Source organism: Pseudomonas sp. S37, assembly GCF_016658545.1.
GTDB lineage: Bacteria > Pseudomonadota > Gammaproteobacteria > Pseudomonadales > Pseudomonadaceae > Aquipseudomonas.
Window position 1 is genome coordinate 173,015 of sequence record NZ_JACVZC010000001.1, and the last position, 43,314, is coordinate 216,328.

Consider the following 43,314-nt stretch of genomic DNA (forward strand, 5'->3'; position numbering starts at 1 on the left):
CTGATACTGTTTACGGAGTTCCGAAGCTTTTGGATATCTTCCTCGGTGATCGGATTTCGGCTATGTTTGCGTCGGCCAGTAACCGGCAGCGAATGATGGTGGAGGTAGATGTTCTTGACTGCCTGACCGTTTCTGCCCGTAGTTATCTGCTGTTTTTCTTCCACCCGAATTGTCCCGCCCGGCGCAACAAACTGGGGGTCACCATGTAGGCGTCCTACAAACTGTAGAAAATCAATGCACACGCGCCCTATTTCCAGAAGGGTTGCTTCAGAGCGGGCGCGAACATTAGGATTCTCAGATGATCTCTCTGCGCGCATTTCACGAATAAACTCTGAGAAATGACCATCATTGAAGTCAATGAAGTCAGTATTTGTCTTATGCGCGTAGCGTATCAAAGGGCTGATCTTTGAAGCATATTCGCCAATTGTGCCACCGCCCTCGCCTCGCCTAGAAAGACCTTGAGTACCATTTCTACCTGGTCGATCGCGTAATGCCAGCATGTACAGGTTAGCGATACAGCAGGCTCTGCCATCTGGCCAGTTGATGAATGGAAGGCCAGAGCCGTCTTTAGTGACCAGCTTGTCAATGGCAAAATGCCCGTAAAGAACCAAGGAATCCAGTGACTTGTACAGCTTTCGCTTTTGAAGTTCTCTCATTTGCGATAGTCATCCAACTCTGCCACATTGCCCTTGATATCGTCCTGAACGTCATTGACTTGTGCTCGAGTATCAAAAGAAGGGGCATTGAACGGCGGCGGGTTGATTGTCAGCAAAGCTAAAAGCGCATCAACCTGATCCTTGGCTCTCTTTTCAAGTAGGAGCGGCTTCACATCGTGTCGTATCGTACGCAAGGTGCCAATTGCGTGGGATATACCTTGCAAAAGAACCATATTGATTCGCTGCTGGTACTGGAGTTGCTCTTCCAATTCCAAGGTTCGCTGTGATAGACCCACCTTGGTTCTCTTGTTTGAGGCGTTCAACCTCTCATTGAACTCTTCAATTTTGTCAAGCGCAGCGATTCGTAACGCGTCTAGCCCCTCAAATCCCTGCTCGAATACATTCGCACTATGAGACTTTAATGTGTTTACGCTCAAGCGCTCCTTTTGCTTGACCTGTCCGTCATCCTCGAAGCTGATTTCAAGTGCAGCTATCCCGGCTTGGCTTTTCAGTGCCTTTTTAAGCATGTCATTTTCAGCGAACGGAGCTGGCTGCCTTATGATCAACAGCAGCAGGTCGCGTAGCGCTAGTAATGAATTAGCGTTCCTGGTGAATGATGCGTTGGGTTTACTCATTATCATCACCTATAACTTTGACAATCACGCGCATTTGCTCGCCATTCTCGTCGTTGAAAAAAACTGGTTCAATAGTAACACTACCGTCCTTCAAAAGCTCGGTGATCTCGTCTTCCAGTTCGTCCGCGTCAACAAGTGCGAAATCTGCGGTGCCGTAACGATCTTGAAGTAATTTCTCAAGGTTCTGATAGCTCTTGTTGTCGCCGTGTTGAATCTGCTCCGCGACAAACTGGGCTTTTGCGCCCATCAATGCCACTCCATCCAAGCTTTCGGTAATGTAGTGCCAGACATGACTCTTGTCTGTGTGAGCCAGCATCCACTGTAAAGTTTCCAAGCCGCCGAAACTGTTAGTATGGAAAAATAGCATAGCAAAAAATCTTCTTAGCTGGTGTTGTCGGATATAGTATCGCTGACCTTGAGCATTCAAGGGCATTTCAAAGAAATCACAAAAAATGTCAAGATTCTTTGTGAAGATCTCTTTTGTGGAGTTGGAAAAGTTCTTAGATCCTCTGCTGCACGGGGTTGCGAAAAGTGTGTGTATAGAGTCAATGTAACCAATGCGTTTCAAGATTTTTTGCATGCGAATCAAATTTTTAATCATTTGCGCCGCAAGCGGGTCAATAGGGCGTGCCTTAAGCTGTCGAAGTCCACGCAGCCCTTTTGTACTTTTTCTATTGAGAAACATCAACCAGAGCTCGGACGAATCAAGGCACCCTAAAGTCTTCAGGTCTTTAAGCTCGCCTACCCGGCGAGCCATCAGTGCTCCAACAACGATCTGGACGGATCCGATATACACCCTAAGAAGTTCGATGAGGCTGGGGTGCTCTCGAAATCTAGAGTGGTACTCTTCCAGGCTCGGTCTTGTGGTTGGGATCTGCGCGGCGGCGCGGTCAACGCCTAGCTGAGTCGTTTCCTTTCGGATGATTTTTGCAAGCGCGTCGTTCTTGAAATGGGCAGGCGGTTTCCCTGTGCGTACGCTGTGTAGCGCCAGTAAACAAAAGCTATCAACCAGGTGCTTGCCATGCTGCAAGTGAAACTCGATGCTCTTCCTCATAGCGCCTAGGGCTACAGCGCTTGGGAGTGAGCGATGCCTACCTCCTTTAGCCAGCTTGTGCTCATAAAGCAATGTCTCTCTCAAACCGAGGATCGGGGGGGCTGGAAGGGCTGCCTCATGCAGAACGCCGAGCTTATAAATCGTGCGTTGATAACTCGCTAGCCTTTCGTAAGCGGGGAGCTCATCGTCGCGGGTCGACCAAGCCACTGCAGGGTATTCACGCATTACCTTTGAAGGCTTACCTCCGAAGCACAAGGCATCGATAGGCCCTCGGTGTCGAGTCTTAAGCACTAATGTGTTCTTATAGAGTTTCCCAGAAAGTAAAAGATGATTTGGCTTCCAGACCGTTCCTACCTTGTGCATATAGCCGTGAACGAACAAGGCAGCGCGTGCGCGCGGGAGGTCTCTCGGCGCGATGCCTAAAAGGTTCTCATCTTCTTGCTCAAAGGTGACATCCTCAATGCCGGGTGTGTCCCTCAACACTTGATCAATAGACTCCGGCGGCGTAACGCTCATCAGCTCCTGAGCAAGCTTTCCCACTGATGGTTGCCATTCGAAAAAGCCTTCCGGATCTCCGAAGTCGCACGTTCGTTTGAGGATGGAAATAAGATGGTCTTTGTTTAGTGCCTCCAGTCCATATTTCCCGAGCTCGTAGTAATGGCTATTGAGCAGCAAGTGATCGATAATGTGACATGCTCTGTCAAATTCGACGCGCTGGAACTTGTTCGAATTTGTTTCGATCGACATGTCAGTTGAGTTTCTAGTGACGGCCACCAAATAAGTCCGGAGGCCTGCAATAAGGCCTGCGTTCTTTGGGGTCAGCAGGGTAGAACCATCCTCAAGCATGACATCCCAATCAATAAATTGATTGGCTTTTGTGTCAATGTTGATTTCCCAGATAGGGGAGTTAAAATCCGATAGCAGCCATCGCGCATGTCGGAACATTGCCGCTGGATCTGCGAGGTATTCAGAAAGGCGTTCAAGCTGCGTGTTAGCGTTAGGCGGCATCATAAATCAGTGCCTCCATACGAGCGGGGTCGACATTTTTCATGGCGGTGTCCAGGTAGCTTTGCAGCAGGCCATCGTTATCGCGAACGATTTCTGCGCACACCAGTTTAGAAAACTCTGCCCAGTAACGAGCTTTTCCGGAAACCCTGGAAGGCTCCATGGCGCTGTTTACAGCTTCTTCGAGTGATAGCAGGGTAGTCAGCATGCCTGGCTCAACTTGAATGTAAATCTGTTGCACATTAATGATCGAGCTTGCTTTATCTTTGGGCGAGCGGCGACTGGTCACATCGTTGATGTGCTCAGGATCCTCAATGTGTGTGGGGATCTCTTTGATGGCATGGTTTTCGAGGAACGAGTGGAGTTCGTCCATCGTCGCGAAACCCATTGCCTCAATGAAGAATGGACTGTCTTTCATCGCCAAGCAAATCATGCCGCGCTGGAAGATACGCACCCACCGTGACTCAAAAAATGCAAGGATTGATTCTGGCAAGTAATGTGAAAGCAAACCTGCGGAGTGTTTAGCGTGGCCGAGCGCTTCTGACATCTTTTTAACATCGCGCGTTTCAAGATATACCGCTACGCCGCAGGACGCCCTTACCCTGGAAGGGCAAACGCGCGAAACGAATCTCATCAAATCTTCGCCTCGTAATTCTACGAATGGCTCAAATTGCTTCATCATGCGTGCGGCGAGTTTTGGATGAGACTTCATACCTGCCATATGGTTTCTATTTGCATCCGGCGATGGATTTCTAAATGCAGCGCCGGTTGTTAAAAACAGCATTCGCCACCTATCATCATTGCGTGAGCGCAGTAATGTGCGCAATGGTGTAGTAATTTCAATGATTTCCTGCACCCATTTGGCACTTTTTTCTGTCAGGTCAACTTTGATCTCGCTAAGTTCGGGGCCTCGGCGATCCTTGAAACCAATAAGCTGGTGTCCTTGATCGGTGGGCAAGAAGCCGCTCAATACGCCCCGTTTATTATACAATTCAAGGCCGTAGAGGTAGAACGGCGTGATTTTCGGGTGTTCTGAGACAAGCAAGCACTGATAGGGCAGCAGAGTTGATTTAGTTGGAATGCCTAGGTCGTACGCGAGCTTCTCTTTCAGTGCGTGGTAGCCGAAAATCTCTCGAATACGATCTGTGTTGTCACTCATTCCGCAGTGTTCAAAGGTTGCGCACTTGTCTTCAAGAGATTCTGGAAATACTCCATCTTTTTTGCCATGGAGCAAAATTTTGCCTTTTTTTGCTAAGTAAACGCGTCGCTGCGCTCGATTGTACAAATCTTCCGTTTGAGCTAGTGCCCAAGATTTTACAGCTTGGATGTCGCCTTTAAGCTTTTTAAAGATGATCTCAATGGCCTGGTTGTCGGTTACTTGCAGCGGCACTTCTGTCAACAGTTGGTCTTGGACAAATTCATTGTCCTTGTTCTTTCTGATCTTAGTTCCGAAGTTTTCAACGGCGCTCCCGGTTTGGCGTGGTAGAACAGTGAACGGAGTTGCCCAAATGCCAGGTTTGATGAATGCACTTTCAATTTTATTGATGAACATATTCCAAATTTCTTGTAGCATTTTCCTGCCTTGCTCTAATCCGATGCGCATGTACTCTTGCTTCCATTCCATAAACATGAATTTTAGTTTTACAGGGTCTTGGAATGCGTCTTCTGTCCATTTATCTTTGTTGCGCGCAATAAATTCTACAAAACGATTGAGTTCGGTTGACGGGGTGATTGAATAATTCGCTGTCATATTTTTCCAGCCCTCGTATACGCTCTGCGTAAACGACGGGCCATGAGAGAACCATAGTGGCTGTAGAATTAGCGAGTTCTCTGTGCCGTTACCATAAGTGACCGTCCAGCCTTGCCAATAACGCAAGGCCATTTGATCCAGGTAATGGAAGTTGTTACGGGATTGCTCATGCCACACCTTCTTGCAGTCTTTGTAAACTGAAGATGCTTCGATAGGGTCTGGCATGCTGGGGATGTTCTTTTTTAGAAAATATAGCGTATTAGTGAAGGTTTTAACCCAGCGATCTCTTGTTGGGAAAGTGCCGCTCACAAAATTATCTGAAAGTAATGCGCCGACGAATCCTTGAATGATCCCTCTAAATTTTTCATGTGAAAGCGTCGTGAAGTTAAATGGGGTTTGCGTGAGATCGCAATAGCACTCAAAGAGTTTTAGCGCCGTCGGGCAATTAGGTTGCTTGTGCGCAAGCGCCTGCTCCTTCATCAAGTTCACAAAAGCCTCGGGCAGGATGCGGTGCTGGTAGCCCCTCAAGCGGTCGTGTGTGTCAATAATCAATTTTGTCTTCCTCAATATAAATAGCGCGCGCGGGAGGCCGTGCGAGGCAGGCGCTGTCCCCGTGCAGATAACGGCTAGAGGTGCCAAGCCGATTGCAGAATTTGTCGGGTGCGGTCAGTGGGAGGGGCGTATGGAGCGGCAGGGTGCTATGGCGAGAGAGGAGGTTGGTGGGTGGAGCTGCAAGGAGGGCGTGATGGCCATCTGATTCGGGCGCGAAGCTTGATTGGTCGCTAGGCCTCGGAATACGTGGGCTTGAGGGTTATTGTTGATGGTCGTCAACATGGTTTTTCCTTGCTGTGATTGCTTCTATGTCAGGTACAATAGGGCATTCAGGCGTAGTTGACAAGATCATGCATTCCACAAAAGCCCCAAAATAGTCGTAGTCGATGGGGGCGGGCAGGCCGGGCAGCAGCTCGAAACCCAGGGTGCCGGGAACGCAGTGGCTTACCCAGGTCAGGTCGGCATTGGCCAGTTGCAAGGGCTGCAGCATGTTCGCAGGGTCTGCGACCACCCAGGCGGCGTTGGCCGGGTGGGCGTCCTTGCTGCCCAGGCGCAGGTCGGCACGCTTCGCCATGGTATTGAGATCAAACGCGATTTCGTCGCCTTCAGGCACGGGCAGCTCTTGCGGCGCGTTGCGGGTGAAGCCGTTCTGGGCGTCGACATCGAAACTGGCGATCTTCATGGCGGTTCTCCTTGCTGGAATGCTTATATAATTCACCTGGTGCATTATGTGTGTCAAGCGACTTTGCTTTCGCGTTTTTCTGGTTGCCTTACTTAGATGCTCTGGTGGAATATTGCGGCACTGAACAAGGAGTTGCCCGGTGAGTACAGTTGAAGTTCTGGCCAGTGTCGATATCGTCGCCCTGCGCCTGGCGCCTGGTGCGCAGCATCTGCAAGTGTTGTTGCACCGCCGTGAGCGCGAGCCGCATGCCAGCCAGTGGGCCTTGCCCGGCGTAATCGTCAATGGCCGCACCGCTGATACCAGCCTGGAAGCTGCCGCCGAACGTGCGCTACGTGAGAAAACCCGGGTTGTGCCCCGTTACATGGAGCAGGTGGGCACCGAGGGCAATGCGTTCCGTGATCCACGGGGCTGGTCGCTCAGCACCTATTACCTGGCCTTGCTTGACCCGGGGCAGGCGGTTGAAGGTGGGCAATTGGCGTTTTTCGACCTGGAAGGCGTGTTGGCGCGCAAGGTGCTGTTGCCGTTCGATCACAACCTGCTGGTGGAGCGCGCCCGCGAGCGGCTGGCGGCGAAGACCGTGTACAGCAGCTTGCCGCTGTACCTGCTGGCGGAGAAATTCACCGTGCTCGATGCGTTGGGGGCGGTGCAGGCGTGCCTGGGGCAGGCAGTGAACGGCACCTCGCTGCGCAAACGCCTGGAGCGCTTGCGCGAGCAGGGCTGGGTGAGGGACACCGGGGAAAAGAACCAGCCAAAGCTGGGGCGGCCGCAGCAGTTGTATCAGTACACGCCGCAGGGCGAGCGGGCATTCATGTTTGACCGCAGCCTGCTGCCTGAAGGCGCTTAGCGAACATTTCTTGCGCTTGCTCCTGCTTCGGCTTTTGCTTCTAAGCGCGCGTACTCCCGGGAGCATGCCCGTAGCGAGGGGACCCCGGAGCGCAGCGTAGGGGCCGGATGATGGGAGCGGGCGCCTTTGGTTACTTTGGGCAAGACCAAAGTAACCCGCCGGAAGGGCGGAAAGGTGACTTGGCGCCACCTGCGCTAAAGAATGCCTGCTCGATGTAAATGCCCACATCCCACAAAATCAGAAGCTAAGTGTTGCAGGGCATTCGACCGGCCGGCCTTCATCTCCCGAGTATCAGAATGGTATCGAAAACGCAGCGCTCGCCATCAATTGCTCACCATCAGCTCCGGCCCCAGGTAACCGTTGATCTGCTCGATATCATCATCCCCCAGGCTGCCGACCGAAGACGCCAGGCGCAGCCGGGCCATCAGGTAGTTCAGCTTGGCCTCGAACAAGTCATGGCGGGCGTCATACAGCAGTTCTTCGGCATTGAGCACGTCCGAGTTGGTACTGGTACCGCCTTCCTTGAAGCCCTTGCGGGTCGAGGTCAGCGAGCGTTCGTTGGAGGCCACGGCCTTTTCCAGCGCATGCACGCGCAGGGCGCCGCTCTGCACCCCGCGGTACTCGCGGGTGGTGTCGGAAATTACCTCCTGGCGCGTGGCATCCAGTTCGTCCAGGGCCTTGGAGCTGTTGGCACTGGCCTGGCGGGTCAGGGCGCTGGTGCTACCGCCGCTGTACAGCGGAATGTTCAGCTCCAGGCCGATCGAACTGTAGTGGTTGCGCTGGTTCAGTTCCGAAATCGACTGGCTGCTGCCGGCGGTATAGCCCGCCACAAAATCCAGGGTCGGGTAGTGCCCGGCACGGGCGCGCTTGACCTCTTCCTCGGCCAGCTCGTAGTTGTGCCGGCGCGCATGAATCAGCGGGCTGTCGGCCTGGGCCTTGACCAGCCAGTCCTGCAGGTTGCCCGGCATCAGCGGCGGCGTGGCGAAGCCCGGCTGCAAGGTGGTCAGCGCCTGCGGGGTTTCGCCAATGTATTCCTCCAGCTTGCGTCGGGCGTTGACCAGGTTGTCCTGGGCGTCGATCAGGTCGGCTTCGGCCAGGTCGCGGCGGGCCACGGATTCGTCGACGTCGGTGATGGTGCCAGCGCCCAGCTCCTTGCGCCGCTTTGCCGAAGCCAGCTGTTCTTCGAAGGCCGTCAGCTTGGCCTTGGCCAAAGTGATGGTTTCGCTGGCCAGCAGCACGTCGAAATAGGCGTCGGCCAGGCGCACCGCGGCATCCTGGCTCTTGGCGTCGAACACCGCCACGCTGTAGTCGGCACGTTGCTGGCCCTGGCGGTACTCGGCCATTTTCTGCTTGTTGAACAACGGTTGGCGCAGGCGCACGTTGGCACCCTTGGAGTCATAGTCCAGGTCATTGTCCTGGCCATTCTGGCGCTGGCTGCCATTGACCCGGTTGAAGTAGGACGCCGCGTTGATCTGCGGCAGCAGGCCGGCCTCGCCGATGGCGCGGTTTTCGCCGCCGGCCTGTTTTTCGTGTACCGCGGCGCGGTAGATCGGGCCTTGGTACTGCAACAGGTCCCAGGCTTCTTTCAGGTCCATGGCACTGGCCGGCACGGCCACGCCTGTCAGGCACGGCAGCAGGAACAACAGCAGGCACGGGCATTTCATGTCATTGCTCCTTGAACGCGGCGTCGACGCGTTCGAGCATCGGTTTGAGCAGGTAGCTGAGCAGGTTGCGCTCGCCGGTCTTGATGGTGACGGTGGCAGGCATGCCGGGGCGAATGTGGTTGCTGCCCAGCAGGCCCATGCCGGCTGCAGTCACTTCCACCTGGGCCAGGTAGAACGGCTGCTTGCTTTCTTCGTCGAGCAGGCGGTCGGCGGATATGGTTTTTACCCGCCCCGGTATGTTCGGCGTCTGCGCGTGGTTGAAGGCCGGGAAGGCGATGTCCACGGCCAGGCCCGGGACCATCTTGTCGATGGCTTGCACCGGGATCATCGCGTCGACCTGCAGCGGCTGATCGAGCGGCACCACTTCCATGATCTTTGCGCCCGGCTGGATGATGCCGCCGACCGTGGCAATGCTCAGGGCCTGCACCATGCCGTCGATCGGCGAGCGGATCACCGTATGCGTTACCTCGTAATCCAGTGCGCGCAGGCGGTCGGCCAGGGTGGTGTTTTCCTTGGCGGTGTCGGTCAGCTGCGATTCCACTTCCTTCAGGTAATCGTGCTGGCGCTGCAGGATGCGCAGCTTGATCTCGGTGGCCTGGCTGCGTGCGCGGGCAATGTTGTTGAGGTTCTCGGCCTGGCCGGCCGACAGGTCGGCATTGCTGCGCTCCAGTTCCAGCAGGCGGTTGCGTGGTACGTAGCCTTCGGCGGCCAGCACCCGGGTGCCTTGCAGTTCCTGGTTGAGAAAGCCGATTTGCGAGGCGCGGGCACCGTACACCTGCTGCAGGCCCTTGAGCTGCACGGCCGAGGCGGTGAGGTTTTCTTCAAGAATGCTCAGCTCGCCGGCCAGGCCTGCACGGCGGGTGTCGAGCAAGCGCTGTTGCAGGTCCATGGCCGCCAGCAGGCGCGGGTCGCTGCCGTAGTGCTTGAGCAGGGCCGGGTCGAAGGTAACGGTGTCGCGGCCGTCGCGCTCGGCTTCCAGGCGGTTTTCCACGGTTTTGCTGACGATGAACTGCGCGCTTAGCGCGCCTTGTTCGGCCACGGCGCGTAGCGAGTCGAGGCGTACCAATTCCTGGCCTTTGTTCACCACATCGCCTTCGCGCACCAGGATCGCCTCGACCGTGCCACCGGTCAGGTGCTGCACCGCCTTGCGGTTGCTGGTGATTTTCACCGTGCCGGTGGCGACCACGCCAGCATCCAGCGGCGCCAGGCACGCCCACAGCAGGAAACCGCCAAAGCCGGCGATGACCAGCCATACGCCCCAGCGTGCCGGGCGGCCTGCATCCAGGTCGATCAGCTCCCTGGCTTCGGCGGGGATCAATTCGGAAGGTTGAGCCATGTGCATGATCGGTTACTCTCGGGCTTTTACCGAAGCCAGCGGCGCCGCAGCGGCCGCCGGAATCACTGCGGCCTTGCGCAGCGCGTTGAACACTTCGTCGCGGCTGCCAAGCATGTGTACGCCACCGTCGCGCAGCATCAGGATCTGGTCGACCGCGCACAGCACATTGGGCCGGTGCGAAATCAGGATCACCGTGGCCCCGCGTGCCTTCAGTTCGGCCAGGGCATCGACCAGGGCCTTTTCGCCAACGTCATCGAGGTTGGCGTTGGGTTCGTCCAGCACCACCAGGTTGGGCTCGCCATACAGCGCGCGCGCCAGGGCGATGCGTTGCTTCTGGCCACCGGACAGCGGGCTGCCGTCGGCCGCCAGGCGGGTGTCGTAGCCCTGCGGGAAGCGCAGGATCATCTCGTGCACGCCGCTGCTGCGGGCCGCGCGGATCACCGCGTCACTGTCCACCTCGGCAAAGCGTGCGATGTTTTCGGCGATGCTGCCTTCGAACAGTTCCACGTCCTGCGGCAGGTAGCCGAGCCATGGGCCCAGCTCGGCCTTGTTCCAGGTGAAGATATCGGCGCCATCCAGGCGCACCTTGCCGGCCTGGGCCGGCCACACCCCCACCAGCAGGCGGGCGAGGGTCGACTTGCCCGAGGCAGACGGGCCGATGATGCCCAGGCTGTCGCCGGCAGCCAGGCTGAAACTCACCCCGCGTACGATGCTGGTGTTGCTACCGGGGGCGCCGGCGATCACGTTCTCCACCGCCAGCATGCCCATCGGCCGCTGCAGCGACATGCTCGGTGGCCGCTGTGGGTAGTCCTGCAGCAGGTCGTTGAGCCGGCCCCAGGCCAGGCGGCAGCCTAGCAGCTGCTTCCACGAGGCAATCACCTGTTCCACCGGGCCCAGTGCGCGGCCGGTGAGGATCGAGCAGGCGATCATCATGCCGGGGGTGATCTTGCCCTCGATCGCCAGCAATGCACCGGTGCCGAGGATCAGCGATTGCAAGGTGATGCGCACAAAGCGCCCGGTGCTGCTGATCAGCGCCGCGCGGTCGGAGGCCAGGGTCTGCATCTGCAGGATGCGCAGGTGGCCCTGATACCAGCGTTTGCCAATGGCCGGCAGCATGCCCATGGCTTCGATCACTTCGGCATTGCGCAGGTTGTTGTTGGCGTAGCTGGCTGACGACAGCGCTGCCTGGTTGGCTTCGGCCAGTGGCTTTTGCGTGGCCCTTTCGGTGAGGTAGGCGAGGAACACCAGGGTCAGCGAGCCGATCATCGTCACCAGCCCGAGCCAAGGGTGGATCAGGTAGCACACCAGCAGGTAGATCGGCGTCCAGGGTGCATCGAAGAAGGCGAACAAACCGTTGCCGGTCAGAAACTGCCGCACTTGCGCCAGGTCCTGCAGGGCCTGCGCCGGGTTGCCGCCAGCGCGGCTGAGGTTGCGCTCGAACGCGGCGCTGAATATGCGCCGGTTAAGGTCCATGTCCAGGCAATTGCCAACCCGGACCAACACGCGGGTGCGGATCATCTCCAAGGCAGACATCAACAGGAACAACCCCACCACCAGCACGGTAAGCATGGCCAGGGTGGTGACATTGCGGCTGACCAGGGCGCGGTCGTACACCTGCAGCATGTACACCGCTGGCGTCAACATCATGACGTTTATTACGCCGCTGAAGGCGGCCAGGGCGTAGAAACTGCGGCGCAGGCGAAAGAGTGTGTCAGCGAGTTCAGAGCGGGTCCGCGGCGGCTTGTGCATCGAAGGCCTCCCTTTTTCACAAAACGGGAAGCCCTTGCGGCGCCCCGTACAGCGGTAGTCGTGGCTTCTGAGCGGGCTCGCAGGCGGGTAAGCCGCTGCGGCCTTGTTATAAGCAGCAGCGTAGGTTGCAGCGAAACATTCTGTAATATCTTTTTGCTCTATAAATTCTTTGAACTTTTCATAAGTCCACTGAAAACAGCCAGTTGCATCGCATTATCATCGCAGGACGATTTTTTTGACGGGATATTGACAAGCTTTTCGCCTACGACTTTAGTCTGATGTATTCGGCCCCGGTGTGAGCTGGGAGCGATGCACGTGCGTTACACCGCTGTATCGCACTGTTTACACGGTTCCCTCTGCTTTGACGGGAACCGGCTTGCCGGCGATGAGGCCAGCGGCGTCAGTACGGCGCCGTCCAGCAGCCCCAGAACCCATGACCAGAAACTGCGCACGTCAAACCTGACTGGGCGCGGGAAGGACCCTGTTGCCCTGTGATTTCTCCCGACATCGAGGGCAATTGAAATGGCCAATTTCAGCAAGTCGGACCTGGAATTCATCCTCAAGCAAATCTTCATCGCCGAAGCCCATGCCGCAGGCACCAGCCTGATCGACCTGCTGCCCAACAGCCAGGTACCGTTTGGCCTGCGCACCGTGGATGGCAGCTACAACAACCTGGTCGCGGGGCAAAGCGGGTTCGGCGCCGCCGACAATTCGTTCCTGCGCCTGCTCGATGCCTCGTACCGCGCCAACTACGCCGGCACCGGCACGGTCACCGATTCGCAACCGCGTACCATCAGCAACCTGATCGTTGACCAGACGGCGAACAACCCGGCCGCAGTCGAGGCCAATGGCGGCGCGGCCCCGGTGATGAGCCCGGGCATCGACGGGGTGTTCGGTACCGCCGACGACAAGCCGGTGTTCTTCATCCCCAACGTTTCGCCGGACGTCGGCCTGACTGCCGGCTTCAACGCCTGGATGACCTTCTTCGGCCAGTTCTTCGACCATGGCCTGGACCTGGTCAGCAAAAGCAACAGCGACATCGTGTTCATCCCGCTGCTGCCGGACGACCCGCTGTACAAGGCCAATAGCCCGACCAACTTCATGGTGCTGCCGCGCGCCGTGCGTACGGCCGGTGCCGATGGCGTGGTAGGCACCGCCGATGATGGCCAGCCCAACACCACCTCGCCGTTTGTCGACCAGAGCCAGACCTACAGCTCGCACCCGTCGCACCAGGTGTTCCTGCGCGAGTACACGCTCAATGCCGCAGGCGACCCGGTCGCGACCGGGCGGCTGATCACCAACCGCGACCTGGGTGCCGATGGCAAGTTCGGCACGGGCGACGATGGCAACAGCGAAAACGGCGGCATGGCCACCTGGGCGGTGGTCAAGGCCCAGGCCCGTGACCTGCTGGGTATCAACCTGACCGACGCCGACGTGCACAGCGTGCCGCTGCTGGCCACCGACCCCTATGGCAACTTCCTGCGCGGGCCTAACGGCATGCCGCAGGTGGTCATGCGCGTGAACAATGGCGCCGATGGCATCGCTGGCACCGCCGACGACGTCACCACACTGGTCGAAGGCAACCGCGCCGCGCCCATCAGCCTGGCCAATGCCGTGAGCACCGGGCATGGTTTTCTCGATGACATTGCCCACAATGCCGCGCCAGTGGTGGTCGGCGGCGTGCTGCAGGCTGACGCCGATAGCGCCACCGGCAACGCACAGCCTGTGGGGCAGGGCGGCAACAACCTGACCTACGACAACGAACTGCTGGACGCCCACTACATCGCTGGCGATGGCCGGGTGAACGAAAACATCGGCCTGACTGCCGTGCACCATGTGTTCCACTCCGAGCACAACCGCCTGGTGCAGCAAACCAAGGACACCCTGCTGGCTGCCGGTGACCTGGCGTTCCTCAACGAATGGCTGGTCGATGACGTCAGCGCCATCCCCACCACGCCCGCCGGCATCGCCGCGCTGGTGTGGGACGGCGAGCGGCTGTTCCAGGCCGCCAAGTTCGGCACCGAAATGCAGTACCAGCACCTGGTGTTCGAAGAGTTCGCCCGCACCATCCAGCCGCAGATCGACGAGTTCCTCGCGCCCAACGGCTACGACACCTCGATCAACCCGGCCATCCTCGCCGAGTTCGCCCATGTGGTGTACCGCTTTGGCCACTCGATGCTGACCGAAACCGTCGACCGCTTCGACGCTGACTTCGACACGGTCAACGGCGACCCGCAACTGGGCCTGATCGCCGCCTTCCTCAACCCGCTGGCGTTTGCTGAAAGTGGCGCCACTGCCGACGAAGCGGCCGGCGCGATCATTCGCGGTGTCACCCGCCAACTGGGCAACGAAATCGACGAATTCGTTACCGAAGCCCTGCGCAACAACCTGCTCGGCCTGCCGCTTGACCTGCCGGCGTTGAACATCGCCCGTGGCCGTGACACCGGCATCCCCAGCCTGAACGAGGCGCGTCGCGAGTTCTACGCCGCCACCGGTGACAGCCAGCTCAAGCCCTACATCAGCTGGGTCGACTTTGCCGACCACCTCAAGCACCCGGCATCGCTGATCAACTTCATCGCCGCCTACGGCAGCCACGGCAGCATCACCGGGGCCACCACCGAAGCGGCCAAGCGCGCGGCCGCAGTGGCGCTGGTGCTGGGCGGCGACGGCGCACCGGCTGACCGTCTGGACTTCCTCAACGGCACCGGCGCCTGGGCCAACCATGCCGGGGTGACCATTACCGGCGTCGATGCCATCGACTTCTGGGTCGGCGGCCTGGCCGAGAAGAAAATGCCCTTTGGCGGCATGCTCGGTTCAAGTTTCAACTTCGTCTTCGAAACCCAGCTGGAAGCACTGCAGAACGGTGACCGGTTCTACTACCTGTCGCGCACGGCGGGCATGAACTTCGGCACCGAGCTTGAGAACAATTCGTTCGCCAAGCTGATCATGCTCAACTCCGACGTCACCCACCTGTCCAACACCGTGTTCCTCACGCCCACCTTCACCCTCGAAGTGAACCAGGCCAACCAGTTCACCGGCCTGGGCGCCGACGGCCGCGCCGACCCGACGGGCGGCATCATGATCAACGGCGTCGAGCTGGTGCCGCTGGTAATCCGCGACAACCCCGACACGGTGGGGCCAGATAGTAACTACCTGCACTACACCGGCGAAGACCACGTGGTGCTGGGCGGCACCTCCGGCAACGACATCATCATCTCCGGTGACGGCGACGACACCGTCTACGGCGATGCCGGCGACGATGTGCTGGAAGGCGGCGCGGGCAATGACGCGGTGCTCGGCGGCGCAGGCGACGACATCATCACCGATTCGTTCGGTGACAACCGCCTGGAAGGCAACGCCGGCAACGACGTGATCGTTGCCGGCAGCATGCTGGCGGCCGGCAACCTGATCCTCGGTGGCGATGGCCAGGACTTCATCATCACCACCGAAGACATCAGCACCACCTTCGGCGGCCAGGGCGATGACTTCATCCTTGGTGCCAAGACCAACCTGCCACCCACCGGCAACGAGGGCGACGACTGGATCGAGAAGGGCACCCAGGACGGTGCACCCGGCGACAACTTTGCGCCGCTGCTGGGTGACGAAGTGGTCGGCAATGACATCTTCGTCGGTGGCGGCGGCTTTGACGAAATGATCGGCGAGGGCGGCGACGACATCTTCGTCGGCAGTGACGCCCAGGACAAGATGGATGGCATGTCCGGCTTCGACTGGGTGACCTACAAGAATGACCAGGTGGGCGTTACCGTCGACCTGAGCCTGGCCGCCCTGGCCCAGCCCCATGGCAATGCGCCGAACCAGAACGCCGGGGTATTCAACCCGGTCGGTGCATCGCCGGCCAGCATCCTCGACCGCTTTGCCGAGGTGGAAGGGGTGTCTGGTTCAAAATTCGCCGACGTGCTCAAAGGCGATGACGTCGACGCCGTGACCATCCTCAACCATGGCGGCGCCACGGGCAGCGCCCTGACCAACGTCGACCTGATCCACGGCTTGCGGCAGTTCCTGACCGATGCCGGCCTGCCAACCAGCGGCTTTGCCACCGGCAACATCATGCTGGGCGGCAACGGCAGCGACCTGATCGAAGGCCGTGGTGGTGATGACCTGATTGACGGCGACAAGTGGCTGAACGTGCGCATCGCGGTGTACGCCCCGGGCGACGTCAACCACACCGGCCCGGAAATCGCCAGCTTCAACAGCATGGTCGACATGATCCCGTTCATGCTCGACCGTACCTACAACCCCGGCCAGCTCAAGGCCGTGCGGGAAATCCTGCCCGGCACCTCGACGGGCGGCGCGGCCTTCGACACCGCGGTATTCACGGGGGTGCAGAGCGAATACGTGGTCACCCAGAACACCAAGGGTACCGCCGACACGGCCGATGACGTTTGGACCGTGACCGACACCGTGGCCGGCCGCGACGGGGTCGATACCCTGCTGCACATCGAGCGCCTGCAGTTCGCCGACAGCCAGCGCGTGCTGGTGCAAGGGGTGAACGCACAGCCCACCGGCAACCCCACGGTAACCGGTGGCAACGCGGGTACCATCACCGTGGGCGACATGCTTACGGTCAGCGTGGCCGGCGTGCGCGATGCCGACAACATTGGCACAGGCAACCCGCTGGGTACGCTGGCCAACAGTTCTGTGTCCTATTACTGGCAGTTCGAGGCCGACCCAGGCAGCGGTGTGTTCCAGGACATCATCCTGCTGCCCGCCGGCGACCTGGCGTTCCAGAGTGCCGACGGCACCTCGTTCAAGGTCTCGCCAGACCTGGCCGGCCTGAACTTGCGGGTCAAGGCCATTTACCAGGATGCCCACGGCACCACCGAAGTGCTGTTCTCGCAGCCTACCGGCGCCGTGCTGCCGGGCGCGCCGGTGGTGCCGACACCGGCCGTGCCGGTGGTGGATGCCAGCGACGGGGGCGCAGGCCTGCACATGGTCCGTTCGGACCTCAACTTCATCCTCGCGCAGATCAAGATTGCCGAGGCCGATGCCCATGGCCAGGACATCCTCTCGCTGATCCCCAACATCCGCGCGCCGCTGGGCCTGCGCGCGGTGGATGGTTCGAACAACAACCTGATGAACCTCAACGGCAACAACCACACCCAGTACGGTGCTGCCGACAACGTGTTCCCGCGCCTCGCCGACCCGGTCTTCAACCCGGCAGAAGGCGCGCCGGCCGGCTTCTTCGGCCCTGGCTCGCCGGCCATTCCGGGGTCTTCGTACCAGCAGACCAACGGCGCGGTGTTCGATTCGCAGCCGCGTACCATCAGCAACCTGATCGTCGACCAGACCTCGAACAACCCGGCGGCCTATGCCACCGCCTATGACCCTGGCCTGAACGGCAAGCTCGACTTCGGTGCGCAGGGCAATGACGACGTGCTCAAGGACGGCGTACGCGTTGTCGCCAGCCCGGGCATGGACGGCCAGTTCGGTACCGCTGACGACCACGACGTGTACCTGTTCGAGAACACCGCCGCCGATGCCGGGCTGTCCGCGCCGTTCAACGCCTGGATGACCTTCTTCGGGCAGTTCTTCGACCATGGCCTGGACCTGGTCACCAAGGGCGGTTCGGGCACCATCTACATCCCGCTCAAGCCTGACGACCCGCTGTATGTGCAGAACGGCTTCACCAACTTCATGGTGGTGACCCGTGCCACCAACCTGCCCGGCGCCGATGGTGTACTCGGCACGGCCGACGACATTCACGAGCACACCAACACCACCACGCCGTTCGTGGACCAGAACCAGACCTACAGCTCGCACCCCTCGCACCAGGTGTTCCTGCGCGCGTACATGATGACGGCCAATGGCCCGGTTGCAACCGGCCAGCTGATCACCAACCGCGACCTGGGCGCCGATGGCAAGTTCGGCACTGCCGACGACCACGAAATCGGCGGCATGGCCACCTGGAAGGTGGTCAAGGCCCAGGCCCGCGACCTGCTCGGCATCAACCTGACTGACGCCGATGTCGACAACGTGCCGCTGCTGGCCACTGACGCCTACGGCAACTTTATCAAGGGGCCGCATGGCTACCCGATGGTAGTGATGAAGGGGGCCGACGGCATCGCCGGCACTGCCGATGACCAACAGGTAGAAGGCAACCCGCTGGCGCCGATCAGCCTGGTCAATGCCGTGCGCACCGGCCACCAGTTCCTGGCCGACATCGCCCACAATGCCGTGCCGGTGTTCAACGCTGGGGTACTGGCGCCGGATGCCGACAATGTTGCCGGCAACGCGGTAGCCGTCAACCCGAACACCGGGGCCAACCTGGCCTACGACAACGAGCTGCTGGACGCGCACTACATCGCCGGTGACGGCCGGGTCAACGAGAACATCGGCCTGACTGCCGTGCATGCGATCTTCCATGCCGAGCACAACCGGCTGGTGGCACAGACCAAGGACACCGTGCTTGACTCGAAGGACCTGGCCTTCCTCAACGAGTGGCTACTCAACCCGGTAACGGCATTGCCAACCACCCCGGCCGAGGTCAACGCCCTGGTGTGGAACGGCGAGCGGCTGTTCCAGGCGGCCAAGTTCGGCACCGAAATGCAGTACCAGCACCTGGTGTTCGAGGAGTTCGCCCGTACCGTGCAACCACGGGTCGACCTGTTCTTCGCCCCGACCCAGGTGTACGACGTCGACCTCGACGCCTCGATCGTGGCCGAGTTCGCCCACACCGTGTACCGCTTCGGCCATTCGATGCTGACCGAGACCGTCGACCGTTTCGACATCGACTTCAACGTGATCAAGGACCCGGCCAGCGCCAACCCCGACCAGCAACTGGGGCTGATCGCGGCGTTCCTCAACCCGCTGGCCTATGCCGCCAGCGGCGTTACCCCCGAGGACGCCACCAGTGCCATCGTGCGCGGGGTCACCCGCCAGGCCGGTAACGAAATCGACGAGTTCGTCACCGAGGCGCTGCGCAATAACCTGCTTGGCCTGCCGCTGGACCTGCCGGCCATCAACATCGCCCGTGGCCGCGACGTTGGCATCCCCTCGCTGAACGCCTTGCGCCGCGATATCTACGGGCAAACCGGCGATACCCAGCTCAAGCCCTACACCAGCTGGGTCGACCTGGTGCAGCACCTGAAGCATCCGGAGTCGCTGATCAACTTCATCGCCGCCTACGGCACCCACAGCAGCATCACCGGGGCCACCACGCTGCTGGAAAAACGCGCTGCGGCCATGGCCCTGGTGTTCGGTGGCGATGGTGCGCCGGCCGACCGCCTGGACTTCCTCAACAGCAGCGGCGCCTGGGCCAACAAGACCCTGGCCGGCAAGGATGGCGTACTGGGCACCGTCGATGACCTGAAAGGGGTGACCATCACCGGTGTCGATGCCATCGACCTGTGGATCGGTGGCCTGGCCGAAGAGAAAACCCCGTTCGGCGGCATGCTCGGCACCACCTTCAACTTCGTGTTCGAGAACCAGATGGAGAAACTGCAGGACGGCGACCGCTTCTATTACCTGGAACGCACCGCCGGCCTGTCGATGAACGCCGAGCTGGAAAGCAACTCGTTCGCCAAGCTGATCATGGCCAACACCTCGGCCACGCACCTGCCGGGCCTGGTGTTCTCCGACCCTGGCTTCTACCTGGAGCTGGACCAGAGCAAGCAGTACAACGACGGCCTGGGCAATGCCGACCCGCTGGGCGAAAACGGCCAGCAGGTGGTGTTCCGCGACAGCCCGCTGACGGCTGGCCCGGACAGCAACTACATCCGCTATGCCGGTACCGAGCACATTGTGCTGGGCGGTACCAACGGTGACGACATCCTGGTCGCCAGCGAGGGTGACGACACGGTGTGGGGCGATGCCGGCAACGACCGTATCGAAGGTGGCGACGGCAATGACCAGCTGCGCGGCGGTGCCGGCGACGACATCATCAGCGACATGGGCGGTGACGACAACATCCAGGGCGGCGACGGCAACGACGTGCTGCACGGCGGTAACGGCATCAACCTGATCATCGGCGGTTTCGGCAACGACTTCATCGTTACCGGTGAGGATGCCTCCGAAGCCATTGGCGGCCAAGGCAATGACTTTATCCTCGGCAGCAAGGCCAATGAGCAGGACATGGGCAACGAAGGCGACGACTGGATCGAGAAGGGCACCTCGGACGGCGCACCTGGCGACAACTTCGACCCGCTCGGCAACGACCCGGTCATCGGCAACGACGTGTTCATCGGTGGCAACGAGAACGACAAGTTCAACGGTGAAGGCGGCGACGACATCATGGTCGGCAGCCTGGGCTTCGGCGACCGCTATATCGGGGGTTCGGGTTATGACTGGGCAACCTTCAAGGACCTCGCCCAAGGCGTGACCATCGATTACAGCGACCGCTTCTTCGATGTGCCGCCGGTACCCGGCTCGGGGGCTTCGGCGCTGGTGCGCTTTGACATCATGGAAGGCCTGTCGGGTTCAGCGCATGGCGACTTCCTGCGCGGTGACAACGAAGACGCCACCTCACTGCCTACCGCTGGCGCGACGGGCAGTGTGCTGACCAACATCAGCCTGATCGACGGCCTGGCCGGCTTGCTGGCCGCTGGCGCGACGTTCTACGACGGCGGCAACATCATCCTCGGTGGCAGCGGCAGCGACCTGCTCGAAGGCCGTGGCGGGGACGATATTCTCGACGGTGACAAGTGGCTGAACGTACGCATCAGCGTGCGCGCCAACCACGATGGCACCGGCCCGGAAATCGCCAGCTTCAACAGCATGGAGCCGATGGTGCCGTTCATGCTCAATGGCACCTACAACCCGGGCCAGCTGGTGATTGTGCGGGAAATTCTCAGCGGTACCGACAACTACGACACCGCGCTGTTCTCGGGGGTGTCCACCGACTACAACGTGGTGGTCGATGGCAACTCGGTGACCGTCACCGACCTGGTGGCCGGGCGTGATGGTGTCGACCACCTGACCGGTATCGAGCGGTTGCAGTTCTCGGACACCGCGCGGGCCTCTGGCGTGGGCACTGCAGTAAACGCAGGCCCTTCGGGGCACCTGGTGATTCTCGATGCGGCCAGCGGCGTACGTGACGACACGCCGGTCAGCGGCCAGTTGCTGAAGGTCACCAACCTGGCGGTGCATGATGCCGACAACGTCAGCGCGGGCAATGCCAGCGGTGCGGTCAACGGCCCGATCGCCTATTACTGGCAGGTCGAGCGCCTGCCAGGCTCGGGGGTGTACGAAGACATCACCTTCGTCGCCGCCGGCGAGGTTTCGCGGGCCATCGGCAGCACCTACCGGGTAACTGATGATGTGGCTGGCCTGAGCATCCGCGTACGTGGGGTGTACCAGGACGCCAAGGGCACGCTGGAAATCGTCGACTCGTCGCCGAACAGCGCGCCAAGTGCCGGGCCGACCGTGACCGGGCTGCTGCGCCAGAACCAGACGCTCACCGCCAACCCGGCAACCATCGTCGATGCCGATGGCCTGAGCAACCCGCAGTTCAGCTTCCAGTGGCAGTCCAACCGCGGTGTCGGTTGGGTTAACATTGCTGGGGCCATCGGCAGCACCTTCGTCCTGACCCAGGCGCAAGTGGGGCAGAACATGCGGGTGGTGGTCAGCTACGTGGATGACTTTGGCGTGCAGGAAAGTGTCGCCTCCGACATCCTCGACCCGGTGGCCAACGTCAACGACGCCCCGACGGGTGCGGTGCTGATCAGCGACACCACCCCTGACCAGGGGCAGACGCTGACCGCGCTCACGGGGGCGATTGCCGACCTGGATGGCCTGGGTGCCTTCACCTTCCAGTGGCAACAGGGCACTGGCGGCACCTTCGCCAACATCGCCGGCGCCACCGCAGCCACCTTCACCCCGGGCTTTGCCCAGGGCAACCAGCAGTTGCGGGTGGTCGTGCGCTACACCGACGGCTTCGGCACCCTGGAGTCGCTGACATCGGCGGCAACTGCAGCCGTGACGGTGCCGGCCGGTGTGGTGTTGACTGGTACCAACGCTGCCAACACCCTCACCGGCGGTGCGGGCAACGACATCATCTCGGGGCTGGGTGGCAACGACATCCTCAATGGCCTGGGCGGCGCCGACCAGTTGTTCGGGGGTGTCGGTAACGACACGCTCAACGGCGGAGACGATGGCGATATCCTCAATGGCGAGGACGGCAATGACATCCTCAACGGTGGGCTTGGCGCGGATGCCATGAACGGCGGGGCCGGCAACGATACTTTCGTGGTCGACAACGCTGGCGACACGGTCACCGAGGCGCTGAACGGCGGTACCGACCTGGTACAGACCAGCCTGGCCAGCTACACCTTGGGGGCCAACGTCGAAAACCTCACCTACACCGGCAGCAGCGCTTTCACCGGTACCGGTAACGCGCTGGCCAACACCCTTACGGGGGGCGCCGGCAACGACCTGCTTGATGGCGGCGCGGGGGCCGACCGCCTGGTGGGTGGGGTAGGTAACGACACCTATGTGGTGGATGACGCCGGCGACGTGGTGGTCGAAGCCACAGGGGCAGGTACGGACCTGGTACGTACCACGCTGGCCAGCCATACCTTGGCCAACAACGTCGAAAACCTGACCTATACCGGGGCGGGCAACTTCACCGGTGTCGGTAATGGCCTGGCCAACATCATCAACGGCGCGGCAGGTAACGACACGCTCAGCGGTGACGGTGGCAACGACGTGCTCAACGGCAATGCCGGCAACGACACGCTCAACGGCGATGCGGGCAATGACCAGCTGTTCGGCGGCCTGGGCGCCGACCGCCTGAACGGTGGCGGGGGTGATGACAGCCTGGAGGGCGGTGACGGCAACGACACGCTGCTGGGCGACGCCGGTAACGACACGCTCAACGGTGGTGCTGGCGATGACAGCCTGGACGGTGGCAACGGCAACGACACCCTGCAGGGCGGCGATGGCAACGACACGCTGTTTGGTGATGTTGGCAACGACACCTTGCTCGGGGGCGCCGGCAACGACTTCCTCAACGGTGCCGGTGGTAACGACACGGTGGTAGGTGGTGCCGGCAACGACACCATGATCGCCACCGACGGCAACGATGTGTTCCAGTTCGCGGCCGGTTTCGGCAACGACCTGATCATCAACTTCGATGCCCTTGCGGCGGGTGGCCAGGACCGGCTGGATATCACCGCCCTCAACATCACCGCGGCCACCTTTGCTGCCAGCGTGATCATCGCCGATGTTGGCGCGGATACCCTGGTCAGCATCGGCGCAGCCGACTCCATCCGCCTGGTGGGGGTGGCAGATGCGACCACGGTGACCGCAGCGGACTTCATCCTGGCGGGTTGAGGTATGCTACAGGGGCCGCTTTGCGGCCCATTCGCGGGCACGCCCGCTCCCACAGGGCCCAGCGTCAACCTGGGCTCTGTGGAAGATTCCATGGTTTCTGGCAATGGCATCAGGGGTGCCAGTTGCTCGCCGCGGCATCGTCGGCGCCTGTGAGATCGAGCGCCGCCCGCGCGGCGCTCGGTCTCACAGTCCCTGCATACCTTGTGGCCAACACCTGTCAGCCCTGATGCATCCCTGTGGGAGCGGCTTTAGCCGCGAACACCGGCGCAGCCGGTGCCATGCACCGCGTTGGATTCTTCGCGGCTAAAGCCGCTCCCACAGGGGCCCCGGTTTACTTGCAGGCCAAGCCCGCATGCACCTGCAGCTCTTCATCGACAAACGCCGCGATCATCGCCCGATACACCCGCTCTACCACCTCCGGTGAAGCCCCGGTTTCCCCGGCAATCCCGCGCACCTTGGCAATTACCTGCTCGACTCGCGCCGGTGCGCGCACGTCATCGGTGGTTTTCTTGAAGGCCGCCGCCTGGGTCACCAGCTGACCGCGCTGGGCGAGCAGGGTGACCAGGTCGCGGTCGATGTAATCGATGCGCGCGCGAACTTCTTCAATCGATGTGCAGCGTACGTCCATGTGTGCAGCTCCTTGAGGGTGATGCCGGACAGTAGCACAGCACATCAGCTGATTCAGAAGTCATAACGCAGGTTCAACGTGGCGTTCCTCGGCGCCCCGTAGTGGCCATAGTTGCCCGCCAGGCCTGCGTAGTATTTCTTGTCAAAGAGGTTTTCGACGTTGACACTGGCGGCCAGGTTTTCGCTGAGCTTGTAACGCGCCATCACGCTTGCCACGGCATAGTCTTCCTGAGTGATACGTGTGCCGAGTGTGGTGACCAGTGACTGCTTGGAGTTCCAGTTCACACCACCGCCAACGGTCAGGCGCTGCCACTCACCCGGCAAGCGATAGGTTGACCACAGCCGGAATGTATCCAGCGGCAGTTGCGGTGTCAGGCGGCCGCCTTGGGCGTTCTCCGTACGTGAATGGCTGTACCCGGTATGCACGTTCCAGCCATTGGCCACCTCTCCGGAAAGCTCCAGATCAATACCCTTGGTCTCGGCGCCGCTTACCGCGCGTGATGCCGTTGAGTTCGGCTCACCAGGAATGGTAAAGCCAGTGTCTTCTTCGGCAAAGTTGTCCCGTTTGATCAGGTAGATTGCCGCGCTGGCGTTGAGCCGGCCTTCGTAGAACTCACCTTTCCAACCCATTTCGTAGTTGTTGCCGGTGACCGGGTCCAACACCTTGCCGGTCCGGTCCTTGGCGGTCTGCGGCTTGAAGATATCGGTGTAACTGGCGTACAGCGATTGATCGGCAGTCAGGTCATAGATCAGCCCCATGTAGGGTACGACTTCACCCGTCTCCTGCAGGTTGGACGGCCTGTCGAAACCGCTGGGCAGCGAGACCTGGTGGGCGTCGTAGCGGTAGTCGGTGGTCCGCGCGCCCAGAATCAGGTGCAGGTCATCGGTAAAGTTGAGGCGGGTGGCAGCGAAGTAGCCGGTCTGACGGATGTTGACGTCGTAATCCAGTACAGGGGCGTAGCTGCCTGGCTGCGGTATGCGGTTGCCCCAGGTGAAGAAGTTGAACGTTGGCGATCCCGCCGACCCGGTCAGGTGGTTGTTGCGGTAATCCAGGTAATCGAAACCTACGATCAGGTCATGGGATTGCCCTAGCAGCTCGAACGGGCCCTGCAAGGTAATGTTCATGCCGCGCTGCACCTGATGCGCCTCGACTTCCAGCAGGTCGAGGGTGGCCTGGCCGGTAGCCTGCTCGAGGGTCGCCACCCCGGCACCGGTGCGATAGAACGCTGACAGCGAGTCGCGATCAACGTCCATGTAGTTGGCCGCCAGTTTCAATTGCCAGCCGTTGGCAAGCTCCTGGTCCAGGCCAAAGGCGTAGTTTTTGGTCGTGTAGTCTTCATACATCCAGCGCGGGCCACTGCTGGTCGAGCGGGAAAAGTCGGTCGGCTGGCCGTTTTTGTAGAACAGCGGTACGCCGGGGGCGCCGTTGGCGTTGTAGGTCTGGTAGTCCACCCCCAGGCGCGCGGTGGTGGTGTCGGTAAGGTCTGCTTCAAGCACGCCGTACAACAGGTCTCGGTCCTGGCTGTACCAGTCCATGAAGCTGTGATTGTTCTGCTTGGCGGCCACCAGCCGACCGCGCAGCTTGCCACCTTCGACCAGCGGGCCGGCAACGTCGGCCTCGGTGCGGTAGTAGTCCCAGGAACCGACGCCAGCCTGTACGTAGGACTGAAACTCGCGTGTGGGGCGCTTGCGCACCATGTTGACCACACCATTCGGTTCCCCTGCACCGGTCATCAGGCCCGTAGCCCCGCGCACGATCTCCACACGGTCGAAGATGGCCATGTCCATCAGCGTGCTGGGCATGTTGCGGGTCAGGTATTCCTGGACGGTGTTGACGCCGTCGAGCTGGTAGGTGCTTATTTCGGAACCACGCGAATAGATGTGAAAGCGCTCGCCGCCGTCCTGGGACATGGTGATACCCGGGTTCTGTTTAAGCACATCGGTGATGCTGGCCAGGTGCTGGTCGTCCATTTGCTGGCGGGTAACCACACTGATGCTCTGCGGCGTCTCACGGATCGACAGGTTCATCTTGGTCGCCGTACTGGTCACGCCGGTGGTGTACGACCCGGTGCCTTCGGTGGTAGCGCCCAGCCCGACGCTGTTCACATGCGTTGCCGACAGCTCCATGGCCCCGCTTTCCTCACCTGCCGGGAGGATGAACCAGCGTTCGTCGCTTTCGCGCATCACCCGCAAACCACTGCCCGACAACAGTGCCCGCAAGCCTTCGTCTACCCCATATACGCCCTCCAGGCCCGGCGACTTGCGGCCTTGGGTGGCGGCCGGGTCGAACGACAGCACAATGCCGGCCTGGGTGGCGAAGCGGGTCAGCGCCTGGCCCAGGTCGCCTTGGCCGATGTGGTATTCACGGGGTGTGGTTTCAGCCAGGGCAGGGGTGGCAGCGAGCAGCGCCGACACCAGCAGGGCATTGCGGATACCGGCCGCCAGCGGGCGGAGCGGATGATGCGTTTTCATGGAAGGCTTCTCTTATGTTGGCAAGCGGGTCATGCACCCGTTACCCCTGAGTCGGATGAGAAAGAGAAGAAATCTCATCGCTGCGCAAAAAAGTTTTCAGGCGCCATGCAACGCGCTGACGGTCACCCAGTAGCGGGTGCGCCGTACGATGCTTACCGGCAACACGCTGGTGATCGCGCGTAAGGCCTTGTCGCTGTCGTCTACCGGGAAGGTGCCGCTTACCCGCAACCCGGCTACCGCCGGGTCGCAGCGTAACCAACCGCTGCGGTAACGGCCCAGTTCGGCGAGCAGCGTGTCCAGCCGCTGCTCATTGGCCACCAGCAGGCCCTGGGTCCAGGCATCCTGTTGGTCAGCCAGTTGCCGTACCGGGGCTGCACTGGTTGCAGAAAAGTAGCTGTACTGCCCGGGCTGCAGCAGCAGCGGGGCGCCGTGCAGAGGGGCGATACGCACCTGATGCTCGAACACCGCCACCTGCGTCTGCCCCTCCAGCAGGCGCACCGAAAAGCGCGTGCCCAAGGCCTGCACCCGGCCATGGGCGGTCTGCACGAAGAACGGCCGGCCCGCTGGGTCGCCTGCGGTTGTGACCATCACCTCACCGCGACGCAGCTGGATCAGCCGCTGGTGCGCGTCATAGCGCACATCTGCCGCGCTGTCGGTGTTGAGCATCAGCTGGCCGCCATCGGCCAGGGCAACGGGCAGGCGCTGGCCCACCTGGGTGTGATAGTCGGCAAGCCAGGCGCCGTTCTCGAACTGTTCGACACCCAGCCAGCCCAGGCTGCTGCCACCGAGCATCAATGCCACGCCCTTGAGCACGCTGCGCCGGCTGTTGTACCGGGCTTGGCCGGCCAGGTCCAGGGTGCGCCCGGCCACCGCAGCGGGCACGCCTTGCAGGCGTTGCTGCAGGCGCTCGATCTGCGCCCAGGCCCACTGGTTGGCTGTGGCCTGTTGCAGCCACTGTTGCCAGCCAAGGTGGTCCTGCGGCCCGGCTGAGCCGCTCTGCAGCAGCGTGTACCACTGCACCGCCTGCTCCAGTGCTGCGCGCTGCGTCGGGTCGGTCACGCTCATTGCAGGCCTGCTTCGAGGTTGAACAGCAGGCAGTGGTGCAGCGCCTTGGCCATGTGCCGGTTGACCGTGGACAGCGAGATGCCCAGTTGCTCGGCGATGGCCTTGTACGGCATGCCCTCTAGTTGCGACAGCAGGAACGCCCGGCGCACTTCCAGCCCCAGCCCGGCCAGCATGGTGTCCAGTTCGCACAGGGTTTCCAGCAGTACGGCGCGGTCCTCTTCAGAGATATCCAGCGCCTCGGGCTGTTCGGCCAGGGTCTGCAGCCAGGCCCGCTCCAGGCGCGCGCGGCGGAAGTGGTCGATCATCAGCCGGCGAGCGATGGTGGCCAGGTAGCCCTTGGGTTCGCGAACGGCTTGCAGGCGCTCGGCGGCGTTGTCTGCCGTGAGGATACGCACGAATACATCCTGCACCATGTCGGTGGCCAGGTGCTGGCAGCTGAGCCGCGGTTGCAGCCAGTTGCGCAGCCAGCGGTGGTGGTCACGGTAAAGGCCATCGACCTGGGCGTGTGCATCCATGCAGGGCTTTTTCATACAGTCGGTTCAAATAAGAATTCTTATCATTATGGTGATGGCAGGCCAATGGAACAAGAGGGCGCAACGGCCAGGCAGGCTGCCTTGCATCGCTCAATTGAGAGTGATTATCATATGGCCTTCAGCAGATGCACAAGCAGGCCTCTCGCCAATGGGACCCCAAAGCTCCTTCGACCTGGATGTCGAGCACCTCTACACGCAGCATCACAGCTGGTTGAAGCGCTGGCTGATGAAGCGTCTGGGGGAGGCCGCCGATGCCGATGACCTGGCCCAGGACACCTTCGTGCGTATCCTGCGGGCCCGGCGCCCGGTCAACGACCTGCAACGCCCCTTGGCGTACCTGGCGACCATCGCCAACAGCCTGCTGATCAACCGTTGGCGGCGCCTGGCAGTGGAGCGTGCCTATGCCGAGGCACTGGCGGCGCAGCCCGAGCAGCACGAGATTTCCGCCGAGCAACGCCACCTGCTGATCGAAACCCTCACCCAGCTCGATGAACTGCTGCACGGGCTGTCGCCGCGGGTGCGGGAGATCTTCCTGCTGTCACAACTGGACGGGCTGACCTACAAGCAGATTGCCGCGCAATTGGGCTTGAGCGTCGACCAGGTACAGCGGGCCATGCTCAAGGCCTTCGAGCGTTGCTATGCCAGCCAGTTCGACTAGCGCCATGCCTGCAACCGAGCCTGTTTCCCCCGCTGTACGGCAGCAGGCCATCGCCTGGTACTCGTTGACCCAGTCCGGCGATATCAGCGCCGAGCAACTGCGTGAACTTGAGCGCTGGCGGCAGGCCGACAGCGAGCACGAGCGTGCCTGGCAGCGCATGGCGGGTTTGCCGGCGTTGCTCCATGGCAGCGCGGATATGTTGCGAAACCCCGTGGCCCGCTCGGCACTGCAGCACGCCCGCTATGTCAGTGGCGACCGCCGTACGCTGTTGAAAATGCTGATGGGCGCCAGCCTGCTGGGTGCCCTTGGTTGGCAGACCAGGGACAGCCAGTGGCTGCAGGGCGAGCTGGCCGACCTCAGTACCGCTACAGGCGAGCGCCGCCGGCAGGTGCTGGCTGACGGCACCCAACTGTGGCTGAACACCGCCACGGCAGTGGACATCGACTTCAACGCCAGCGCACGGCGCATCCTGTTGCGCCATGGCGAGATCAACGTGGTGACTGGCCACGACCCCCTCGGCCGGCCGCTGCAGGTGCAGACCACGGATGCCGTGATGCGCCCGCTTGGCACCCGCTTCACCGTACGTTGCGGCGACGATTGCCAGGGCACGCTACTGTCGGTCAGCAGTGGGCGCGTGGCAGCCTTGCTGCGACAAGGCCAAGGTCAGCAAATTATCGAAAGCGGCCAGCGTGCGAGGCTGGAGGGCGAAGGCATTCACCTCAGCCCGCTGGCGGCGCAGGACGATGCCTGGGTCGATGGCCTGGTGATTGCCCAGGCCACCCGCCTGGGCGATCTGGTCAGCCAGCTTGCCCGCTATCGCCCCGGTATCCTGCGCTGCGACCCGCGTGTGGCCGGGCTGCGAGTGACCGGTTCCTACCCGCTGGATGACAACGAACGCATCCTCGCCTTGCTGGAAAGCAGCCTGCCGGTGAGCATCCAGCGGCGCACGCGCTATTGGGTGACGCTGGTACCGAAAGGTGACGCCTGAAAATTATTTTCACGCTCAGCGCAGTTTTTTCGTTCTCGATTGGCTTCAGGGCATACCCCGCCCACAACGCGGCTCCCTTGACCCTTCCGGACGATCCACATGACGTATCGCATTACCCCGCTGGCCCGCGCCATTCACCTGGCTTTCGCCACCGGCCTGGCACTGGGCAGCCTGGCCGTTGCCAGCGCCGTGCAGGCGCAGCCGGCAGCCAACAGCATCCTGCGCTTCGATATCGCTGCAGCGCCACTTGACCAGGCGCTCAGCCAGTTCGGCCGCCAGGCCGGCATCCCGTTGTCGATCGACGCCAGCCTTACGGCGGGCAAGACCAGCCCGGGGGTGGAGGGCAGTTTCAGCGTCGAGCAGGGCCTTGCCCGGTTGCTGGCGGGTACCGGCCTGAGCGCGTTCAGGACCGACAGCGGCAACTACCTGTTGGCCCCGGCCGTAGAGCCGAGCGGGGCGCTGGAGCTCGGGGCCACGTCGATCAACTCGCGGCTGCTGGGTGAAACCACCGAAGGCACCGGGTCGTACACCACCGGTTCCACCAGCACCGCCACCAAGATGAACCTGTCGATTCGCGAAACCCCGCAATCGATCAGCGTGGTCACCCGTCAGCGCATGGATGACCAGCAACTCAACAGCGTGACCCAGGTGCTGAACCAGACGCCCGGCATCACCATGTCCCAGGACGGCGGCCTGCGTTACAACATCTACTCCCGTGGCAGTGCCATCAATACCTATCAGCTGGACGGGGTGACCACCACCCAGGAAAACCAGACCCGCAACATGCCCAGTACCCTGCTGGACATGACCTTGTATGACCGGGTCGAGGTGGTGCGCGGAGCCACCGGCCTGATGACCGGTGCAGGTGAGCCCGGAGGTGTGGTGAACCTGATCCGCAAGCGCCCGACCCGCGCGTTCCAGTCACATGCCCAGGCGACCGTCGGTGCCTGGGATTATTACCGTGGCGAAGCCGATGTCTCCGGGCCATTGACCGAGGGTGGCGACCTGCGTGGCCGGTTGGTAGCGGCCAAGCAGAAGAACGGCAGCTTTCGCGACTGGTACAAGGAAGAAAAAGACATCCTCTACGGCGTACTCGAGGCCGACCTGAACGAGGACACGCTCCTGCGCTTCGGGGTGGACTACCAGAAGTTCAAGGGGACCGGCTCCCCAGGTGTACCGCTGATCTACAGCAATGGCCAGCAGACCCACTTTTCCCGTTCCACCAGTTCCGGTGCCCGATGGATGTACGATGAACTGGAAACCACCAATTACTTCATGGCTGCCGAGCATCGTTTTGCCAACGACTGGCAACTGAAGCTGGCCGCCAACTACATGACTTCCGACCGGGACAACTACAACGGCTCGTACCAGACCTCGACAGGGCGCTCGTGGATCAACGAGGCGACTGGCGAGGCCCGCATGCTGCGTTATAACGCCGAGGCAGACCAGACCCAGCGTGGCATCGACGCCACCTTGCAGGGGCCGTTTTCGTTGTTCGGGCGCACCCACGAGTTCATCACCGGCTTCAACTACCAGGATTACAGGAACGACCACACCGGTTATGACGTGGGCATCAGCTTTGTCAATTTCAATGACTGGGACAACTACCTGCCGCGCCCTGGCGACACGGGGGCAGTGGGGGAGATCCTGGATATCAAGAGCAGCCAGCGCGGCACTTATGCGGCATTCAGGTTCAATGTGCTGGATGATTTGAATGTCATCGTCGGCGCGCGTAGCTCGGACTACGATTACGACTATTACTACTGGTCGGGCGAACCGCAGACAACCAAAATGCATGAACGGGGAGAGGTAACACCCTACGCGGGTATTACTTACGACCTGACGCCTGAGCAGTCGTTGTATGTCAGCTACAGCGATATCTTCAAGCCGCAATCCAGTCGCGATATCAACGGCTCGTTCATCGGTCCGGTGGTGGGTAGCAACTACGAGGTGGGCTGGAAGGGGGAGTTCTACGGCGGCCGACTGAATGCCAGCACGGCGCTGTTCCTGGTCAAACGGGATAATCTGGCGGTGGCGGACGGTATTAAAACCGTCAATGGTACGGTAGGTGAGCAGGCCTTCAAGGCCGCCCAGGGTACCGAAACCAAGGGTATCGACATGGAGCTGTCCGGTGAGGTGCTACCGGGCTGGCAAGTCATGGCGGGTTACAGCCATGCCCGCACCGAAGACGCCGACGGTGTGCGCCAGCTGACGCAACTGGCGATGGATACGTTCCGCTTCTGGAACACCTACCGGCTGCAGGGTGACTGGAACAAGCTGACCGTGGGTGGTGGGGTGTCGTGGAACTCGGGCACTTCGCTGTATTACTCCACCCTGAAGGCCCGGGCTACGCAGGACGACTATACGGTGGCCAGCCTGATGGCGCGTTATCAGGTAACGGAGCATCTGGCGGCTACGCTGAACGTGAACAACCTGTTTGACGAGAAGTACTATTCGGGGATCGGTGGTAGCGTCGGGCACTATGGCGACCCGCGTAATGCCAGCCTGAACCTGCGTTACGACTTCTAGAACGGCCGCCTGTAGGAGCGGGTTTACCCGCGAATGCGTCGACACATTCAACAACGCATTCGCGGGTAAACCCGCTCCTACAGGGTACGCGCAGCGCCTACGAGCCTGGCAATGTTCAGTGGCCCACCAACTCCCCCAGCAAACGCTGCTTGTATCCCTGCAACACCAAGCTATCGCGCTGGCGCGGGTGCGGCAGGTCAATCCGCAGGTCCTCGCGAATCCGCCCCGGGTGCGCATCCATCACGATCACCCGGTCACCCAGGTACAGCGCTTCTTCGATGTCATGGGTCACCATGATCACCGTGCAGCGCTCCTGCACCCAGATGCGCTGCAACTCCTGCTGCAGGCGCACCCGGGTCAGGGCATCCAGCGCCCCCAGCGGTTCGTCCAGCAACAGCACCTTGGGCTTGTTCACCAGCGCCCGGGCAATCGCCGCGCGCTGGGCCATGCCGCCGGACAACTGGTGCGGGTAGGCCTGCTCGTAGCCGCTCAGGCCCACCAGTGCGATGTGTTCGGCCACCAGGCGGTGCTTTTCGGCGGCCGGTAGCGCATGGTTCTTCAAGGCCAGGGCAATGTTCTGCTGCAAGGTCATCCACGGGAACAGGCGGTGGTCCTGGAACACGATACCGCGCTCCAGGCCCGGGCCGCGCACGGCGTGCTGGTCCAGCAGGATCTGCCCCTGGTAGTCCTGGTCGAGGCCGACAATCAGGCGCAGCAAGGTCGACTTGCCGCAGCCGCTGGCGCCGAGAATGCTGACGAACTCGCCGGGGCGGATGTCCAGGTCGATGCCTTCGAGCACTGGCACCGGCTTGCCTTTAAGCGGGTAGGCCTTGCTCAGGCCGCGAATGGTCAGGGCGCCAGTGCTGGCGCTGGTGGGTAAGGCATGGGCGATGGCGTTCATGGTCGGGCCTTTCAACGGGTAGGGCGCCAGCGCAGCAGGCGGCGGGTAAGCAGGGAGCACAGCCAGGACATCAGGTAGCCACACAGGCCGATGCACAGCACGCAGACGACGATGATTTCCATGCGTGCGGCGGCTTCGGCGTTCATCATCAGGCTGCCAAGGCCGGCCCCGGCGGACAGGAACAGCTCACTGCCCACCGACGTCACCCAGGCGAAGGCCAGGGCCTGCAACACCCCGGCGGCAATACCCGGCAGGGCGGCGGGCAGCAGGATCAGCCACAGTTGCTGCCAGCGGCTGAGCATCAGCACCTGTGCGGCTTCACGGTGCTGGCCGGCAACCTGGCGCAGGCTTTCGAAAGTGTTCAGCACCATCGGGTACAACGCCGCCAGGCTGACGATCAGCAGCTTGGCGCCTTCGCCGTTGCCCAGCCACAAGGCAATCAGCGGGATCCAGCCCAGCATCGGCACCTGGCGCAGGGCGTGGAACAGTGGTGCGATCAACCGGTTGGCCGGTGTGCACAGGGCCATCAGCGCCCCCAGGCCAATGCCGCCGACAATGCCGATGGCCAGGCCGCTGCAGGTGCGCAGCAGGCTCGCCCACAGGTTGACCAGCAGTTCACCGCTGGCCAGCAGTTCGGCCAGTGCCGTGCCCACCTGCGCCAGCGGCACAAAGGCGTAGGCGCCGGCCGCGCTCTGGCGCGAGGCATATTCCCAGGCACCGAGCAGCAACAGCGGCAACACCAGGCCACGTAAAGCGTGCAGTTTCATCACAACCTCCTTAGCGGCTTTGCCAGGCCGACAGGCGCCGCTCCACGCGGCGCAGGGTAAAATCCAGGGTGAAGCCGATCAGCCCGGTCAGCACCACGCCGACCATCACCACATCGATGCGCAGCATCTGCCGGCCCATCTCGATCATTTGCCCCAGGCCGCTGTCGGCGGCCAGCAGCTCGCAGGCCACCAGCACCACCCAGGCACGGGTCAGCGCCACGCGTATCCCGGTGACAATTGCCGGCACTGCAGCCGGCAGGGCGATCCGGCCCACCAGCGTCGGCCAGCGCAGGCGGTACACCGCCGCCACTTCGAAATGGCTGCGCGGGATGGCGCGGATGCCTTCACAGGTGGCCAGCGCCACCGGAAAGAACGCGGTCTTGGCGACGATCACCACTTTGAAGGTTTCGTCGACGCCGAACAGCAGCACGAACATCGGGATCAGGGCGATGCTCGGCACCTGGCGCAGTGTATGGAACAGTGGTGCGCAGTAGGCCTCCACGGTCTTCGACAATGCCAGCGTCGCGCCAAAGCCAAGGCCGGCCAGCGCGCCGCCGGTAAAGCCCAGGGCCAGCCGCGACAGGCTGCCGATCAGGTGCTCCTGCAGTTCGCCGCTGGCCAGCAGCTCAGTGAGGCTGAGCCACACCTCTTGCGGCGGCACCAGCAGGTTGGTCGGGAACAGCCCGGCGTTGGCGATCACGGCCCAGAGGGTGAGCAGGGCCAGCGGGGAGATGAACCAGGATAGGGGGGAGAGCACGCGCATGGCTGGCCTTGGGGGAGCAGAGGGTAAAGGGGTATTGCAAGAGCTGTGCCAGGCGGCGCAGCCCCTGATTTACGGGGTTGGCGGGTTAGGGTGGTGCTGCAGCAGCAGTGGGGTGCTGCGATGGCAACAGTCAGTCAGCAGCATTGGTGTTGGCTTCTTCGCGGGTGAACCCGCTCCCACAACCCGCTCCCACAGAACCCGCACAAGTACTGCACCGACCTCCAGACCTGTGCAGTACCTGTGGGAGCGGGTTCACCCGCGAAGAAGCCAGTGCATTTTCAGATCATCAGATCAGAAATCGTAACTCACACTGGTGTAATAGAACGCCCCCTGCGCCCCCTCCGGGCTGGTAATGGAGTACTTCGGCACGCCATACAACTGCGCGCCCTCCAGCTTGTCCGGGTGGCTGTCGAACAGGTTGATCGCCCCCGCCGACAAGGTCAGGCCCAGGTCGAAGCGGTACGACACGTCCAGGTCGGTCACCCACTGCGGGCTGAAGGTCTGGTCCAGTGCCGGGTTGGCAGCATTGCGGTTCTGCCACTCGCCATAGCGCCGCTGCGCCACGGTGACGCTCCAGCCGTCATACAGCCAGTTGGCGCTGAGGGTGAGTTTGTCCTTGGGCGTGCCGTCCTCGATCAGGCCTTGGGTGTTGCGGCCGATGATCTGGCTGCCGGGGATGCCGCCCACGTCGTCCAGCCCGGTGATGCGGGTGTTGTTGCGCGCGTAACCGCCGTTGAAGTCCAGCCGTCCCCAGCGGCCCACATCCAGTTGGTAGTGGCCGGCCAGTTCGAAGCCGTCGGTGCGCGTATCGGCGATGTTGGTGTAGAACGCCGCGCTCTGGATGTTGGCGTAGGGCGTGCCGGCGAAGATCGGGCCCACCACCGCAGCCGGCAACTGGTCGGACAGGGTGATGCGGTTGTCGATGTCGATGCGGTAGGCGTCGAGGGTGACCGAGGCATTGGGCAGCGGCCGCCACACCAGGCCCACGGAGAAGTTGGTCGACTCTTCAGGCTTCAGTGCCTTGCCGCCCAGTAACGCGGCTTCCGGGCTGTCGGCGCGCAGCGTACGTTGTTGCACTTCGACCCAGTTGCCGCTGCCCGGCGGCTGCTCCACCACTTGCACGCTGAACGACGACAACCCGCTCTGCACCAGCGACGGTGCGCGGTAGCCGGTGCTGGCACTGGCCCGTGCGGCAATTTCGGGGGTGAAGTCGTAGCGCACAGACAGCTTGCCGTTGGTGGTGTCGCCAAAGTCCGAGTAATGCTCGCTGCGCACCGCCACGCCCGCCTGGAATTGCTCGGTAAGCTGGGCTTCGACGTCGAAGTAGGCGCCGATCACCCGGCGATCCAGCGACACGGCATCGACCTGGGTGATGCCTGAGTAGTAACCCGGAATGCGCCGGCCAGTGATGGGGTCGAGGGTGTTGAACAGCGGCCCGTTGGACCAGCCGGCGGCGTCGCCTGCGCTGAGGTCGTAGTTTTCCTGGCGCCAGGCCAGCCCGGCAGACACGGTCAATGGTTTGTACAGCCAGTCGTTGGCGAAGTCGCGGGTCCAGTCCAGGGTCAGGTTGGTCTGGTCGGCTTCGCGGCGGCCGGTGTAGATGGTCGACGGGCTAGCCGTGCCCCAGCTGGGGTTGATGGCATCGCGGTCGGTGGAGTCGACGCGGTTGTTGCCGTAGTTCAGCGCCAGGTCGAACTTGCCCAGCGTCTGGTCCTCGAAGCGCAGGCCACCGGTGACGGCAAAGTCTTCCAGGCCGTAGCGGGTGACTGGCAGGCGGCCGTCCGGGTAGCGTGCCAGGGCCACGCTGCCGTAGTTGCTGCGCAGTGTGGTGGGCGGGTCGAAGAAGTTCTCGGCGTCGGTATTCTTGTGCGCGTAGGTGGCGAAACCGTAGGCGCTCAGGCCTTCGCCCAGGCCCATTTCGGCATTGGCGGTGAAGTTGTACTGGTCCGAGACATTGCCCGAGCCCCAGCGCCAGTTGCGGTAACGGTTGTTCTGCTCGCGCGGGGTGTCGATGCTGGTGGAGCCTGGGTAGAACAGGCGGTTATCGTCGCGGGTATCGCTGGCCGGGTCCTGGCTGCCGGCGTCGAAGGCCAGGGTCAGAAAGCCGTCGTTGGGCAGGGCAAAGCCCTTCCAGCCGCTGAGCTTGCGTTGCAGGCCATCGCCTTTCTTGTAGCCGCCGAAACGGTAGCCGGCATTGCCGCCTTCGTCGCGTTCCTTGAGCACGATGTTGATCACCCCGGCGATCGCGTCCGACCCGTACTGGGCGGCGGCGCCGTCGCGCAGGATTTCCACCCGTTCAATGGCTGATAACGGGATCAGACTAAGGTCCACTGCCGCCGCGCCACGGGCGTTGACCAGGCCCTGGCGGGTAACGTTGGCGCTGGTGTGGCGGCGCTTGCCGTTGACCAGCACCAGCACCTGGTCGGAGGCCAGGCCGCGCAGCGAGGCGCCTTGGGCGATGGAGCCGGCAAAGGCGCCTTGTGGCGATTGCGGGAAGCTGAACGAAGGTGACAGCGCCGTGAGCGCCGCGGACAGGTCGCTGGCGCCGGTTTCCTGCAGTTTCTCGCCGCTCAGTACGTCGACCGGCGCGGCACTTTGCAGGGCGGTGACGTCGCTGCGGTGGGTGCCGACCACGACCACGGTGTCGAGGCGGTCGTTGCTTTCGGCGGCGAAGGTGGGCACGGCGAGGCCGGCGATGGCCAGGGCGATGGCGCTGGCCAAGGGGGTGTGGTGGGGCATGGGGTAATCCTTGTAGACGGCGTGGGGCCTTTGGGGCTGCTGTGCAGCCCATCGCGACGCAAGGCCGCTCCTACACAGGAAACGCGCCCTCCTGTAGGAGCGGCCTTGCGTCGCGATGGGCCGCGCAGCGGCCCCAATGGCTTGACGATCAGAACCGGCTGGTAACGCTGAGCCCGACTGTGCGTGGGTCACCGTAGGTGATCACGTACTGCCCGGCGGTGCCGTTGGGCCGGCCATGCACCTGGTAGCGGCGGTCGGTGAGGTTGTTGACGAAACCGGTCACGCTCAGCTTGTCGTCGTGGCTGAACCAGCTCAGGCGCGCATTGGCCAGGGTGTAGTGGGGCTGGCTGAGGGTGGCGTCGGCGCTGCTCTGGCGGTCGGCCAGGAAGTACTCCTTGTCGCGGAAACTCACGTCGCCGCCGGCCACCAGCTTGCCACCCACCTCCAGCGGTATGGTGTAGTCGGCACCCAGCGACACCACGTTGCGCGGCGAGCGCACGAAGCTGTTGCCGCTGTAGTCGCCGGTGACCGCACCGGTGGTGGGGTTGGTGTTCTTGAAGTCGGTGTACTCGGTGTCAAGGAACGACACCGCCGCGCGCAGGTGCAGGCGTTCGGTCGGCTGGCCTTCGATCTCCAGCTCGGCGCCCTTGACCTTGCCCTTGGCGCCGTTGGTCAGCGCGGTGGTGAGCACGCCGTTGTTCACCGTCAGCAGGTTCACCTGGATGTCGGAGTAGTCGTAGTAGAACACGTTGGCGTTGACGATCAGGCGGCGGTCGAACCACTCCGATTTCAGCCCGATTTCGTAGGCATCGAGTTTTTCCGGGTCAACCGTGGTCAACTGCGCCAGGCTGGTCGACAGCCCGGTGTTGAAGCCGCCCGAGCGGAAGCCATGGGCGTAGCGGAAGAACACCCGCAGGTTGTCGTTGATGCGGTACTCGGGGGTCAGGTCGTAGGTCCAGGCTTCCCAGGTCTTGTCTTCCTGGCGGTTGCCGTTGCTGCCCACGCCGCCCAGCGGGATCAGCGGGCCGTCGGCGCTGGTGCGGGTCAGTTGCACCAGGTCGAGGTCGATGTCCTTTTTCTCCTGGGTCCAGCGCAGGCCGCCGGTGACACTGAAGTCATCGGTAAAGTCGTAGGTCAGGTTGCCGAACAGCGCGTAGCTGTCGGTGCGGTGGTCGTAGCCCAAGTCGCGAAAGGCCGTGGTGCCTACCTGGTTGGAGCCGGTGCCGTTGGGCGTTGGCCCGGGCGTGACGATGCGCTGCGCCGAGCTGTCGAGGTCTTCGTGGAAGTAATGCGCGCCCAGCAGCCAGTGCAGCGGCCGGTCTTCCGGCGAGGCCAGGCGCAGTTCCTGCGACCACTGGCGGTAGCTGTTGTCGGTGATGGCTGCGCCATTGACCTCGTAGGGGGTGTAGTCGGCGTCGCTGGTGGAGCGGTTGCGGATGTAGTCATAGGCGCTGATCGAGGTCAGCGTGTAGTCGCCCAGGTACCCATTGAAGGTCAGCGACGCGCCGTCATGGTCCAGGCGGTAGTCTTCGTTGACGTTCAGCGAAATGTCGCGGCCATGCGGGCGTTCGTAGCCCACGTTGTAGTAGCGGCCCACCGGCAGCGAGCCGTTGCTGCCGTCCCCTTTGAACTGGCGGCTGTGCAGCTTGAGCAGGGCATCCAGGTTGGGGTTGAGCTGGGCCAGGAACTGCAGGCGGATGGCCTTTTTGTTCACGTCGCCGTAGGTGTTGCCGTCGAAGTCGTTGTTCTGGAAGCCGTCACGCTCCTCGGAATACAGCGCCACCCGCCCGGCCAGTTTTTCGTCGACCAGGGCGCCACCGATGGCGCCGGTGACGATGCGCTCGTTCTTGCTGCCGAAGCCGACCGTGCCGTAGCCGTCGGTGTCGAAGGTGGGCTTTTTGGAGATTACGTTGACCGCGCCGGCCGTGGTGTTCTTGCCATACAGGGTGCCTTGCGGCCCACGCAGGATTTCGATGCGTTCCAGGTCGAACAGCGGCCCGCCGCCGGCGACCGGGGCGTTGAGGTAGACGTCGTCGGCGTAGATGCCCACCGGGTACACCGTGGCCGCGCCGGTGTCGCCAGTGCCAAGGCCACGGATGTACCAGCGCGGGCGGCCGTCGCCGTCGGGGTTCTTGGCCGAGGCGTTAGGCACGAAGGTGGTGATGTCGCCCATGGCGCGCACGCCGTCGGCGGTAATGCTGGTGCCCTTGATCGCCGACACGGCAACCGGCACTTCCTGCAGGGTCTGCTCGCGGTGCTGGGCGGTGACGGTGACGGTTTCCAGGGCCGCCTCTTTGTTGTTTTCTTCGTTGGCGGCGATGGCCTGGCTGCCGCTGCCGGCCAGCAGCAGCGCGAGGCTGACCTGGCGTGCGAGTGGATTGAGCTGGTGCATGGTGGATCTCCCCGTATGTAAAGCGTTGTTGGGGAGAGCTAGAGCAGGGACTGTGCCATGTTGTTAAGTTGTTGAATTTAAACGATTTAATCAGGGTTTTTAGAGAGTGTTGCAGATTGGGCAGCAGTGGGGTGCTGGGCGGGTGCTGCTGGGGCAGCAGTGGTGGGGCTGAAATGGCTGGGGCCGCTTCGCGGCCCGATCGCGACGCAAGGCCGCTCCTACAAGGGTCCTGCGTACGCCGATCAATGTAGGAGCGGCCTTGTGTCGCGATCGGGCTGCGCAGCAGCCCCAGAAATATCAAACCGCCAAACGCGAAGTCGAGCCGATCACACTCTCCAGCACACGAAAATCAATCCACTCACGCACATCGAAACGTCGCGGTATGAACCCCCACCTGAACAGGAACTCGGTAAAGTCCTGCAATGCCTCGATCGAGCGGCTGTCCAGGGTGGTGCGCAAGCGCCGGTGCGCATCGTCGCCATAGGCCGCGGCCACCCAGTATTCGCTGGTGTTCAGCTCGCGGGCCAGAAAGCGCCGGGTTTCTTCAGGGTTGGCCCAGGCCCATTGCTCGGTGCGCAGCACCGTGTCGACCAGCGTGCGGCTGGCCTCGAAATGCTGCTCCAGCAGGTGGCGGTCCACGGTCAGCGTGCGCGGCGTGCCGTTGTTGCTGCGGATCAGCGGGTCCGGGTGGCTGCCGGTGTCGACCACCACGCGCAGGCCGAACTCGTGGGCCAGGTGCACGGCGTGGGCGCCCTTGAGGAAGATGGCGTCGATGTCGCCGCGCAGCAGGCCGATCAGTTCGTTGTTGCGGCGGCTGAAGCGGCTGGTGTCCAGGCTGACTTCGGCGCCATACAGGTGCTGTTTGGCATCGTCGCTGTAAGTGCCGCCGTAGGGGTAGTCGACAAGTTCCACGTCGGCCACCGCCAGGCCCTCCAGTTTCAGCGCATTTTCCAGCCCCCGCAGGGCCTGGGCGCGGGTGAAGTCGATTTGCACGTTGGCCCACTTGGGCAGGCCGAAACGGCGGTTCTTCAGGTCGCGAATGCTGCGCACGCCGCTTTCTTCGGTGGTGAGGATCAACTGCACCTCGTCGCTCCACGACAGGCCCAGCACGCGGGTCTCGACGCCGCTGGCGTAAGCCCAGATTGCCGGGATGTTGCCGCCGTGGCGTACCGAATTCTGCAAGTGATGGTCGTAGTGGGCCTCGCGCACTTCGCGTTCGCTGGACTCGCGCAGCGACTGGATATTGGTGCCGTACGGCGCAAAGGCCTCGGCCAGGCGCCCCGACTGCACGGCAATGCCGAGGCCGGTGGGCACCGGGCTGTGGGTGTACCAGAGGGTTTCCAGGGGCTTGGTCATGGGCTAACAGTTTTCCTGTCCATGGGGGTGGGGGCCAGCAATTGTTCCAGCGGTTGCCGGGCGATCCAGTCGCGCACCTCGAAGCGGGCCGGGATAAAGCGCCAGCGCTTGAGGAACTCGACAAAGTCTTGCAAGGCGTCGATCGCCTGAGCGTCCAGGCGCGTGCTCAGGCGCAGGTGGGCGTCATTGCCGTAGGCCACTTGCACCCAGTACTCGCTGCTGTTGGTTTCCCGCGCCAGGTAGCGGCGGGTTTCGTCGGGGTGCTGATGGGCCCAGCGTTCAGCGCGCAGCACCGAGCCGAGCAGGGTGCGCACTACGTGCGGGTGCTGAGCCAGCAGGTGGCTGTCCACGGCCAGGGTGCGTGGCGTGCCGTTGTTGCTGCGGATCAGCGGGTCGGGGTGGCTGCCGGTGTCGATGACCGTGTGCAGGGCAAAGGCGTGGGCCAGTTGCACGGCGCTGGCGCCCTTGAGGAAGATCGCGTCCACTTCGCCGCGCAGCAGGCCGGCCAGCTCCAGGTTGCGGCCTTCACTTTGCGTGCTGGACACTGGCGTACCGGCCACGTTGCGCACCGGGCGGTCGCTGAAGGTGCCGTCGTAGCGGTAGTTGACCAGCTCCACGTCACCCACCTGCAAGCCTTCGAGCCTGAGGGCGTTCTCCAGCCCGCGCAGGGCCTGGGCACGGGTGAAGTCGATCTGCGCCGCCGCCCAGTCGGGCAGGCCGAAGCGCCGGCCCTTGAGGTCTCTAACGGTATGGATGCCGCTGTCTGGCCGGGTCAGGATCAACTGTGCTTCATCGGCCCACGACAGGCCGATCACACGGGTATCGCGGCCCTGGGCACGGGCCCAGATGGCCGGGATGCTGCCGCCGTGGCGCACCGAATTGCGCAGGCTGTGGTCGAAGTGCGATTCGCGCACGGCCTGCTGCTCGGCTTCGCGCAGCGACTGCACCTGGGTGCCGAGGCTGGCCAGGTCTTCCTGCAGCCAGCCTTGCTGCACGGCAATGCCCAGCCCGGTGGGGACCGGACAGCGGGTGTACCACAGGGTGTCGAGGGGGGGGCTCATGGTCGGGCTCCGGTCGGTCAGGCGCTGGCCTGCAATGGGGTGGTGGCGGCCTGCTGAACCAGCGGCAGCACTTCCTGGCCGATGCGCAGGGCTTCTTCCAGGTGCGGGTTGGCGGCGAGGATGAACGTGCTGAACCCGGCGTCGCGGTATTCGGCCAGGCGTTCGGCGATCTGCTGGTGGCTGCCCACCAGGCCCACCGTCGGGCCAGGCTTGGCCTTGGCAAAACCGGCCCACAGGTTGCGTGCCAGCACCAGTTCGTCGAAGCCTTGCAGGTGCTGGTGGTAGGCCGCCTGACGCGCGCCGCCGACCGAGTCCGAGCCGGTCACGAAGTTTTTCGCGGTGCTGCTGGCTTTGCCTTCCAGGCGGTCGAACTGTTGACGCAGCTCACGCCAGGCCTGCTCTTCGGTTTCGCGGGCGAACAGGTCGACGCGCAGGCCGAAGCGCACCGTGCGCCCTTGCTTGTCGGCCAGTTCGCGCACCCGCTCGATATGCGGCTTGAGCTTGTCGATCGGTTCGGCCCAGTTCAGGTACACGTCGGCATGGCGCGCGGCGACTTCCAGTGCCGCATCGGAAAAACCGGAGAAGTACACCCCTGGCTTGCGTTCGTGCTGCAGGCCAGGCGGCAGGCTGCCGTTTTCCAGGCGGTAGATATCGCCGTCGTAGGAGAATTTATCCTGCGTCCACAGGCCCTGGATCACGTCGAGGAACTCGCCGGTGCGCTTGTAGCGCAGGTCGTGTTCGAGGAAGTCGCCATTGGCGCGCTGGCTGGCCGGGTTGCCGCCGGTGATGATGTTCCAGTCCAGCCGGCCGCCGCTGAGGTTCTGCAGGATGGCCGCCTGCTGGGCGGCATAGGCGGGCAGGGTCCAGGTGGCCTGGAAGGCGATCAGAAAGCGGATGCGCCGGGTTTCCCGGGCCAGCGCGGCAGCGGCAATCCACGGCTCCGGGCCAGTGGGCAGCAACGCGCCCTCGAAACCGGCCAGTTCGGCGGCCTTGGCCACCTGGGCGATGTAGTCGATGTAGGTGAAGCCATCGGCTTGGCCGTCAGGCAGGCGGCCGGGGGCGATGTTGCCGGCGCGGTGCACGGGGTTGCCGCGGTTGTGGCGGTCGGTGGACAGCTGCGGGCCGTCGGTGCCCAAGGGCAGGCGCCAGAAGAATTCGGTGGTCATGGGGGCTCCTGAAGGGGGAGGGTGTGCGAGTGGGGAGGGTGGTGCAACGGCTGTGCCATGGGGGCGCAGGGCCTGTGGGGC

24 protein-coding genes and 1 pseudogene (1 of these 25 running past the window's edge) are annotated in these 43,314 nt (G+C 62.4%); 5 read left to right on the forward strand and 20 right to left on the reverse strand.

Going from position 1 to position 43,314, the window contains the following annotated elements:
• The 5 genes and pseudogenes from IAE39_RS00695 to IAE39_RS00715 form a co-directional block, all read right to left on the reverse strand.
• On the reverse strand, positions 1-656 hold the 5' portion of the coding sequence (locus tag IAE39_RS00695) for a tyrosine-type recombinase/integrase (protein ID WP_201198437.1). It extends 805 nt beyond the left edge of the window; only the first 656 of its 1,461 coding nucleotides appear in the window; it begins with the start codon at positions 654-656; its stop codon lies off the left edge, out of view.
• Positions 653-1,291 (reverse strand): hypothetical protein, encoded by a 639-nt coding sequence (locus tag IAE39_RS00700; RefSeq protein WP_201198438.1) that lies wholly within the window; start codon positions 1,289-1,291, stop codon positions 653-655. The genes IAE39_RS00695 and IAE39_RS00700 overlap by 4 nt, the downstream gene beginning before the upstream one ends.
• Complete coding sequence (locus IAE39_RS00705; protein WP_201198439.1) at positions 1,284-3,356, reverse strand: integrase; 2,073 nt, start codon at positions 3,354-3,356, stop codon at positions 1,284-1,286. The genes IAE39_RS00700 and IAE39_RS00705 overlap by 8 nt, the downstream gene beginning before the upstream one ends.
• Positions 3,343-5,652, reverse strand: a complete 2,310-nt coding sequence (locus IAE39_RS00710) for a hypothetical protein (RefSeq protein WP_201198440.1) — start codon at positions 5,650-5,652, stop codon at positions 3,343-3,345. Before IAE39_RS00710 ends, IAE39_RS00705 begins: the two co-directional genes overlap by 14 nt.
• A gap of 370 nt (positions 5,653-6,022) precedes the next feature.
• Positions 6,023-6,334: pseudogene (locus tag IAE39_RS00715) on the reverse strand (nicotinamidase); the annotation flags it as partial.
• A gap of 139 nt (positions 6,335-6,473) precedes the next feature.
• On the opposite strand from IAE39_RS00715, the gene IAE39_RS00720 reads away from it, so the two are divergent.
• The gene (locus tag IAE39_RS00720) at positions 6,474-7,178 is read left to right on the forward strand and encodes an NUDIX hydrolase (RefSeq protein ID WP_201198441.1); all 705 of its coding nucleotides are present in this window, start codon (positions 6,474-6,476) and stop codon (positions 7,176-7,178) included.
• A 323-nt stretch (positions 7,179-7,501) separates the two neighbouring features.
• Here IAE39_RS00720 and IAE39_RS00725 read toward each other — a convergent pair whose 3' ends face one another.
• From IAE39_RS00725 to IAE39_RS00735, 3 genes are read right to left on the reverse strand one after another with little or no spacing between them, the layout of a single operon-like run.
• Positions 7,502-8,842, reverse strand: coding sequence for a TolC family outer membrane protein (locus IAE39_RS00725; RefSeq protein WP_201198442.1), 1,341 nt, complete (start codon positions 8,840-8,842; stop codon positions 7,502-7,504).
• A gap of 1 nt (position 8,843) precedes the next feature.
• On the reverse strand, positions 8,844-10,184 hold the full coding sequence (locus IAE39_RS00730; protein WP_201198443.1) for an HlyD family type I secretion periplasmic adaptor subunit: 1,341 nt from the start codon (positions 10,182-10,184) through the stop codon (positions 8,844-8,846).
• A gap of 6 nt (positions 10,185-10,190) precedes the next feature.
• Positions 10,191-11,927 (reverse strand): type I secretion system permease/ATPase, encoded by a 1,737-nt coding sequence (locus tag IAE39_RS00735; protein ID WP_201198444.1) that lies wholly within the window; start codon positions 11,925-11,927, stop codon positions 10,191-10,193.
• A gap of 522 nt (positions 11,928-12,449) precedes the next feature.
• Here IAE39_RS00735 and IAE39_RS00740 point away from each other — a divergent pair.
• Entirely contained in the window at positions 12,450-23,216 is a 10,767-nt protein-coding gene (locus IAE39_RS00740) for a peroxidase family protein (RefSeq protein ID WP_201198445.1), read from the forward strand.
• A 331-nt stretch (positions 23,217-23,547) separates the two neighbouring features.
• On the opposite strand, the gene IAE39_RS00745 is transcribed toward IAE39_RS00740, so the two are convergent.
• The 4 genes from IAE39_RS00745 to IAE39_RS00760 all read right to left on the reverse strand — a co-directional run bounded on the left by IAE39_RS00745 (position 23,548) and on the right by IAE39_RS00760 (position 27,895).
• Positions 23,548-23,844, reverse strand: coding sequence for a chorismate mutase (locus tag IAE39_RS00745; RefSeq protein ID WP_201198447.1), 297 nt, complete (start codon positions 23,842-23,844; stop codon positions 23,548-23,550).
• 53 nt (positions 23,845-23,897) lie between these two features.
• Positions 23,898-26,315 (reverse strand): TonB-dependent siderophore receptor, encoded by a 2,418-nt coding sequence (locus IAE39_RS00750; protein ID WP_201198449.1) that lies wholly within the window; start codon positions 26,313-26,315, stop codon positions 23,898-23,900.
• A gap of 96 nt (positions 26,316-26,411) precedes the next feature.
• Positions 26,412-27,380, reverse strand: a complete 969-nt coding sequence (locus IAE39_RS00755; protein ID WP_201198452.1) for a FecR domain-containing protein — start codon at positions 27,378-27,380, stop codon at positions 26,412-26,414.
• The gene (locus IAE39_RS00760) at positions 27,377-27,895 is read right to left on the reverse strand and encodes a sigma-70 family RNA polymerase sigma factor (protein WP_201198454.1); all 519 of its coding nucleotides are present in this window, start codon (positions 27,893-27,895) and stop codon (positions 27,377-27,379) included. Before IAE39_RS00760 ends, IAE39_RS00755 begins: the two co-directional genes overlap by 4 nt.
• A 166-nt stretch (positions 27,896-28,061) precedes the next feature.
• Between IAE39_RS00760 and IAE39_RS00765 the strand changes: the two genes are divergently transcribed.
• The 3 genes from IAE39_RS00765 to IAE39_RS00775 all read left to right on the forward strand — a co-directional run bounded on the left by IAE39_RS00765 (position 28,062) and on the right by IAE39_RS00775 (position 32,088).
• Complete coding sequence (locus IAE39_RS00765; protein ID WP_201198456.1) at positions 28,062-28,571, forward strand: sigma-70 family RNA polymerase sigma factor; 510 nt, start codon at positions 28,062-28,064, stop codon at positions 28,569-28,571.
• A gap of 4 nt (positions 28,572-28,575) precedes the next feature.
• Complete coding sequence (locus IAE39_RS00770) at positions 28,576-29,559, forward strand: FecR domain-containing protein (RefSeq protein WP_201198458.1); 984 nt, start codon at positions 28,576-28,578, stop codon at positions 29,557-29,559.
• Between the two features lie 99 nt (positions 29,560-29,658).
• Positions 29,659-32,088 carry a TonB-dependent siderophore receptor gene (locus IAE39_RS00775; protein WP_201198460.1) on the forward strand — a complete coding sequence of 810 codons (2,430 nt, stop codon included), beginning with the start codon at positions 29,659-29,661 and terminating at the stop codon, positions 32,086-32,088.
• Between the two features lie 115 nt (positions 32,089-32,203).
• Here IAE39_RS00775 and IAE39_RS00780 read toward each other — a convergent pair whose 3' ends face one another.
• The 8 genes from IAE39_RS00780 to IAE39_RS00815 form a co-directional block, all read right to left on the reverse strand.
• Entirely contained in the window at positions 32,204-32,989 is a 786-nt protein-coding gene (locus IAE39_RS00780) for an ABC transporter ATP-binding protein (RefSeq protein WP_201198462.1), read from the reverse strand.
• An 11-nt stretch (positions 32,990-33,000) separates the two neighbouring features.
• Positions 33,001-33,756 (reverse strand): ABC transporter permease, encoded by a 756-nt coding sequence (locus IAE39_RS00785; RefSeq protein ID WP_201198464.1) that lies wholly within the window; start codon positions 33,754-33,756, stop codon positions 33,001-33,003.
• A gap of 10 nt (positions 33,757-33,766) precedes the next feature.
• Positions 33,767-34,519 carry an ABC transporter permease gene (locus tag IAE39_RS00790; protein WP_201198466.1) on the reverse strand — a complete coding sequence of 251 codons (753 nt, stop codon included), beginning with the start codon at positions 34,517-34,519 and terminating at the stop codon, positions 33,767-33,769.
• 291 nt (positions 34,520-34,810) lie between these two features.
• Positions 34,811-37,258 carry a TonB-dependent receptor plug domain-containing protein gene (locus tag IAE39_RS00795; protein ID WP_201198468.1) on the reverse strand — a complete coding sequence of 816 codons (2,448 nt, stop codon included), beginning with the start codon at positions 37,256-37,258 and terminating at the stop codon, positions 34,811-34,813.
• A gap of 148 nt (positions 37,259-37,406) precedes the next feature.
• A complete protein-coding gene (locus IAE39_RS00800) occupies positions 37,407-39,650 on the reverse strand; it encodes a TonB-dependent receptor (RefSeq protein WP_201198470.1) in 2,244 nt (747 codons plus the stop codon).
• A 297-nt stretch (positions 39,651-39,947) separates the two neighbouring features.
• Positions 39,948-41,006, reverse strand: a complete 1,059-nt coding sequence (locus tag IAE39_RS00805) for an ABC transporter substrate-binding protein (protein WP_167274616.1) — start codon at positions 41,004-41,006, stop codon at positions 39,948-39,950.
• Positions 41,003-42,067 carry an ABC transporter substrate-binding protein gene (locus tag IAE39_RS00810; RefSeq protein ID WP_201198472.1) on the reverse strand — a complete coding sequence of 355 codons (1,065 nt, stop codon included), beginning with the start codon at positions 42,065-42,067 and terminating at the stop codon, positions 41,003-41,005. The genes IAE39_RS00805 and IAE39_RS00810 overlap by 4 nt, the downstream gene beginning before the upstream one ends.
• A 17-nt stretch (positions 42,068-42,084) precedes the next feature.
• Positions 42,085-43,233 carry an LLM class flavin-dependent oxidoreductase gene (locus tag IAE39_RS00815; RefSeq protein WP_201198474.1) on the reverse strand — a complete coding sequence of 383 codons (1,149 nt, stop codon included), beginning with the start codon at positions 43,231-43,233 and terminating at the stop codon, positions 42,085-42,087.
• Positions 43,234-43,314 lie beyond the last annotated feature (81 nt).

Bases quoted from the DNA above. Each gene is read 5' to 3' on its own strand.
- IAE39_RS00700 (WP_201198438.1), bottom strand. From the start codon at position 1,291: ATGAGTAAACCCAACGCATCATTCACCAGGAACGCTAATTCATTACTA.
- IAE39_RS00705 (WP_201198439.1), bottom strand. From the start codon at position 3,356: ATGATGCCGCCTAACGCTAACACGCAGCTTGAACGCCTTTCTGAATAC.
- IAE39_RS00725 (WP_201198442.1), bottom strand. From the start codon at position 8,842: ATGAAATGCCCGTGCCTGCTGTTGTTCCTGCTGCCGTGCCTGACAGGC.
- IAE39_RS00730 (WP_201198443.1), bottom strand. From the start codon at position 10,184: ATGCACATGGCTCAACCTTCCGAATTGATCCCCGCCGAAGCCAGGGAG.
- IAE39_RS00735 (WP_201198444.1), bottom strand. From the start codon at position 11,927: ATGCACAAGCCGCCGCGGACCCGCTCTGAACTCGCTGACACACTCTTT.
- IAE39_RS00740 (WP_201198445.1), top strand. From the start codon at position 12,450: ATGGCCAATTTCAGCAAGTCGGACCTGGAATTCATCCTCAAGCAAATC.
- IAE39_RS00745 (WP_201198447.1), bottom strand. From the start codon at position 23,844: ATGGACGTACGCTGCACATCGATTGAAGAAGTTCGCGCGCGCATCGAT.
- IAE39_RS00750 (WP_201198449.1), bottom strand. From the start codon at position 26,315: ATGAAAACGCATCATCCGCTCCGCCCGCTGGCGGCCGGTATCCGCAAT.
- IAE39_RS00755 (WP_201198452.1), bottom strand. From the start codon at position 27,380: ATGAGCGTGACCGACCCGACGCAGCGCGCAGCACTGGAGCAGGCGGTG.
- IAE39_RS00760 (WP_201198454.1), bottom strand. From the start codon at position 27,895: ATGGATGCACACGCCCAGGTCGATGGCCTTTACCGTGACCACCACCGC.
- IAE39_RS00765 (WP_201198456.1), top strand. From the start codon at position 28,062: ATGGGACCCCAAAGCTCCTTCGACCTGGATGTCGAGCACCTCTACACG.
- IAE39_RS00770 (WP_201198458.1), top strand. From the start codon at position 28,576: ATGCCTGCAACCGAGCCTGTTTCCCCCGCTGTACGGCAGCAGGCCATC.
- IAE39_RS00775 (WP_201198460.1), top strand. From the start codon at position 29,659: ATGACGTATCGCATTACCCCGCTGGCCCGCGCCATTCACCTGGCTTTC.
- IAE39_RS00780 (WP_201198462.1), bottom strand. From the start codon at position 32,989: ATGAACGCCATCGCCCATGCCTTACCCACCAGCGCCAGCACTGGCGCC.
- IAE39_RS00785 (WP_201198464.1), bottom strand. From the start codon at position 33,756: ATGAAACTGCACGCTTTACGTGGCCTGGTGTTGCCGCTGTTGCTGCTC.
- IAE39_RS00790 (WP_201198466.1), bottom strand. From the start codon at position 34,519: ATGCGCGTGCTCTCCCCCCTATCCTGGTTCATCTCCCCGCTGGCCCTG.
- IAE39_RS00795 (WP_201198468.1), bottom strand. From the start codon at position 37,258: ATGCCCCACCACACCCCCTTGGCCAGCGCCATCGCCCTGGCCATCGCC.
- IAE39_RS00800 (WP_201198470.1), bottom strand. From the start codon at position 39,650: ATGCACCAGCTCAATCCACTCGCACGCCAGGTCAGCCTCGCGCTGCTG.
- IAE39_RS00805 (WP_167274616.1), bottom strand. From the start codon at position 41,006: ATGACCAAGCCCCTGGAAACCCTCTGGTACACCCACAGCCCGGTGCCC.
- IAE39_RS00810 (WP_201198472.1), bottom strand. From the start codon at position 42,067: ATGAGCCCCCCCCTCGACACCCTGTGGTACACCCGCTGTCCGGTCCCC.
- IAE39_RS00815 (WP_201198474.1), bottom strand. From the start codon at position 43,233: ATGACCACCGAATTCTTCTGGCGCCTGCCCTTGGGCACCGACGGCCCG.